This is a genomic window from Hyphomicrobium sp. (genome assembly GCF_019753045.1).
GTDB lineage: Bacteria > Pseudomonadota > Alphaproteobacteria > Rhizobiales > Hyphomicrobiaceae > Hyphomicrobium_B.
Window position 1 is genome coordinate 214867 of record NZ_JAIELN010000007.1, and the last position, 56899, is coordinate 271765.

Genomic DNA, 56899 nt, shown 5'->3' on the forward strand with positions numbered 1-56899 from the left:
TTGGTAAAGGCCAGCGGGCCAAAGAGTCGCCCCTCCTGCGACTCCAGCGTGAAGATTGGCAGGAACGACACGGTGATGATGAGCAAGGAGAAGAACAGCGCCGGGCCGACCTCGCTCGCCGCTTCGATGAGGATCTCGGTGCGGGGCTTGCCGGGCGGCGCGCGCTCCAGATGCTTGTGCGCGTTCTCGATCATGACGATGGCCGCATCGATCATCGCGCCGATGGCGATGGCGATGCCGCCGAGGCTCATAATGTTGGAACCGATGCCGAGGAGCTTCATGGCGACGAAGGCCATGAGGATTCCGACAGGCAGCATCAAAATCGCAACCATGGCGCTTCGAACGTGCAGCAGAAACACGATACAGACCAATGCGACGACGAGGCTTTCCTCGAACAGCGTGGACTTCAGCGTTTCGATGGCGCGATGGATAAGCTCCGACCGGTCGTAGACCGGCACAATCGTCGTCCCTGCGGGCAATGAGGGCGCAATCTCCTTCAGCCGCTCCTTGACGTTGTCGATGACGGTCAGTGCATTGGCGCCTGAGCGCTGCAGGGCAATGCCACTGGCAACCTCACCGTCGCCGTTGAGCTCGGCGATGCCGCGCCGTTCGTCACCCGCCAGCTGTACGCTGGCCACATCCTTGAGCAGCACCGGTGTGCCGCCGTCGGACTTGACCACGATGTTGTTGAGGTCGTCGATGCCGCGCAAATAGCCGCGACCGCGCACCATGAATTCGTGTTCGGAAAGCTCCAGCGTGCGCCCGCCCACATCCATGTTGTTGCCGCGGATGACGTCGCGGATTTTGGCCAAGGGTATGTTGAGCGCGCGCAGGCGGCCCGGGTCGATGACGACGCTATATTGTTTGACGAAGCCGCCGACGCTGGCGACTTCCGCGATGCCTTCGGCTTTCGAAAGGCCGAAGCGTATTTCCCAATCCTGCAGCGAGCGCAAATCCGCGAGGGATTTATCCTTGCCGAGAACCGCATACTGGTAGACCCAGCCGACGCCGCTGGCGTCGGGGCCGAGTGTTGGCGTCACACCGGCGGGTAGGCGCTTGGCGGCCGCGTTGAGGTATTCGAGCACGCGCGAGCGCGCCCAATAGATGTCGGTTCCATCCTCGAAAATGATGTAGACGAAGGAGACGCCGAAGAATGAAAAGCCGCGCACCACCTTCGATCGCGGCACCGTCAGCATCGACGTCGTGAGCGGATAAGTAACCTGGTCCTCGACCACCTGCGGCGCCTGGCCGGGGAATTCTGTGTAGACGATGACCTGCGTGTCCGAGAGGTCGGGGATGGCGTCCAGCGGCAGCGTCTTTACTGCCCACACGCCCGCCAGGACCGCGAAGACGGTGGCGATGAACACCAGCATCAGGTTCCTGGCCGACCAGGCGATGAGGCGGGCAATCATTGCGTGGCCTCCGTCGCGGCCGGCGTCGATGGCGCCGTAAAGCCTTTCAAGGCGGCCTGCAGGTTGCTTTCGGCGTCGATGAGGAAGTTGCCGTTGACGACGACCCTGTCGCCCTCTGAAACGCCGCTGAGGACTTCACGGAAATCGTCACCGGTGCGGCCGAGCTTGACCTCGCGCGGCTCATAGCGGCCCTTGCCCAGCTCAACCAGCACGACCTGTCGGTTGCCGCTGTCGATCACCGCGCTGGCGGGAACCGACACCACGTCGGCCTTCGAGCCCGTCGCAATCTCCACGTCGCCATACATGTCCGGCAAAAGTGCCATGTCGGGATTGGGCAGTTCGATGCGCACACGCACCGTCCGGGTTTCCGGCATCAGGCGTGGATAGATCACCGTGACCGTACCGGTGACCGTTCGGCCCGGATGCGCCCGCGTCGTGACCTTGACCTTCTGGCCAACGCGCAGCGCATCCATGTCGCCCTCGGCCACGTTAGCCATCATCCATACCATGCTATGATCGACGATGCGGAAGCCGACGTCACCGGCCTTGAAACCTTGCCCATCGCTCCAATCACGCTCCAGCACGTCGCCGCTGATGGGCGCGCGGATGGTGAAGGTGTCAGGCACGCGGCGCTCGTTCTTAACCTGGTCCATGAACTCCTCGGGCACGCCGAGATTCTGCAGGCGGCGGGTGGCGCCGACTACGCCGGCCGGACCCTTCAGCCCTGGTGGAGAAGCCGCTTCGTCACTGCGTGTCCAACCGGAGGTCTGTTCGATGAGCAGGCGTGCGGCCTGGTCGAGCACCGCCTGACCGAACACCGTTGCCAGCGCTTCGCCCTCTTTCACATGCGTGCCGGTGGTGACGTTGCTGATCTTGACCACGTAGCCGTCGAACTTCGGCGACACCACCGCGACGCGGCGCTCATCGATGGCGACCACGCCTGGCGCCTGGATGGTGCGGGTGATGGCATGGCGACCGACCGCCACGGTCTCCACGCCGGTGCGCTGGATCTTGCCCGGCGAGACCTTGATCGAGCCATCGTCGCTGTCCTCGCCCTCGTAGACTGGGATGTAGTCCATCCCCATCGAATCCTTCTTCGGCACCGGCGAGGTGTCGGGCAGGCCCATTGGGTTGCGGTAGTATTTGATCTTCTTCTCGCTGGGCGAGGCGGCGGCCCGCGCCACAGATTCCGTTTTCGGCTTGGGCTCGAAGGACACGTCCTCGCTGGCAAGGACAGGCACATAGACCTGACCGCCGTCGGTGTTGCGCGGCGAGAGCGAATAGAACGGCCTGCCGCTGGGGTCGCGGTAATAGATCACCGGACCGGTGGCATCCGGACGCTCCCCAGTCATGGCCGCTGCGGGTGACAGCGGCAGCTTGAGCAAACCGGTCTGGCCGGCCCACAGCCCGGCTCCCGCCGCAGCGATAATCGCTGCGACGGAAACCAACCCCTTGGTCAGGGCGCTCATTGGGTGGCCTTGACGATGAGTTTGTCCTCAACCGTCCCGGTCTCGCCCTGCACCTTGGCGCCGAGTGACAAGGCCCATTCCCCGGCCATGCCGAGGTCGGTCTTGAAGCGATAGACGCCTGGCTCGGTCGAGGAAACCAAGTCGATCGGCGCGGTCATCGTCTCCATGCCGCCGGGGCCCATGTCGATGCGCTTGGCGAAGATCACCGCATCGGCGATCGCGCGGCCGGAGGGCTTATGGACCAGCTTCACCGAGATGACCGCCGCGCCCTGCTTCACCTCTTTATCAAGCAGCTGGAATTCGTAGTCTTTGACGTCGGCAAGCGCCGACCCAGCCATGCCCATGAGGAGCGCGACGCCGACGGCGGCCGCGCGCAATGAGGAACGTTGCATGTTAGGAATCTCCTGTTGTCGTGAACCGGCGCGGGCCACCACGGCCAACGCACGCAAAGGGCCACGGCATCAGCCGCAGCCGCTATCACGCCCCATGGGCGCGCGGTTCAGACGCTGGGAGGTCGAAGAAGAGGAGGGATCAAGGAACTGGCGGTAACCCGCGTTGGCGAAGGCATCACGCGCTGGCCGACACTATCACGCTGCAGCCGCGCTTCGGCGATTGGCTGCGGCATTGGCTGGAAGCACTTGACCAAGCAACTGCCCATCTCCGGGCAGACCTTCTGCGGACAATGCGGGCAGTGTTTCATCGGGTTGTGGCAGGGCATCTCGTCCGCCGCAGCGAGCATCGACATGTCGCCGGATGTCGCCGACGTTTGACCCGACATGGCCAAGGCATAGGTGGCCGTCATCGGCATAGAAATGAGCGCCCCGAACATGGCGACCATGCCGAGGACCACAAACCAGCGCTGGAACAGACGGTTTGTCACGAAATCAGACTGCCACACCATCAACTCCGTCGCAACATAGCCACGGGCGCCTTACTGACTAATGAATAATGCGTAATGCTAGGCGCGTAGATGGTCAGAAGACCGCCTTGTCGCGATTCTTCGCCATATCGAGGTTCTTAACCTCCTCCAGTCCCTTGGCATTCTTGAATACAGTTCCGTAGATGTTGGCGTCGGTGAAGTCTGCGCCGGCAAGCTCCGCTCCGCTAAGATCCGCGTTCGATAAATCAGCCCCGATCAGAATGGCGCCCCTGAGGTTGGCGGCAGCCATGTTGGCGAAGATTAGGTTCGCGCCGGTGAAGTCGGCGCCCGTCAGATTCCCTCCACCGAAGAGCGCGCCGGAAAGGTCGGTCTGCTTCGGCATCTTGAACTGGTTGCGCTCGGTGCCGAGCCGCGCGCCAGAGAGGTTGGCGTTGCGGAAATCGGCGCGGCTCAATCGTGCGAATATACGCGCTCCGGAAAGATTTGCACCTACGAAGGTCGGTGCGTTGGCGGCGGAAACCTCGAACGTCAGCGAACCAACGGCGTCGAACAGAGTGGCCTGTGAAAGGTCGGCACCGTCAAACTTGGCCCCGGCCAGTGACGTCCGATCCAGCTTGGCGCCAACAAGCTTGACGCGGGAGAGATTGGCTCCCGTCAGGTCATCACCCAGCAGGTTGGCGCCCGCCAGATTCGCTCGCTTGAAGTTGACGCCGCTGAGATCAAGTAGGGAAAGGTCTTTGCCCGAGTAATTGAGCTGGACCCCGGGCTTGGCGTTGAAGAGCGCTTGAACGATCTGGTGCAACGGAAGTTCCGCGCTCCCGGCAGTGGCGACAATGCCAAGAGTGAAGAGAAGACCTAAGCAAGCCCGAACCAGTACCTTCAACGTCATTCTCCAGTCAGAGAACGAAGCACCATAGACTGGAAAGCTACACCGTCATCGCTTCCCGGCTCTCAGCCCACGCCTGACGAAGAATCTGCGTCGACGACATGAGGAAGACACCGGCCATGATGCCGGCAACCAGCAGGTCCGGCCATGCGCTCGCGCTGCCCCACACCGACAGGGCGGCGATCATCACCGCGACATTGCCGATCGCATCGTTGCGAGAGCATAGCCACACCGAACGGACGTTGGCATCCCCGTCCTTGTAGCGCAGCAGAAGGAGCACGCTGGCCAGGTTGGCGGCGAGCGCGAGCATGGCGATGCCGCCCATGATTTCCGCGCGCGGCAATCCAAGGATCAACACGTGATAGAGAGTGCTCCCGAACACCCACATCCCCATCAGCAGCAGGCTGCCGCCTTTCAATAGCGCGGCGCCGGAACGGACCTGCAGCGAGCGGCCGATGACCGCGAGGCTGATGCCGTAGGTGAGCGTGTCGCCGAGGAAATCCAGGGCGTCGGCCTGAAGCGCCTGCGATCCCGCCAGCTGGCCGGCCGCCATCTCCACCACAAACATGATGCCGTTGAGGGCGATCACCGTCCAAAGGACGCGCTTGTAGCGCGGGTCCAGGCCGTCGAAGCGCGGATTGCCGTGACAGCCGCAGGCGGAGGATTGGCAGGAGTCGGTCATGGTCAGCCCTTTCGTTTTCACGTCCGGAAGGCTACAATCTCTAGTGACTAGAGGAGCAAGAGGTTATGAGCGACGTCATGGCGATCGGCGTTTTGTCCCGCAAAACCGGGGTGAAGGTGCCCACTATCCGCTTCTACGAAGGCATCGGGCTGCTGCCCGCGCCGCCGCGCAGCGAGGGTAACCGTCGGCTCTACAGCACCGAAGCGGTGGACCGCCTGCGCTTCATCCGCCACGCGCGCGAGCTGGGGTTCGAGGTGGAGGCGATCCGCGAACTGCTGGACCTCGCCGAGCAGCCGCAACGCTCCTGCGCCAAGGTAGACGCCTTGGCGCGGGAACACCTGCACGCCATTACCAGCCGCATCGAACGATTGACGGCGCTCAAGACCGAAGTCGAACACATGATCAAGTCTTGCGCGAAGGGGCGCATCGCCCAATGCCGCATCATCGAGGCGCTGTCACATCATGAGCATTGCCTGAATCATAAGCACTAGCGACGATGCCGGGATTATTTCTGCCGGGTCGGGTCACTCACCGCGGCGACTAGTCTCCACACGTCGCCTCGGGAATTGTCGACGACGATTGAGATTTCAGTAGCATCACAACTGACAAGAGGATGACGATCGCGCCAAAACATTGTGCCGGAGTCAGGCGCTCTCCGAGCAGTGCGTAGGCGGCCGCCACTCCAAACAGGGGAGTCAGATTGATAAACATGCTCGCAGTGCTCGCTGGGACGCGCCGAAGTCCGTTCAAATAAAGCCAGAACGCGGCAGCGTAGTACATCAAGCCACTTAGCGCTCCGCCCAGCACCTCACTCTGTGTGAGCGTCAATATGCTATCGACGCCGTTGCCTCGTAGTTCAAAAGGCCAGATGGCTACGGACCAAATGAGCCCCGCCGTCTGCTGAATGGCAACCGTGAGAAGCGGATCGACGCCCAGCCCAATCTTTCGGGATAGTATCGTATAGATCGCACAGCAGAGTACACCTCCTAAGATAAGCATCGCACCGTAACGATTTCCTATTTCTGTCGCTTCTAAATTTAGAAGACCGCTCACGAGAAGGACCCCGCATGCTGCTGTTGCCGTAAGCAACACTAGGCGGGGCGTTATAACCTCCCTAAGAACGAGCCACGCCATAGCAACGATAAGGGCCGGCTCAGCTGCCCAAAGCAAAGTCGCGACACTGGCCGTCGTGCGCACCAGACCGAGCATGCTCAGTGTGTAGGAAAGACCCGGATTCAATAAACCGATCAGCGCCAGTGGCAGAAATCCGCGCCAATGCGTCGGCCGCACGCCCTTTGCTGCGACCAGAAGCCAGAGCGCCAACACGCTCGGTGCGAGCTGGATCACCAAAAAGGTGATGGGAGGAACGGACGCGAGGAGTTGTTTGCTGAAAACCGTTGCGACGGCCCAAAATGCGCTTGCTAGGACAAGTGATACGCTTGGTGAAATACCCGCGGAATGGCGTGCCATGTTGGCTCTCCACATTGAATGACCCGGATCGAAGGCTGTGACTTGAGCGAGCGAAATATCGCTCGATCGCTGCAAGCGTCGTCGTCACAGTTGTCGTAACCAGGTTTTCGTGAAGGCCGATTGGTCATAGGCGAGGATAAAGTTGGTCGTTCATTCGGCGCTTTGTTGAGCGTCTTTGCCCGTCCGCGTCACAGTCTAACAGCGACTGTGTCGGGATACAAAAGCGCCGCCGCCGCTGCCTACCGCCGGGTTTATGGCGAGCCAACGCCGTCGTTTAGCCGTGCAAAGAATATTCGTAGTCATCCCCGCTTTTGAGGATTAAGCGGTCAAAAGGTCCTTCTTTTCAAACCCGCTTCGAACGATCCGTATCGCGGCGGGATCAAAGCTTTGCGCCAATGCGAAGGGCTCAAACTAAACGGAAAGGAAGGCATCCTGGGCGCAACTCGAAGAGATCGTGAGAAACGCGTAACGGCTTCTAGCATTTAGCACATTCGAGATGGTAGGTCTGATTTTCGATCATTCGAATGGGGGGAATGGGAATGTTGCTCGCCAAGACACTTGGGTTGTTCGTTGTCACAGCAATCGCGGAGATCATCGGCTGCTATCTCCCATACCTTTGGCTAAGGAAAGACGGCTCGCCGTGGCTGCTTTTTTGGGCCGCCATCGCACTGATCGCTTTTTCATATCTTCTCACGCTGCACCCCGATGCGGCCGGTCGGGTGTATGCGGCCTATGGCGGTGTCTATGTGACTATCGCGATTTTCTGGCTATGGCAGGTTGACGGCATCCGTCCGACGACTTGGGACATTGTCGGCGTCATCGTCACCATCATTGGAATGGCGATCATCGTGCTCGGCGGGTGGAAATCGGCATAGGCTTTTCTGCGTGATTCCGCCTCCCGATTCTGGTCAGCCTTTTCGAATTTCCAGCCTTACCCGCGGTGATCATCAATAAGGCCATGAGCTTGATCGTGGTGTCGGCATCCTTGCCCTTCCGGGCAAGCACGATCCCGTTCTCCGAGATCGCTTCTCACTGGATGATCATCGTCAACTTACTTGTGGGAAGCGTCGTCGGCGCATGGATCGGCGCCTCCTGGGCAGCAGCCGGAAAATGACCCGCTGGCACGCTCTTCCTGGATTGGGGGACAAGCGACCGTTCCGTAGCTGCAAAACACGCAGCAGTCCCCGGCCTTCGGCCTCAGCATCTGGCCACAGCCCGCGCAGGTGTAGAATCCCACGCAGGCATCTGTCGGCATTGTTTCGGTCACCTGATGTCCGCAGTTTGGACAGGTGATGGTCGAGAGAAGATTTAAGTTAGCAGCGGTTTCCATCATGCGCGATTTCTTGCCCTGTTGGTCTGCTCCGCAGCTTCATGTTTTGCGGGCACCATTTCCCGCCGCCAACGAGAGGTTCACGCGCCGCGACAGTTCCTCGGCACTTTCCTTCCGTTCGCTGTACCGGTCAACAAGATAAGCCGCGCGGTCGCGGGTCAGCAGCGTGAACTTCACCAACTCCTCCATCACGTCCACCACACGGTCGTAATAAGATGACGGCTTCATGCGGCCGTCCTCGTCGAATTCGTTGAAGGCCTTCGCCACAGACGATTGGTTCGGAATCGTGATCATCCGCATCCAGCGGCCGAGCACTCGCATCTGGTTCACGGCGTTGAAGGACTGTGAGCCGCCGCTAACCTGCATCACCGCCAGCGTCTTGCCTTGCGTCGGCCGGATTGCGCCGGTCGACAAAGGTATCCAGTCGATTTGCGACTTCATCACCCCGCTCATTGCGCCGTGACGCTCCGGAGAGCACCACACCTGTCCTTCAGACCACGCCGCAAGCTCGCGCAACTCCTGCACCTTGGGATGCGTTTCCGGCACGTCGTCCGGTAACGGCAGCCCGTGCGGATCATAGATCTTGGTCTCGGCACCGAAGTGCTCCAGCAGGCGCGCTGCTTCCATGGCGAGGAAGCGGCTATACGACCGCGCGCGCAATGAACCGTAAAGAAGAAGGATGCGCGGCTTGTGAATTGCCGTGGCGGCCAACTTGTCGGCGGCCGGAATGTGCAGGTGATCATGGACGACGTTGTTCAGGTCATCCGTGCCGTTCTTGGCCATTACGCTGTCTTTCTTGCGGGCACCACTTCGCCGTCTTCCTTGGTGAAGGTGCCGATGTGGGGATTGGGGAGGATGTCGAGCACGGCTTCCGAGGGGCGGCACAGCTTCACGCCGAGTGGCGTTGCCACGATCGGCCGGTTGATCAGAATGGGGTGCTCCAACATGAAGTCGATCAGCTCGTCATCGGTCCACTTGGGACTTCCGAGATCCAGCTCCGCATAAGGCGTGCCTTTCTGGCGAAGCAACTCGCGCGGGCCCATGCCCATGCGCTTCATCAGATCCACGAGGGTCTTCCTCGATGGCGGCGTCTTGAGGTACTCGATGACCTCTGGTTCCTCACCGCTTTGCCGGATCATCGCCAGCGTATTCCGCGAGGTGCCGCAGGCAGGGTTGTGGTAAATGGTGATAGTCATGGCTCACTCTCCCGGCTGCGCGGACAAGCCCCGCTTTCGGACGGCATGACCCACCTCGTACCAATCCCGCGAGGAATTCACGATCTTCACCACGGATAGCATCACCGGCACCTCGATCAACACGCCGACCACGGTCGCGAGCGCAGCGCCCGAGTGGAAGCCAAACAGGCTGATCGCAGCCGCCACGGCGAGTTCGAAGAAGTTGCTGGCACCGATCAGCGCGGAAGGACCGGCGACGCAGTGGGCTTCGCCAGCCGCCCGGTTGAGCAGATACGCCAGACCCGAATTGAAGTAGACCTGGATCAGGATGGGCACCGCGAGCATCGCGATTATAAGCGGTTGCGCCAGAATCTGTTGGCCTTGAAATCCGAAGAGCAAGACCAGCGTGGAAAGCAACGCCAGCAAGGAGAGCGGCTGCAGATGCCGGAGCAATCCGTCGAGGGTCTGCTGTCCGCCGGTGGCGAGCACGCGGCGGCGAATGACCTGCGCGACGATGACCGGCACGACGATGTAGAGCGCGACCGAAAGCACCAACGTATCCCACGGCACGGTGATCGCGGAGAGGCCAAGCAGGAGGCCGACGAGCGGCGCAAACGCAAACACCATAATGACGTCGTTGAGCGCCACCTGGCCCAAAGTGAAGTGAGGTTCGCCGCGTGTGAGATTGCTCCACACGAAGACCATGGCAGTGCAGGGGGCCGCCGCGAGAAGAATGAGTCCTGCAATATAGCTGTTGATCTGGTCGGCGGGCAGGTACGGCTTAAACAGCCATCCGATGAAGACCCAACCCAGCAGAGCCATCGAGAATGGCTTCACGGCCCAGTTGATGAAGAGCGTTACGCCAATGCCGCGCCAGTGCTCCTTGACCTTCGACAGCGCCGAGAAGTCGATCTTCACGAGCATGGGAATGATCATCAACCAGATCAGCACCGCTACCGGCAAGTTGACCTTGGCGATCTCAGCCGCGCCGATGGACTGGAATGCACCCGGGAAGAAATGGCCGAGCGCAATGCCGAGCACGATGCAGCCACCGACCCAGATCGTCAGATAGCGTTCGAATGTGGACATGATCACGTCTTCCCTGGCGCCGGCGCTTTGGAACGGCCGATGTCGTCGAGACGCCGCTGAAGCGAAAGAGTATCCAACGAGGATAGGGGAAGGCTGGTGAATATGCCGATGCGATTGTTGAGCATGCGGTAGGTGTCAGCGAACGCCAACGCCCGCTGCGCTTCATCGCCTTCGGCCGTGACCGGGTCCGGCACTCCCCAATGCGCCGACATCGGTTGTCCAGGCCAAATGGGGCAGACCTCGCTGGCGGCATTATCGCAAACGGTGAACACGAAATCCAACCTCGGCGCGCCGGGTGCCGTGAACTCCTCCCAGGATTTGGATCTCGCACCGCTCGTGTCGTAGTTGAGTCGCCCCAAAAGCTGCAGCGCCATCGGGTGCACCCTTCCAGCGGGCATGCTACCGGCGCTGTAGCCCTTGAACTTGCCATTGCCGAGCCGGTTGATGATGGCTTCGGCAAGAATCGAGCGGGCGGAATTGCCCGTGCAGAGAAAGAGCACGTTGAGTGGACGCTCTACTGTCATTTTTTCTTCCCTTACTTACAAACCGCACGGACTTTCTTGATGATACCGCCGCACAATTCCGGCTGGCCCCGGCAGCAATCCTCGGTGAGATAGGTCAGCAGCTGGCGCATTCCCTCGACGTGCGGCGCGTAGCGCACGAAGCGCCCTTGGCGGGTTGAGGTGACCAGGCCAGCATGATCCAGCTCCTTCAAATGGAAGGACATGCCGGTGGCGCTGATGCCGATGTGCTCGGCGATTTGCCCGGCCGGCACGCCGGACGGGCCTGCCCTTACCAGCAGGCGGAAAATGCGAAGGCGATGTTCATGGGCCAAGGCCGCAAGCGCGGCAACGATCTTTGATTCATCCATAAACCTATTATTCAAATAATTTTGAAATATGCAACATCAAACGGAGTTAGGCTCATCCCTGCCGTTTGACAGCGCTCTGTGTAGTAAATCGAGGCCGCGGAAAATACGAAGTAAGACCTCGAGGCGGATGATGTGGTTTAGGCCGTTGCCGTATCGCGACGCGTGGTACGCCAACGCCCCGAATCCGAGCAGGACGTCGCGCCGTGGGCTTTTTTGACGTCAACATGAGGCAAATCTGTTTATATGCCGACATGCTGAATAGGCTGCTCAGATATCTGGTTACATCGACGGTCCTGCTGGCCATGGCGTTCGCGGGATTTCCGGTCATCTTGTGCGTGAGCGAAGCGCACGGCGCGATGATCGAAGTCGGCTGGATGCATCTGGATCACAGCAGGCCCTCGGCAAATCACCGCGCCTTATTCGGCGAGTTGGAGAAGTCCGCGCAGTCCCAGCCGTGTAGCGACTTTCAGCCGGAACGCGGGACAGTTGCGAAGGGAAGCCGCGATCTCCACGTCGCACTGGACAATCGGGACGCATCTATCTTCAGCAGGGCCGCGAGACCGACGCCGTCACGGATCTCGCACGCGCCCGAAGAACTGCGCCCAAGGCGACGCAACGGTTCTTTTCTAACGTGGAACTGCTTATTTCCGGACCGGGGAACTTTCCCGGGCCATCGCGTATTTCGCAAGAGCATTGAACTCAATGCGCTGTATGCGCCTGCGCTCGCCGAGCACGGATACGCATTTCTGCGCTTAGGGCAATTACTTCGCACACGCCCTTCAGCTTGATCCGACGAGCGCGCGCGTGCGCTCCGGCCTTGAAACGTTGAGTGAATGATGATGCAGCCCTCGGTACGAGCCCGGCCGCTTAATGATCGTTATAGCCATCTGTTCCGCTGCGTGGCGACAACGATGCTCTGCGTCCTCACCGCCTCAGCTGCGTTGGCCGGATCGCTTCGGCATTGCGGAGACCAAGATGGCCATCATGTGACCGAGAGGGCGGACGCCGGTGACCTCGCGAATGCAAATCGCGCGGCGTTTCGTTATCAATACATTGCCCGAGCGGGCGAGAAGATTGATCTCGGCGGCCGCTTTTGCGTCGATCGCCTGCTTTTCGTGGAGGCCTTGAGATCCAGCTGGCACCCCACTGCGGCGAAAATCCATAAGCCGGCGCTCGAGCCGCGCGTAGCCGTCGCATCCCAGACGACGCGACAAGCGAAACAGAATTTTAGATCCGTCGCTCAGTCTCCAACGTGCCGCCAAAAAGATTTCGCGGATCCGGGTCTTACGGCACTCAGAACCGTCGTGCTCCTTAACTAGGTCTCAAGACGGCCGAGCACGCGCTGAGCCTTTAGCGGCATTGCCGGCGGCGCACCAGGCGTTCGCAATCAGAGATGATCGTCGGGATCCGCGTACGCGTATCGGCACCCTCCAAACACTCAGCTGCTTAAGCACCACCTGCGTTGTCGCATGACGTCGGGGCCGGGATACGCTCCGAACGGTATGCGTGGTCCCGGCTCCCGCAACGAAATGCGCGCGACGCGCCAAGCGAAATTCACAAATCACGCAAGGACAAAAAAAATGCGCAAGACCACTTTATCGCACCTTTCGACCCTTCGCCACGCCCCGTTCGCGGTCGCGATTTTCGCGGGTCTGGCCATTGCGCCGATCGCCGCCGGCGCTAGAGAAAAAGCGCCGGTCGATGAAAGCACCATTGGACAAGCCGCCAGCTTGATCGTGGCCGACGCACATCCTTTCCTGCACTGTCATACCATTTTCACACGGACCTATTGCCATAAGAAAGACAGGTTGCCGGAAAACTGGCCACCCCACACCGATACACCGCACAGCGGTGTGTCGAAGGATAAGACACCGTGCCCGAAAGGCGAAACCGACTGCGGAACCAAGCCGTCGTACGGGCGAGGCTAAGCGGCAATGGCATCTGTCGCCTCCGAGCTCTGCAAGAACCCGCTTTGTGGGGCATTGCCCGGCTCGGGGGCCGATCCAGTGCCTTTTGGATCGATCGCCCCTCATCAGCGCAAATTTGGTTTGACGCCATCTCCCGGCGCGATTGTCAGTGTGGATCATTCATCATCATGAAGCGACTTCGTCTCATCCCCGGCGGACTCAGCGTCGGCATCTTTATCGGCGGACTGTTGGTCTATACGACAACGCGCACCTCCGTGTTCAGTGGCATGTTCGATTTCAAGAGCCTCGCGGTGATATCTCCGTCCGCCGCGGCGAAACCCGAACACGGTGAGGTAGGCAGAAGTCCGTCATGACGCGCCTCAGTGGCCGCAAGTAACAAGGTTTTTTGATCTCGGCCGTGCTTATCCGATTGGCTAATTGCGTCGGTCTCTGAGGTGAAGGGTAAGAGAAGTTACCAGATGCCAGATGCAGCGAAGGAGGCGCTCGTCGTCGACCTTTGGGCATCGCTGTTCCTGCTGGTGCCGGCGGTATCGACGACGTTTGCTTCCGTCGAACGCATGCTGGGAAAGTTGCCGCCAGAGGCTTTGGGATGGCTACTCATCGACGAGGCCGGCCAAGCGTTGCCGCAGGCCGCGGTTGGAGCGCTGATGCGGAGTCGGCGGGCTATCGTCGTCGGGGACCCTATGCAGATCGAGCCGGTCGTGGTGCGCACTGATGTTCTTACGCAAGCCATCTGCCGGACCTTCGGGATCGATCCGGATAGATTCAACGCACCTGTGGCATCGGTGCAGACGCTGGCCGATGCCGCAACACCCTATGTCGCGGAGTTCTCCAATCGGCATGGTTCGCGCACGGTTGGCGTGCCCCTTCTGGTCCATCGGCGGTGCGATCAGCCGATGTTCGGGATCTCCAACGCTGTCGCCTATGAGCATCTGATGGTGCAGGGCCGTGGCGCGCGGCAGTCCGCCATTCGCGACATACTCGGCCCGTCGCGCTGGATCGATATTTCCGGTAGCGCCAATGAGAAATGGTGTCCGGAGGAAGGCGACGCCGTGCTCGCTCTTCTCGGTACGTTGCGGCGGCTGACGGAGCCGCCCGACATCTACATCATCACGCCGTTCGTGGTCGTGCAGGACAATTTGCGGGCGCTGGTGCGCGACAGCGGCGTCCTCGACGATTGGAAGGTAGATCCTGGGCGCTGGGTTTATGATCGCATTGGGACCGTACACACCGTACAGGGCCGTGAGGCCGAGGCGGTGATCCTGATCCTCGGTGCACCGGCAGTGCAGCAGACAGGAGCGCGGAATTGGGCTGGCGGCCGCCCCAACATTCTCAACGTCGCCGTCACGCGTGCCAAGGAGGCGCTCTGGCATCGATTTGCAATTAATTGCAAATCATAAAAGCGACCCCGCTAGCTCGCGGGATCTTCGCTTCTCATTTCTCCACACGATTCAAAGGCAGTTAGCTTCCTTCCGGTCCGTTCGGACATAGGAGGTCTCAGTTGGGCGTACCTGTGGATCATGGCGTCCGGATTGCCGAGTTAGCTGCAGTGCCTGCACGGGCTACTACCTTAAACAATTTAGCGAGTTCTGGTTGGCGAGGCGCAGGAAGTGCTGGCGGCGTAGATTGATCAATTCGGCGAGCGACTGCCCATACCCTGCCGCAGCCGTCAGGGTGCTGAAGCGGCGTCTGCGCCCGCCAGGGCGGGATTGATAGTACGCTCGTAAAGTTCACTCGCGAGAAGGCCATTCCATCGACGACTAGTTATCGCCTGGAGGTCCGGCGCGTCGGATGCGCTGATTCCTCCCGCGCAGTAATGCAGCTTGGCGTTGCGGGAGACGATTTCGTATGGGGGAAAGAACTCGACGCGGCGTTTCAAATCGGGGTCGAGACGGAAGTGAATGTCTTTCGGAAGCGGACCGTAGTGGCGGCGGGCGCGGGCAAGAACTTCAGACGAGCAGTAATCGGTGGCTTCCGGTGTGATGCGACGACCGGTTTCCGCAACGAGGTAGTCGGGCAGAAAATTCTCTTCTCCGCGGAAGTACGCCTGGCAGATGAGGCTCACGTCGATGATTTCGAATGGCGGCGCGACGAGCCAAACGTGACCGGCGACCTGTTCGACATCCATGGGCCAAAAATGCGTGGGACTGGTCAGCTTCGGTGAATGGATCGTCAATGCCCCATTGGAGCCGTAGCTCCATACGCCGTGGAGTTCGAGCACCTTCATCAGAATCATGCTGGCATCGATGCAGACGCCCTTCTGCCCGTCGCGTTTGATCTCTGCAGCAAGCGCCGACACGGCCCTCGGTACGAGCGACCGCACATGAGCATCGTACGCAGCATCGCGGTTCCTCAGGCGTACGTAGGCGGCATAGAATTCAAGGAAGGACGGATCGCTTCGTTCAGCTGCGATGAATTCGGGCCGATTGTAAAACGCGATCTGATCAATCTGAATCTTCCGCTTCCTGAAGAAGCGTTCGATCTGGTCGAGGCAAGTAGGAAGTGATTTGCCTGTCATTTCCACTTCTTCTTCAAGCCGAGCAGCATGTCATGGAGAGTAGCGAGGTCTTTGTTGAGGCTCTCGATCATGCTCGACGCCTCTTTGGCGAGCCGGACGATGATGTCGGCAGGCGGTTCGGGCTGGCGGCACGTGTCGGCTAGTTCGCGGAGAACGTTTCTCAGGGCAAGTTTACCGACCTGCCCATAGAGAATATCGTCCAGCTTCTGCGCGGTCCTCATGCCGGCTTGTTCCCGCAGTTGATCCCGATACTTCCTCAATGCCTCGATGCTTTGCTCGACCGGCTTCGAGGTGGCCTCAAGCTGCGCGGCGATAGCGGTGAGATCGTCCTTGGCGTCCTTGCCTGCGGCGATCTTCTCAAGATGCTTCTTCGTGCCACGAGAGCCGAAAGCGAGATTGCTGAGATTCTGCGCTGCGTTCTTCGATTTGGTCTTCGCCCAAAGATCGGCGCCGGACTTGATCCGCCCCGCCGTGCGCTCGACTAAGCTCATCAGTTCGTTGATGGCTTCGACGATATCTGTCAGTGAGCCGGGGATCGCGACGTCAATATTTCTGTTTGCTTTCTTTGCCACGGCTCCCTCCTCATATGTTTTCCAAGCGAGACCGTTACCCGAGTTGCATCAAATGGACGAGCCAAGGCGAAGCTTCGAACACGCGCGTGGGCAGAGATTGTGGCGCCCTTCGCCGGAGCAACAGTGACTCCAAACGCTCGACCGGTCGCGATATCAAAAGATAAGAGTGGCGGAACCCGACCCGGAAGGGTGGAGCACCAGTGCCCAGAGCGCGATCATTGTGGCTATTTGTCAATGCTCCACCCGTTCTGGGCACGTTTTCCCACGGCAAGTCGTCCGATGATTGCCCTATCGGCGATCGAGTAGAGAAAGCCAATATGGCGGACTCGGAAACCAAGAAGCTTCTTCTGTTCGGCACAGACGGCGAGCTGCTGCTTGTCCGGTGACGCCTGGACGCTCTCGATCGTGCAATTTCCCTCGGCGACTTTTGAGACAAGCTGTTCGAGTTCGGGCCAAAGCTGCGGTTGGTCGACAGCACGACGAGTGCCGTTGAGCATTTCAACGATTGGGACCAGCTTGAACTGTTGTTGCCGTGTGGCGAACGAGCAGTGGACTTGTAGCCGGGTAAGATCGCAGGTGCGGATGTCATCGGGATGAGTTTCACGCCGACTCCACGCGCACGGTATGGCTTCGGATTTCGCGCAGCACTTACCGGCATCGGATAGTACCGCCTCGTCTTCGAGGCACCGAACGCCAGAAATGCTGCTCGCAACAAGATATTGTTTCAGCGCCTTTCGTCCGCTGATCGAGGAGGCCTCAAGCTCATTCGGGATTACTCGACAGCGCGAGACGACGCACTCTTGGAGTTGACCTGGGAAGGCGGCCATTCCAGTGACGGCGCAATGCTCCGCCTCGGCGGGCACCATCGAGCGGCCGGTGAGACTGCATCCAATAAATTCTGAAATGTGCCCGACCTGGCCGGATACTTCGGAGCGTGCCGACTGATCGGCGCGGAACAGCTTGCCCGAGACCTGACTAAGTGAAAGCTCGGCGAGTAGCCCATCGGCGTGAGTGAAGGCGCAGCGCCCCATTTTATCCGGCTCGGCCTTCCGACCGCTCAGGGACGAAGTACGCAGTAAGGACCGCAGGACAGGACGGCCGGTCGCATCGGATGGAGCAAGTTGGCTGGGTAGGACCCGCTTGTGTGAGACAGAACATTCTTGCAGCGAGCCAGGAACAACAAGCCGGCCTGTGACTTCGCATCGCTCGGCCTCTGCCGACAATAGGGTCCTCCCCGTGAGCGCGCACGTGACGAATTCCGACGTGTGGCCGGTGCGTCCGGAAATGTCAGATGCGCCTGTCTGATCGGCACGGTATCGCTTCCCAGACACGTCGCTGACGGCCAATTCGGTAAGGAGTGCGTCGACATGAGTAAACTCACAACGGCCAATATGGGCCGGTTCGGCCTTCTGGCCGCTCAGAGACGAGGATTTCAGCAAACACCGCAGGACGAGCTTGTTTGTCACGGCCGATGCTTCGACCTCGGAAGCTAGGACCCGTTTGCCGCTCAAAGTGCAGAGAGCCATGTGCTCAGGAAGGGCGCAGCGGTCGGAAGCTTCGGATTTGACGAGAAGGTGCCGAAGTACACGCATTCCTGAGACTGCGCATTCACCGATCGCGTCAGCCGGGGCACGGGTGCCGGACTTCGCGCAGACGACCAACGGCGGCGCCGTTATGATCTGCGACGTCGATGGAGCAAGACGAAGGGTCGACGTGTACTCACTCTGGCCATCAAGCGAGTAAGTGACCTGTCCTTCGAGAATGCGATGCACGGTGCCGCGCAGGCCTGTGATGGTTGTTTGCAAGCGAGGAGTGAAATCGTCCTGGAGCTTCTTGCTAAGACGCGGGTCGTTGCCGGCGGCATGAACCTCCTCGGTGCGGCGTTCCGTATAGAACCTGCAGAATTCAGCGATGCCGGGATCGAGCATCACGCTGCGGCTGGTTCGATCGAGGGAGATGCCAATGGACTTGGGATCGTTGATGACGGGAGGCAGTGGGTCCAATGCTGCAATGCCGTCAACGAACTGGTGGTCGTCACCGGCGCAGTCCACTGAAATGAGGCGCTCATAGCTGTCATGGGCAACTGTAGCACGGACCTGCAACAGCGCCTGCCCCTCGAATGCGCGGGTTACTCTGGCCAGCTTTGCGGATCGAAGCGTGCCGCCGAACGATTTGACCCAGTCAGCGCAGATGGCTTGCGCCCGTTGTTGGGGATTGGCGTCGGCGTCGCGTACATAGTGGACGCCAGATTGCGTCACGCGGGTGATCAGTTGGTCAAATGCTTGCGAGCCCGGCGCATAGAGGATCGCGCGGGTTTCGGCATTTGGTTGGTCGACAAACGATATCCGTTCTCTTCTGCCATCAAGTTCGCAGATGACGGTGTCTGGCGGTTCTTCGGTGAGCTTGGCGCCCAACGCCTTCAGTCCGGCGAAGACAAAATCGCGAGCGGCCATAGAGCGCGCTTGCGGGGGCAGATCGGGGCTGCGGGGGCCTTTGTAGGCGGCATCGTCCATCGAGCCGAGCATCTCGTTGATGGTGGCTTCTTCATCAGCGAGTGCTTGGCGGGCACGATCGATACTGTCTTCGGCGGCGCGTGTGGCTGCTTCGACGTCTTTGCCAGCGAGCGAGGAGAGAACGAGGCGCAAGATTTCGTCTTCAAAGCTCTCAGAACCGCCTTCCTCGCTGTCCGCCATGCCGGAAGCTTGGAGCAATGATTCGATATCGCCGATCGCGTGAGACGCCATCTGCAATTTCTGCATCAAGCGACCGACGATGTAGTCCTCGAATGTACCGGCGAGCGTGACGCTGTAGACGAGGACGTTGGCGTGATCAGAACCCAGACGTTGGATGCGTCCGATGCGCTGTTCCACGATCATGGGGTTCCACGGCAGATCGTAGTTCACCAGCACGTTAGCGGCTTGAAGGTTCACGCCTTCCGAGCCCGCTTCCGTGGAGACAATCACGTTCAATTCTGGTGGCTTTCCCTTGAAGGCAGCGATGGTTGCTTGGTTCTTCCCGGTGGTCTCGCCGTTGATGATGCCTACGGGAACACCCAAAGACTCCAGGTAGGCTTGTATGGTCGTCTGCGTCTCGCGCCGTTGCGTAAAGACGACCATGCGCCAGTTTTTGGGATTTTCGCGCTTCAGCTTGTCGACAAGGGTGGCGAGCCCTTGGAGCTTCGCGCTCATCTTCATGCTCTTGACGATGGCGCGGAACTGAGAGGCGACGTTAGCCGGGAAAGTCCCCTTCTTCGCCATGTTTTCGAGTTGGAGGGCGCAGGCATCGGGGCTGCTGGTCAAGGCTTGTAAGATGCCGATCTGGGCCAACCGATTGAGTTTCTGGATCGGTCTGGCGATCAGCTTGATCAGCTCCCATTCTTCCGGCGTTGGGGTCACGCCCTGGCGAAATACCTTGCGGTTCGGGAAATGGAGTTGCGCATCAGCGCGGCGAACACGTGACATGTATCCGTAAACGATTGAACGGAACTGGTCCTTGGCCTCCGCTTTGAGCTGTCTAGCCTGCGTGCGGTTATCAGCGATGAAATTACGGGCGAACAGGCCTTCGCTGCCGAATGGGTTTTGATGGCCTCGTGCGACGGTGAGGAGGTCGACAAGCGAATAGAGGTCCCACAGCCGGTTCTGGATGGGCGTTGCCGTCAACATCAGCACGAACTTGAAGGCGCGGTCGGCAAGGACCTCGCGGAACCGGATGGCGACTTGGGGGGGCGTGGGGACGCCATATAGATTGCGAAGCTTGTGGGCTTCGTCGAGGATCATCATCTGGAAGCGGTCTGCCGGCAACCGCTTTATGTATTCGCGTGCCGAGTGATAGGTGGTGATGACCGCGCCTACGTCCCCGTCCGGATCGGCGTCCAGTAGCTTCTTGCCGGGAGCGACGGTGGCTGGAATGTTAAACTTCGTTTCGAGCTCCTCCTTCCACTGCGGGCCGAGGAGCTTGGGAGCAACAATGAGAATCTTGTTGAGTCGTCGGCGGGCAATCAGCTCGCTGGCGATGAGCCCCGCGCTGATGGTCTTGCCCAGACCCACATCGTCCGCAAGAAGCGTGACAGGGAGGCGGCGGCAGTAGGTGATGAGGTTGGTGACCTGGTGGTGGAACGGCTCGACCCGATCATGCCACCGCACCTCGGATTTGAGGTCTTCCCGGTCATTGATGATGATCGGATCGACAAGGCCCCATTCCAGGCCAGCACAGTACACGTCGAATTCGGCCGGATCTTTCGATCGGCGTAGCGGCTTGGTCTGGACCTGATGCGGCTGTGGAGGCATCTGTCGGGCTGGCAATCACATCATGAGCAAAGCAGTCAACATTGAGGGTGGCCCCGAAGGATTGGCGCACGTGGTGGAGCAAGACCATCAAGACGTCGCAACATGATTCCCCCGTTGTGACCCGCAATAACGAGCAGTCTACCTCAGAGCGAAGCCGCATTAGAACCCAAAATCAATCTGCCCCTTTTTGTTCACCGGAAAGGTGTTGGCGTCGGTGTCGGCACGAAGATTTGACGGATGTTGAGTTGGGGAAGGTCAATCACGAGGTTGACGCGCCTCAGAATTGACCGCCGGGCGGTCCTGCAGGGCCGGCGCTATGGTCTCGGCCAGCTCGATGAACCGGCAGAAGGCGTTCACGAGGTGGATCTGACGCGGTGTACGGCACTCGGCTTCAAGAAGCTGCGGCGAGCTTACGATGATCGATATGCACTTGGCGCGAGATGTTGCGACATTCAGCCGGTTGAGGCTGTAGAGGAACTCTATGCCACGCGGCGCATCGGCATGGCTGGATGTCGCCATCGAGTAGATGGCGATCGGTGCCTCCTGGCCTTGGAACTTATCAACTGTGCCCACGCGAGCGGTGGGAAGTCGCCGCTGAATCTCGAATACCTGCGCGTTGTAGGGCGTGATGATTACGATGTCGGACAAGGTAAGGGGCCGCTCCTCGCCATCTCTGTCGATCCAAGTCGTTCCTGAGTGCAGGATGGATGTGACGAGTTCAGTGACGGCAGCGGCCTCCTCCGGCGAGCAACTCTGATTGCCGGAATGTTCAACGGGCACGTAGCGCAGTCCTGCGCCTTGTACGGGTCCGCGCGATTTGATCACCTGCATATCCAAGCCATCCTTGGAGCGGAGCTTGCCGTCATAGAAGAGTTCGGAAGTGAAGGCGGTGATCTCAGGGTGGAGCCGCCATGTCTGCTCCAGGAAAATACCTTTGGCGGCAGGAACGGTGTGCACGCCATCGAGAATGTGCGTGAGGGCTGAGACGCCCGTATCATCAGGATGCGTACCCTTCATTGGCTGATCGAGCTGCTGCGGATCGCCGAGCAAAACCACGGCTTTTGCGGACTGGGCGATAGCGAGCACGTTAGCTAGAGACATCTGCGCGGCTTCATCGACGAAGAGTACATCGAGCGCGCCACAGACATCGGGACGAGACCAGAGCCACGCGGTTCCGCCGCCTACCTGAATGCCGGTGCCGAGGGCGCTGATGAAGGCCTTGTTGTCCTTAACCGACGCGAACATCGGCTTGGCAGTCACAAGCTCATCGGTCTTATGAGCGCATGCAATGGTCAGGCCTTGTTTCATGGCCTCGTCGATGACTCCGTCCAGGAGGTGCTGAATGACCTTATGGCTGTTCGCGGTGATGCCGACTGTCTTGCCCTGGCGAACCAGCTCGCAGATCATTCGCGCGCCTGTGTAGGTCTTACCAGCTCCGGGCGGACCTTGGATGGGCAGGATGCCGCCTTGCAAATGAGCGCATAGACGGACGGCTGCGTCTGTCGCGGTTTCGCCTTCGCACATCAACAGCTCTCCTCCAGTGCGCGGTACGCTCTTCAAGAGAAGATCGCGGGCCGCCTGGAAAGGACCATCGCCCGTCAGACCGTGATCTACGACATACTCGGCGAGGCGAGCCAACGCATCGGAGAGAACTGCAGTGGGAACGAGCTTAAGGGCGAACACGGCCTCGGGGTGAAGGGAGGCGGAGGCCTTCGACTTCTTGATATCGATCGTGCGATTTTCGAAGTAGATGGCTTGCACGCTTCCAAGCGGTTCACCGCCAGCAGCGCGAAGATCTTCATCTCCGCGAAGGTCCGTGTCCTGGGCCGGGAAACTGTAGCGGTGTACAGGTGTGGTTGCCTTGCTTCCCGGTGGGGGAGGAACGACACCAACAAAGCGAAGAGCGGAGAGCGCGGAGCGCTCGTCCATTAGATCTTCGGGAGCCAAGGCCTTCAGGCGGAAGTACTCCCACCAGACCGCTTTGTCCTCGCGGCGATGGAAGTCGAGGATGTTGGCGAGTATCCATCGGCCGTCCTGGTCAGCGGTACGCGCGGCGGGATCAGCGGGGACGCCTTCGGTGAGATTCTCGATCAGCGGCCGAATACGCAGCAGCCAGTCGGTGATTTTCTCGTTCGGGCTGCCATCGCCCGGCTCGGGGCGCGGAACGTCAGCACCGCGAGCGATCGCTTCGGCTCGCAGCTCTTCGAGCCAGTTGCGGAGAGCTGAGGCTGAACGGCAATCATCTTCGTTATAGGCGCGGACCACCTCTTTGGCGTCTTCGGAGATGCCCGCGATATCGCCCCGCTCAAGCCCGGCCTGCAGAGCTGCAAGCGCAGTGCGCGCATCGGCCAGTGGCGTGTGCCGTTCGAACCTGAAGAAGGGCTCGATCTGCTTGATCGAGTAGCTCTCGACGCTGGCACGAAGCGCCCTGCGTACTACCGCAAAGAGATCGACGAAGAGGCCGGCCCGCAGCATGCGATCGATCTCTTCTTCCCTCGTCGCATAGCGCCCCATCAGTCGCTTGAGGGCGGCTGGCTCATAGGGGGCGTAATGATAGATGTGCAAGCCCGGAAAGCGTTCCCAGCGGGCCATGACCAGATCGACAAACACCTCGAAAGCCTTCTTTTCATCGTCACGGATGAATGCCCAGTGGCCGGTGTAGGTGGTTCGGCCCTCCTCTTCGCGGAGATATCCGAAGAGAAACTCGATCCCGTGCTCGCCAACGAATGGATCGGCTTCGAAATCGAGGAAGATATCGCCAGAGTTGGGAGCGGGCAGGCAGCACAGACCGAAGCCTGGCTCGATGGGCAGGATCTCGATTTTGCGTTCGCCGGACTCTCGGGCATCGAACTGAAGACGAGCTTGCTCTCGAATGCGGACATAGCTGTCGGCTGAGCCGCGGTCGGGCTTCCAGCTCAACGGGACTGGTATAGCGGCGAGCTGTGCGAGTGTGCCGATGCCGCGCGCCTTGAGCTCTCCAATCTGAAGCTTGGAGATGTTGGCGACAAGGCAGAGGTGATCATCGTTGCGGCGGCGCTCGTCGCAATTCTCTCGCCACCGGCATACGTCGCAGTGATCTTTGGGGTCGGGGTAAGTGGTGTCGGCGGAAGCTGGGGCGGACATGGAGCCTGCGAGCGCTCGCTTGACCTTGCGGAAGTAGGCCGCACAATCGGCGTAGCGGAATTGCTGGGGAACGAAATCGCTCCAAGGGGCGACGACGGACATGAGAGCCGGCTCGACCCCTTGCGAGTGCGCCAGAAGATCGGAATACAGGCAAAGCTGGAGGATAGCGCCCGCCTTGGTCTCCCGTGCGAGTTTGGTGTCGATGGCCTCGTAGGACCACGAACCGAAGCGGCTGGGCTTGGTCTCGACACGCCGAAGAACGTCAGCGCGACCGATCCATTTCTCATGAGCGAGTGCGCCCTGGACAATTACCTGTGCGCCGCTCTGCATGGCAGCTATCGTCTCTGCTACGGCTGCGTCCGTCACCTCGACGCCATCGATGCGAACGACCGAATATCCAGCGGCTTGGAAGTGTTCGATGTAGGCCTGCTCATGAGCGGAGCCGCGCTCGGAGAGGATTTGCAAGAGCGGATCCCAAATCTTGGGCTTGGGCATTGCGCCTTCAGCGACGGCGCGATCGAGCCCGGTGAGGTGCCGGCAGTTGAGATGGCCGACAAGATCGCTGGCACTGAGTTGAAACGTCTCCCCCGATCTGCGCATTGGTTCCCCCTAGGCAATCATTCTGTTGCCCTAAGTCGGTCAGCTCCTCGGCCGTAGATGTCGGCTGGCCTCCGATACCAACGGTCAAAATACACGAAACGCCTGTAAGCCAACGGCGATGACTGCTTGTGCGATACAGCGACTCAACGGCTGTCGACGACGAGTTGCCGAGATGGCGGTCATTCTGGCAGGACCCGTCTTGTTCCTCGGCAGCCAGATTGTCCGGAAAGCGAAGAAAGCGGCCGCATGGAGCTGGCAGTTTCTACCCGGCGATTGTGCCTCATTCGATCATATCCGGATGAAGGAGCAGGATGGTGACAACGCCCTCGCCGGGGACCCTGAAGGACTGTTCAGTAATCTCGTATCGCTCTGCTGCGCGATTGTCGAACCAGGCGTCGGCGCCGATCTTGCGCGGAAAGCCCTCATCCCGGACGGTCGAATTATGCAGCAGTTCGAATGCGAAACTTTCGCTATCCAGGGCGTCTTTGGGAAACCAATAGCCTGGAACTTGCACTGCCCCCCTAAACCACTTTCGACCAATGACGGCACGGTGCTGCACCATCATCGCTGTTGGATAGAGAGTGCTGTCGATCATGCGTATCAAGGTCGCTGTGAGGCTACAGTTGAAGCTGCCGGCCATGACTTTCAACGCCTTCAAATCCAAGCGAGGGTGCTTCCGGCACTCCCGCTTGAACATAGACCAAGGCATCAGCAGATCGGCCGCGTATTGATCCGCAGCCCGCTCTCCCTGATTGGTCTTAGAAAACCCGCCGATCTCTGTCGCTCTGCAGGCGACCGACTGCCCTCTATGATGCGCCCAGTGACCCAGTTCATGTGCGATGGAGAACCGCTGTCGTTCCGGCATGCTAGTTGGAAGCACGGAGATGATGCCTTTGTTTCCCATCCCGGTGATCATGGCTTCGCAGCTCGTGAGACGTCGTCTCTTGATGCGAAGGCCCACGTAATACGCGATGGCTTCTATATCGATGTCGCCCGGCTGAGCGATGCCCAGCGAACGCAGCAACGCGTCAGGCGACACGTTGGTTGGAAGTGGATCAATCCTTTTCACGATCGTCGTCTTCAAGTTCGGCAAGGTCTTCTAGGATGGCTTCGATGTCGCCCTCCATTGATCCATCACCAAAGCGAGCAGCCAAAGTGATGCGTGCAGTTTCATCACCCGCCTTGGCTCGTTCCAGGAGCCGCCGGGCCCGTTCGAGATCAAGACCCTTTAAGTTTGATTGTTGCGCCCACGTGGCTGCACCCACCTTGGCCCGTACAAAACGCGCGCGGGCCACACGCGCTTCTCCGGCGTTGATTGCGCTGTTAAAGAGATCCACACTGGACTGATCCTCAGGTTCAACGGGTGAGTTGTCCGACAGGATGAATTCGAGGAAGTTGTCCAAGGCCTCCTTCTTTCTATCGTTCATCAGGACCGTCCTTCCTTCGCCAGATACTCGCTGGCGAGTTTGTCGATCTGGCGGTTCAGTCGAGTGCGGAGGGCCGCCAGACGCTTTGTATCGACGCCGACTGCTTCTTGCAGGGCCTGTCCGATAAGGCAGTCGTTAAGCCCCATCAGCAGCAGCTCCATTTCCTCGTCTCCGGCGAAGTGCGCCGCCAGTTTCGACATCGCATCCTCGAGCAGAGCCTTCTCTCCCGCAAACGCTCCGTCAGGCGGGGCGGCAACCGTATCCATATCCTCAATCCCAACCACGGCGAACTTGTTCTTCAGCGCCTTCACTTTCCTCTCATCGGTCAAGAACATCCTATCCGTCAGGAGGCTCTTCATCACCCCAGTCACGAATGACGCGAAAGCGTGCGATTTCGGCCACGGGCGCCGTCCTTCGGCAATCCTGACGTAGGCCTCGTTTAAGAGTTCGTGGGGCGACGCAAACCGGCCTTCGCCGGCCAATGCCTTGGCCGCCCTAGTTAAGTTGCGCCTTTCGAGATCGGACAAACTTTCGAACGCGCCGACAGCGTCATCAGCGGAGTAGAAAGAATCGTCGGGCTGATCCACCAAGGTCTCCCCGAAATTTTGACAGATCACAGATTAGCGCGACCATATTCGATTCTCCACTGCCTCCCGGCTGACATGTGTGCGCGTGAGGCGGCGAATTCTGACACTCAAATTTTTTTTGTCGGAATCCATCTGTCCGCCCGCACACCTCATAGGACGGCTCGCCGTCATCCACACGGCTGTGAGGGCTATATATGACGACCGGATCTGCCGCACCGCGGCGAGACAACAAACCGAACATCGAAATCGCTGGCACGGACCTGGATTTCCGCGCCGTCAAGCTGGACAGTCGGACACCAACCGGCGGTCAGATTGCCAAGGCCGCAGGCTTCGTGGGCGACCAGCACCCCTATATCCTGCAGTGGCTGGCAAACGGGGACTTTGAGGACATCCGCGTTCACGAGGAGGCCGATCTCGACAAGGGCATCAAGTTCATCGTCGCGGAAAGCAGCAGCTCGAACCGCATCACCGTCGACGGTGAACAGATCGACTGGCCGGCGGGCGTGATCACCGGCGCGGTGATCCGGAAGCTCGGCAGGGTTCCTGCCGAAAACTCCATCTACCTTGTCCGGGAGGACGAACCGGATCGGTTGGTCGAAGAGCACGACGTCATAAAGATCAAGGCGGACGGCATCGAAGAGTTCAAGAGCCGGAGGCCCGAGGCTTGGGAGCTGATCGTCCAGGGTAAAAAGATCATCTCCATCAGCCCGGTAATCTCGGTCGTTGAGGCCCTAACGCGGGCAGGCTTCGACCCGAATGCTTGGCTCATCTTCCTCAAAGTGGAGGGCCAGCGCAAGCGCCAGCTGGCAATCGGCGATTCCGTCGATTTGCGCACGCAAGGCATCGAGAAGATTCGGCTAACGCCGAAGGACGTCAACAACGGTGAGGCGCGCCCTACGGGCCGCCGTGACTTCGCACTTCTCGCCGCCGACCAGCTATACCTCGACGATTTGGGTTTGAATTGGGAAACCGACAATGCTGAAGGACAGCGCTGGCTGATCATCCACGAGTACCCCGTGTTGGCCGGCTACACCATTCGCACGACGACCCTTGCCCTGCTGATCCCGCCCACCTATCCGCAGGCCGAGATCGACATGTTCTTTGTGCATCCGCCCCTTCACAGGGCATCGGGTGGCGACATTGCAGCGACTGAGGCCGCGCAGATGATCCAAGGCCTGTCTTTCCAGCGCTGGTCACGCCATCGCGGTGCTGGATCTCAGTGGAACCCCGCCGCCGACAATGTCGTCAGCCATTTGGCACTCGTGGACACCGCCATCGCCAAGGAGGTGGGGGAATGAGTTCGGTGAGAACCTTGGCTCTTGCCGGCGTCACCCATGATGCGCTGCATGCCCACCTTTTCCCGGGCGACGGAAACGAGGCGGCGGCCATTCTTGTATGTGCCAGGTCGCCTGATCCACGGTGCCGCTTGGTAGTCCGCCAGGCCATCTTGGTCCCGCATGATGCCTGCTCCGTGCGCACGCCGGATGCGGTTGTCTGGCCGGGGTCGTACATCGAAGACGCCATTGACGTGGCGGAGCCTGAAGGGCTCGCGATCCTGCTTCTCCATTCCCATCGTGGTGGCTGGCTGGATTTCTCCCCCATCGACGACGCCAGCGATGCCACGGTTCTGCCGGGCATCTTCGAGGCCTTCGACGCTTGCCACGGTTCGGCGGTGATGACGCCGGACGGCGCGATCCGGGCGAGACTCTATTCGCCGGACATGAGGTGCGCCCCAGTCGATCTCGTCACGGTTGCGGGCGACGACATTCTGTATTGGTGGAGCGACGGCATCGTCGCCGGCGAGCCGTCCGGACGCGCTCTGGCATTCACGGGCGGTATGAGCTCGGAGCTCTCCCGCCTTTCAGCGACCGTGGTAGGCGTGTCCGGAACCGGTTCGATTGCCGCCGAGCAACTGGCGCGGCTCGGCTTCGGCAACATCACCCTCGTCGACTTCGACATGGTCGAGACGAAGAACCTAAACCGGATCTTGAACGCGACGACACGCGATGCCGAAGCCCAACGCTTGAAGGTCGACATGTTTGCGGGCGCCATCGCTTCCCACCGGGGAGAAGGTATCGCTCGGAAGGTGCCGACCACAATAGCGACCCGTGAGGCCATCTGCGCCGTCGGTCAATGTGACGTTGTCTTCTGCTGCGTCGATACACAGGAAGGTCGCTACTTTGCCGACCTGATCGCTTCCGCGTTCCTGTTGCCCTTGTTCGACGTCGGCGTCACCATTCCGACCCACAACTCCGATGGGAGGACGTCGATCGCCGACGTCTGTGGCCGCATAGATTACGTACAGCCGGGTGGATCGACGCTTGGTGACCGGGAAGTCCATACGCCTCGAGGCCTGCGTGCCGAATATCTGCAACGCGTCGATCCGCAGGCGTTCAGCAACGAGGTAACGGCAGGGTATATCAAGGGCGTCACCGAGCAAGCCCCAGCCGTCATCACTTTAAACATGCGCGCGGCTTCAATGCTGGCGAACGAGTTCATTGCTCGGGCGTACCCCTTTCGGCTGGAGTCCAATCGCCTCTATGCGCGCACGTCCTTCAGCCTGGCTGCATGCGAGGAAGACTATCGTAGCGAAGACAGCTTCCCGAAAAGCGAGAACAGAGTGTTCGGTCTTGGCGCGACCGAACCGTTGCTTGGATTGCTGATGTTCCAGACCCCGACGGCGGCAGCAGCATGAAGATCGCAAGCTGGTTGCGCCGATTCTGGGACAATTACGGTCCAGCCCGCAAGTTGCAGGTCATCGAAGGCGACACTCTACCGACGCTCTTGCCGCATCGCGATCTGGTTCTCACGCGGGACGACGGAGAGGACTGGAGCGCCGGAATGCGGTGCCCGTGCGGGTGCGGCGCCACGATCGAGCTGATGATCTTGCCCGGAGCGAACCCGCGGTGGAGCATTCAAGTGGACGAAGTCGGCCGGCCCACTCTTCAGCCCTCCGTATGGCGGCAAACGGGGTGTCGCTCCCATTTCTGGGTGCGGCGTGGTCGTATTCAGTGGTGCGGTGACTAGATCGAGAAGATCAATGACAAGCTTTTTGAGTGATGCCTTCGTGCGGAACATCCCAAAGCTCTCCAGTTCCATCGGGAAGAAACTGGCAAGCGGGTAACACCGGTGGTATACATGCGGGGGACTTAATCCAATTGCTGCGTTTCGGCTTCCAAGTACCGTTCTTGTTGATGCAACATCAACAAAAGAGAACGCGCATGAATACGAATAATGGGAAGGCCAACTTAACGAACAATAAGCCGTTGGCCACCCCGATCGGCGACGATTTTCTGGAGCTCGCAAAGTGGTTCCGCGAAATACAAGATGAAGCACCCGAGAGGTTCGCACTCGAGGCGAAGTCCTCGGGCGTCGGATTGCGCAAGGCCTACGCGCTGGCGCAGATCGATCGCCGTATTCGCCCTCTCGACATCGGTCGCGAACTCCTCGGCAGGATCGGTTGGACGAAGCTACAGGTCGTAAGTAATCACATCAACGTAAAAAACTTCAAAGAGTTACTCGCGCTGGCCGAGAGCAGCAGCGCACATGAGCTGGCGATGACCATGCGCAACCAAAAGCCGCTTGCCGGAACACGTTGTGTGGCTCTGTATTTGTGTCCCAAGCAATATAAGATCTTTGCGGCTGCTGTGCTCGCGAACGGCGGCAAAAAGAGCGGACGCGGCTTGATCGATAAAGAAGAGGCGCTCACAAGGGCGTTGACTTCCAGTTGTTCGACGTAAGCCCCCGGATCCCATCGGCCGCCGCTCTCGTGTCCGTGCTCTTGGGCACCGCAAAGACTAACGGCCGGCGGATGCACGGTCGTCGGTAAATCAGCACCGGATTGCTACAACGGCGCGACGCAAGTCGATTGTAGCTTCGCGCAACTCCTTCAACATGAGAGGCGGGGCCGCGGTACGCACATCACCCGAGCTGGAAACGTCGGCTTTGTGGCGATGAACCGACGTCATGGGACGCCTTTTAGGCATCATCCTCGGCAGAAGTCGAACTCTTTGGGCCTGACGGGACCCATTTTGGAGGTGGACCGCTAGGGAAGATCCATTCTCGACCGGTTTTCTCCCTCAGTTTATCAAGTTGGGCGTGAAGCCGACGGAACATCAACTCGTCAAGAAATACAACGAGCGGTTCCCATTCGAGCGCACCGCCTACGTGAAAGCCCATATTGAAATTGACGCGGATGTCGAACTTCCCATCTTCGAAACCGATATCGAGGCTCCCGGTTATCGAGTCGTGGGCGTCATTGTGAGCATAGCGTTTATTGCGAAGTCCGATGATCTTGTCATGCACGGGGCGAAGCTCGGCGGGTAACGCGCGGCGGGAAACGCCACTGCCGATGCCGCCGTCGATGAGACGAACGTATGTCGTTACGAACGCCAACGTCAGCATATCGTTCTCAAGCACCCATTCCGTTGTCGCTTCGAACTTGGTGGAGACGAGCCGATGCTGAATGTAGCGAAGGCTAGCCATAGTTGGGAACGCATGGACAAGACGATTCAATATCTTCAGATTGTCATCTGCTGCCTCCAGAACGGCTTGTCCCTCTTCTTTGAGCGCATAGACGTGTTTCTTCCATTCTTCGGGTAGATATTGGATGGCTTCCGCAGGGAAGACGACGTATTCATCCTGCTTTTCTGTTTTCTCCACGTCGCCCTCCTTAGCTCCGCATAATCAAGGCTCATCCGGGCCGCACACTTTTCCACAATAATCAGGCGGAGCACGGACTGCTCTGGCCGATGTTACGTGCCAGGCATGGTTAAACCTCGTGGACGCTCCCCGAATCAAGCTGGTAGTTCGCTCATCCAAGTGCCCCCGCCAACACACTTGCACCAGACCATGAAAACCACCGCCAAAAAGCCGGCAGAGATTCGCGTCGCGGCCCCGGGCCGGCTGCGTTCGCTGCTGCTTGACGGAACCGATCCCGTCGTACTGCTCGGAGCCGGCGCGTCAATCACATCGGGCGTACCAGCGGCTGCAACGATGGTTGACAAGGCAGCACGCTGGGCATGGTGCAAGGAGAATGGCCGTCACACAGAAGATTTCACGATACGTCGTTCAGACTACTGGCCATGGCTCACTGCGTTCCCGTGGTTTCGCTCCGATGTGGAACCCGCCGAACTTTATCCGGTCGTCATCGACAATCTGCTCGGGATCAAGCGAGATCGACGCGAATTCTTTGAGCGAATGATCAATCCGGGGGTTGATCCGTCGCGCGGGTACGTCGCGCTGACCCATATCCTTCACCAGGGATGGATGTCGACCGTACTGACAACAAATTTCGACCGCTGCCTTGATCTCGCCGCGATTCAACACAACCGACCACATCGCTTGGTGAGCATCGCCACTCCGGCCGACTACGTAATGTTCAACTCGGCACCCCAAGATCCCCAACTGATCTTCCTTCATGGATCGGTGCAGCATTACACGGACAAGAATCTGACTGCCGAAGTTCAGACACTCGATCCCGCCCTCGTTGAACGGCTGAAACCACTACTGCGAGACCACCCGATCATTGTCGTTGGTTATCGCGGTGCAGAGGCTTCGGTGATGAACGACCTGTTCATGGCCCAAGCGACAACAGGCGGTTTTCTCAATGGCGTTTTCTGGTGCGTACTTGAATCGGAGCGTGACAAGCCTCTCTCGCCCCTGGTGACGGGCCTGGCAGGAACCATCGGCTCCAATTTCCAAAAAGTGCCGATCGTGGGCTTTGACGACCTCTTCGAAAAAGACCTGCTTGCGAGCATGACTGCAGCCAAAGCCCGTCCGACGAGGAGACCGTCAGGTCACAGTGCCGCTGGCATGCCTGCCGACATGAAGCCTCTTGACGGCTTCGACCCAAAAGGGCTCGAGCGCCCACTCTTAGCTGCACGGCTTGGACAATATGCTGAGCGCACCGATCTTGGGCGGCCTGAAAAGATTGATGACGGATGGCTCGAGCTTATGACCGGGCGCCTCGATCTCGTTCGACCGGTTGGCAAAGCTACAGTACCGACGCTCGCGGGCTGGTTACTGTTTGCTGCGAATCCCACCGAGCGATTTCCGCAAGCGCGCGTCGAATTCCGGGCCACTGGCCCATCGCACTGGCTTCACGCCCGTTTCGGCGATGATATCGAGCTCGAACCGGCCGGCAAGCTCGCGGAGTTTACAGTCAGGCGTGAAATTCATGGAAACCTCTGGGCTCAACTTGATGCGTTGACCGACCTTCTCGCGCTCGTCAATTTTCAGTTCCGTCTCAAGGCCGAAGTTTCGAAGACCGTCAGCGCTTACAATGCGCTTGCGCTGAAGGAAATGCTGGTGAACGCCATTGTGCACAGAGACTACGAACGTGACGAGCCGGTCACGATCTTAGTCGAACCTGGCAATATCGCAGTAACTAGCCCCGGGGGTTTGATCAGCGAACTTGCTGCACAGCTCGACGAGCACACATTCCAACAAGCCATCACCGAACGTCGTGGGCAGATCAAAGGTTACCGCAATCCAGCGATATCAGACCTGTTTTATGGCGGCGGCCAGATGGATCGGCGTGGCTCCGGCCTATCCGACATGCTCCGCCTTACCGCCAACAACAATGGAACTCTGGTTTTTGGTCCGTCGGCTGACAATCGGCTGTTCACCGTTACCATGGGAGCGCGCCCCGAAGCGATCGACGAGATCACTGCTACCGCACTTCCTATCGAAGAAGAGACCGTCCGGTATGGCTCGAACCTTCTTCCAATCGAGGAGATGCCGACGACAATCTGGCACGCTGCGACCAGTGCCAAGACCAACCGCGCCTTTTACAAGTCAGTCGAGGAATTGGCCGTGCCGCCGGGGCATGTCAGTGATGGTCGCTTCTATTCGTTTTACGATCTGGAAGCGTTAGCCGAAGCGATGGTTTCTCCATTCGAGGCAGGGGATATCGAAAGCATAAGCATCAGCGAAATGCTCACGCGACCGGGCGGAGAGGCCATTTTGCTCAAACTTGTCCACAACGCTCTTTTCGAACACTTCCGATCGAAAGGGCTTGAGATCGACCGCGAACGGCGGCGTGCTTACTTCAGGCGCAACACAAAACCAGAGGTCAAGATCAGCTATCAAGGCCGCCTGCGAAAAGCGACGCGCACCGTTGTTAAGGCGCGCACCAAGCGCGACTCCAACGATATCGTCTATTACGAGCACAAGGCCGTCACGTTTTCGGTGATGCGTTTCACGGACGACTGGGCGGTAGTCCTCACGCCAGGGTATGCATTCACGCGTGACGGCGTGCGTACGCCGCTTAGTCGTGAACGAACCAATATCCTCTCCACGCGAAGGGCGGCGCTAGATTTCAACCCAAGCGTTCTGCATGACGTATCATTCTGGGTTGCGATCCTCTCGGGCGAAGCTCAAGGCCTTTTTGCGCTTGAGCATGAGGATCGGAATGACCTCGCTCGTTTCGCACCGTCGATCATCCTTTCGCACCGGACGCCGACGATCTCGTTCAACATTGCTGCATTTGAGAATTCTGCGCAGGCAGACCCTACAATATCAGAAGACCTCAAACGCCTTGACGATGAACTCGAAGCGCTCGCTGCGGAGCCCGAGGAGCTGAGCGACACACCTGACGATACCGAGCTCGATTCCATCTCGCATGAGGACGATGATGACAATTGAGCTCTCCATACAGGAATTAGCGCCGCCCAAGCTACAGTTTGGCGGAGCGAGTGCCCATAGCGATCCGAAAGTCGGCCTTGCTCATGCTGGCCCATTTGACCTCCGTTTCGGCTCGGCTCGCAAAGACCATGTTCATGTTGGGGTGATCGGATCAGCCGAACAAGTCGCAGCTGCGATGTTGTGGGTGGAGCGATGCGGTAACGAGATACCTGTGTTCGGCGAGCCAAATTTGCTCAAACGAGCATTTCCCGGCTTTCAGGATGCATTCCACAAACGAATCGTGGCGCCGTCTTCATCCACCATCACGCTGTCGCTGGACAAGAGTGGTGATCTTGGGCGCGCGCTCGACGGCGATGCTTACGACTGCTTTCAGCGTGTCGTCGATGTCTATTCCGAGGCCTTGTCGCGTCTTGCGTTGCGCGAAGTCAACCGACCAGACATCGTGCTCATATGCATTCCTGAGATTGTTCATTCCAAAGTCAGTACCGTAGAGCGCAAGACGTCGGCCGCCGAGCGCCAGCGCGCCAAAGAGCTGCAGCGTGCCCGCGCCAACAACCAGATGGACCTTTTCGATCAGTTGGACGAAGTCGAACAGACTGCCGAGGACTTCTTGAAGCGCGATCTGAGGCTCGCTCTGAAGGCTCGGGCTCTAAGGTATCGTCTCCCTATCCAACTCGTGACTGATGGGCTGCTCAATGACGCCGCCCGCAGCCAGGACCCAGCTACCCGTGCCTGGAATTTTTCAGTAGGCCTATATTACAAGGCCGGCGGCGTTCCGTGGCGCCTGCCGCCGAGCGGTCCTGATACATGCTTCGTCGGCATCAGCTTTCACCACTTCAGGACAACCCAAAGGGCCATAGTTCGGTCTAGTCTGGCCCAAGCATTCTCCAGCGACGGTGAGGGCTTTGCCATTCGAGGCGAGGCCGTGCCCCTTGAACCAGACCAAGGGCGCAATGTGCACTTGTCGGAAGACCAGGCATTCGAGCTCGCTCGCAATGTACTTGCTGAATACGAGCGGCGAACAGGCGGCGCGCCGCTACGTGTGGTCTTGCACAAGACCTCGTCGTTCAACGACGCTGAAACAGAGGCTTTCGAAATCGCCCTGAAGAATACGCCAATCGTATCCATGGTCACATTGGTGCCGAGCCAGTTCCGGCTCCTCAGGTACGGTGCCTATCCACCGAAAGTAGGCACAGTGTGCACCATAAACGATGACCGCTCGTTCCTATTTACGTCGGGTTTTATGCCTGAGCTCGGCACGTACCCCGGACCGCATGTACCTCAGCCCTTCGAGGTGCGCTGCCTCGGCGACCAAAGCGCACTAGCCGCCGCTCAAGATGTCCTCAACCTGACGCGCATGAATTGGAACACGGCCGACATCAGAGGCAAATGGCCGGTATCACTGTCCTTCGCTCGACGAGTAGGCGGAATTCTCGACGAATACGGTGATGACGTACCCACGGAGACCTCGTTTCGTTACTTCGTGTAACGCAGTCGCTGGTAGAGGCGAGAGTGTACCGCACTTTGGCCGCCCTAAAAATGTCGGCTTGCTCATAGTATCCGGACGAGGCGTCGCGGGATCCTTGTGCCTGCCAACACCATCGTCGAAGGCATGAGCGAGGGAGCCCGCGATCAACTCTACTTGGCTCTGAGGCTGGCGTATCTTGAGGACTACGCGAAGCGATGCGAGCCGATCCCGTTCCTCGGCGACGACTTGTTCATGACCTTCGACGATACCCGCACAAAGAACGGTCTCGTTGCGCTGGCAGCCCTTTCGCAGGACGTCCAGCCGATCCTATTCACGCACCACCGCCATGTGGTGGAACTTGCTCAGGAGGCCCTCGGAGGCGAGGTGGACGTGATGGAACTCGACTCGACGGTGCGCGTCGTGCGGCAGACCAATCCAGTAGCGGCGCTAGCATAAAAGAAGGATGTCTCTCTGTGCCCGCACGGATGCTGACGCTCGAACGCATCAAGACCGGGAAGACACTCCCGCATAATGAGAAGTGTCAACATCCGAAGAGCGACATGAATTTCTACGGCTATGGCGACGCCCACCTTTACGCCATGACCCGTATCGCCCACGATCCCGAACGGGTGGCCAACCTTGATATCTGGGACGCCATCACGCCCGCAGGCTGCGTCTTCGACAACACGTGGCCCGCAGTACAGACAACCGGCGGTTCAGACAGGAGCCCGCGTGACACACGCGAGTAAGATGACGACCCGGCAGATACGCTACGAACTTGCCACCGGGGCGACACCTCGAGACGTTACCGCGTAGCACGCTCGAAGCAGAACTGGCCCGCCGGGTAGAGAGCCAGCTCGGACGCTAGTGGGCCGTTTACGGACCGAGGATTTGCAATTAATTGCACAGACGACCCGACTGCGGTAGAAGCAACGTGAGAAATCATATGCAACGCAGCCGGGGTGCCGTATGGCAAGGACAAACGCTCAAGCAGTAGACAAGGGCGGCATGTCGTCGTCCCCGAGACGCGTGTTCCACGAAGTCACGATCCCCGAGGGTGCAAGCGAGTCCGAACCGATCAACGTCGGCGGCGCAGCGGTTGTCGGCGTCTACGTCACGAGCCCAGACTGGCCCGAAGCCAACATCGCCTTCGCAGTCTCGATGGACGGTGAAACGTACTACCTCGCCTGTGAGCAGGATGGTTCGCCTGCCATCGTCGAAGGCGCCATCGCCGGCCGGGCCTACGTCGCCCCGATCGCCCCGTTGCTCGCCTCCCGCTTCGTCAAGCTGATCGCGCTCGATGAGGCGGCGGTCGCCCTCGCTATGGACGTCGAAGTCACTCTGACCGTGGTCATCGCCCCATGAACCCATTCCTGTTCGTCCAGCCGGCGAAAGCAGGAAGTGGGGGTGGCAGTGGCGGTCCCTTCGATCCGTTGGGCAGCGCCGATCAGGCTGTTGCCACGCACAAGCTCGAGGCCGATGCACATCCGCAATATGCGAAGGCCGTTGACGTCGATGCTCAGTACCTGAAGAAGGACGAGGCCAACCTCGACTTCGAACGGCGCGGCGCGGCCAGTGACGCAATCGCAGCTCACGTGGCGACCTCGGACCCGCACGCCCAGTATCTGACAGAAGCCCGGGCGAACGCCCTCTACGCCAACGTCAACGCCGCGGGCGATGGGCTCGCAGCTCACGTGGCAGCCTCCGATCCGCACGCCCAGTACATGAAGGGCTCGGTTGCCGACGCCAAGTTCCAGCCGATCGCAGCCAACCTGACAGCCTGGTCGTCCGTTGCTCCGTCGTCGTACTCGACCACGACCCAGATGAACTCGGCCATCGCTGCGGCCATCGACGCAATCGCAGCCAATGCCAACGGTGTCTGGGAGACGATCCTCGATATCCGTGCAGCGCTCACGGACAACCAGGACGCCGTTGCTGTCCTGACGAATGCTATTGCTGCCAAGCAGAGCCCGGCCACGACGCTCGCTGGCTACGGGATCACGAACGCCTACACGAAGACCGAGGTCGACGCCAAGGTCACGGTCCTGAACAACACAGACGCGCTGATGGCCGTCGTGCACTCGGGCACAACGAACCCGACCGCGGCTATGGGCAAGTCCACGAACGATACGGCCTTGAACCCGCCGCAGGCGTACAAGACCGGCCACGTCTTCATCAACACGACGACGAAGTCGGCATTCCTGTGCGTCGACGACACGCAAGGCGCCGCCGTCTGGCTGCAGCTCAACAACATCGGCCCGTCGCTCGAGTCAGTCTCGCCCTTGACCAGCGTCATCGCTGGTGGAGTTACGGTCACGCTGACGGGTCAGAAGCTCACTGGTGTCACGGCGGTCACGTTCGACGGCGTCCAGGCAACTGCTGTTACGGTTGTCAACGACACGACGATCACGTGCAAGGCTCCGGCTCACGCTGCAGGTAGTGTCGCTATCCGCGTCGAGAACGCAGCCGGCCAAGCAGCCTCCAAGGGCGGCGCGTTCACGTATGTAGCAGCTCCCGCGGTCACGTCCTTGAACGTCATCAAGGGCGCAGCGACGGGCAGCACGAACGTCACGATCACGGGCTCGGGCTTCACGGGCGCAACGTCTGTCAAGTTCGATACGCTCGATGCCACGAACGTCTCAGTCGTAAACGATACGACGATCACGTGCAGAACGCCGGCTCACGCAGCTGGCGCAGTCGGTGTTTCGGTCACGACGGCTTACGGCACCGGCACGCGGGCAGCAGCCTTCACGTACGTCGCTGCTCCGTCGATCGCATCGCTCTCGGTCACGTCCGGCGATCCTGCTGGCGGTACGGCTGTCACGATCACGGGCACCGGTTTCACCGACGTCTCGGCTGTTACATTCGGCGGCCAGACGGCTTCGAGCATCGTCGTCCTCAACGATACGACGATCACGTGCCGTACGCCTGCGCGTCCCGCTGGTGCAGTTGATTGCATTGTCACGACCCTTTACGGTTCGGCCACGCAGGTATCGGCCTTCACGTACGTTGTCCCGGCTGTTGCCGATGTCACGTTCCTCGCCCAATCGGCTCTTGTATCAGGCAGCGGCACGACGCTCTCTGATACGATCAACCTGGGCGTTGAAGCGCCTGACCGGTACATCATCGTCGGCGTCACGAAGCTCAACGGCACGCCTGCTTACGTCACGAGCATTTCGATCGCCGGGGTGGTTGCTGGCCTCCTGAAGCGTGTCGAGACCGACGGCTACGCCATCGATTTCTATATCGCCAAGGTGCCGAACGGGACGTCGGGTGCCGTTTCGATTACGTACGGCGGCGCTTCGACCAACCGCAATTTCATCGCTTGGCGCATGGTCAACGCCGACCCGATCCCGTTCGCGACGGGCGGCAACCTGACGGCCATCGCTGTCCCGAGCCTCCCGTTCACGATCGACACGCCGGCCAACGGCGCGATCATCGCCTTCGGTTGGGGTACGGGTACAGGCCTGTCGACATGGACTGGCGGCGTCACGAAGGACTGCGATACCGGCGGCTCGGGCGTCTCGTTCACCGGCTTCCATATCAACAGCACGCCCGCTCAGACCGCGCGCTCGTTCTCGCTCGTGCCGAGTGGTTCGGCCCGTTGCTTGGCTGCCGCTCTGTCGTTCGCACCTAAAGCGTTCGTTCCGAGCCCGCCGGTGGAGTTCCTCGGCAACGTGTTGAGCCCGCCGAACCCAGTAACGGCAGTCGACACGTACACGATCCAGCTCGGTGCGGAAGCAGCTGACCGTCATATCGCGATCGCAATCGCCGGTACGAACGTTGCCGCAGGCGTCTCCGCCACGATCAACGGCATCGCCTGCACACTCGCCCGGCTGGAGAAGGGCTCGCAAACCCGCGCGGCGATCCTGTGCGCCAAGGTGCCAACCGGCACGTCAGGGACGCTTGTCGTCACCTGGTCCGAGGGCGCACCGGCGTCGACGATCGGCATCTATCGCTTGACCGGCATCAACGGGCCGGCACCGTACGCAACGATCGGCGGCGTAGACACGGCCAGCATCTCTGGCAGCCTCGCGGTACCGGCAGGCGGCGTCGCAATCGGCGTCCAGGCGTTGCGAGACAGCGTCTCCAACCTGATCTGGGCCGGACTTACCGAAGATGCCGACGTTGTGTCCGGCTCCAACCATCGCGGATCGTTCGCGCACGCAACCGGCACCGGCACGCTCGCCATCACCGGCTCAGGCGGCGCAGCAGGGGTGACTCACGCACTGGTATGCGCCTCTTGGGCGCCAGCTTCATAAGGACGGCCATGAACCCGTTTATCTTCATCCGCCCCAACCGCGCGTCTGCTGGGGGCGGCGATTACGATCCCAAAGGCACGGCGGCTTCGCTGATTGCCAGCCACGTCGCGGCAGCTGACCCGCATACGCAGTACCAGCGGAAGAGCACGAACCTGACCGCCTGGTCGTCGCTGGCTCCGGCTGCTTACTCGAACACGGCGCAGACGAACGCCCTGATCGCGGCTGCTATCGCAGGCCTCGTCGACGGCGCACCCGAACAGCTCGACACGATCAAGGAAATCGCGGCAGCCCTCGGCAACGATGCCAACCTTGCGGCGACGCTCACGGCCCAGATCGCAGCCAAGCAGAGCCCTGCAACCACGCTCGCCGGGTACGGCATTACGAATGCCTACACGAAGGGTGAAGTAGACGCCCTGATCCCGATCGCCGAGTCGCTCGAGATCGACAATACGGCTAACGACGCGTTCATAGCCGCCCTGGGCCTCGAGGCAACGACCGTCGAAGAGCTCGCTGCAGCTCTCGATGCAAGCGGCCCGAACAAGGCAGCGGGCGCCATCTCGTCCGCCCTCTGGATTGCGGCAGAAGCCTACGCCGCAGGCGCTGAGCTGACCCAAGTCGTCAAGGCGAAGCCCACGCTTCATCTCAGCACGACTGATCCGACCGCAGATCACGACGGCGTCACGGTCGATGAAGAACTCGAACATCCCCGGGTCTACCGCAAGGGTGACTGGTGGCTGAACACCGAAGACAACACCGTCTTCGTCTGCCTGTCCGATACGGCAGGGGACGCTCTTTGGGTGCGTGTCCAGACCGGCGACGATGATATGTCGGCCTACGTCTCGCGCACGGAAGGTGACGGACGCTACGACGCCAAGGGTGATGCCTTAGCCGCAGTCGTAGCCCACGAGGCGAAGGCCGATCCGCATCCGCAGTACCTGACGCTCCTCGAAGCCGATCTCGCTTTCGGTTTGAAGGGCGCGCTCGCGTTGATCAGCCAGGTAACGCCGGCGGCGAACACGTTCGTCTATTTCTCGGACGCTGATACGGCCGCCACGTCAACGATTACGAACATCGGCCGACAGCTGGTGTCACAGACCTCGGCCGCAGGCATGCGGACCGTCATGGGTATGGCGATCGGCTCGAACATTCAGGCCTACGACCGCGTGCTCGACATCCTGTCGTCGCTCAAGCCTGACGCCGATCAAGTTCCGTACTTCACCGACTCCGGCCACGCCGCGATGACGTCGCTGACCGAGTTCGGCCGCGAGATCATCGGTTACGAGGACGAGGCCGAGTTCAAGGCGGGCCTGCACCTCACGCCCGGCACGCACATCCAGCCGTTCAGTGGGCGTTTGGCCAGCATCACTGCACTTGAAGACCAGGGGCTGCTCGTCATTCGTGGCGGCTCGACGGTAACCATCCAGCCGATGACCGATTATATGTCGGACATCCTGAATATCTCCAGCTCCGAGCTGCTCGTCGAGAGCCTCGGTCTCGTCATCGGCCAAGACATCTTGGCGTACAACCCGAACCTGGAGAACCTGCAGCAGCTCGCTCCCGCCTACGGGCGCCTGATCGTCGGCCAGGCCAACGGCTGGGGCATCATGCTGCCGGGCTCGAACGGCCAGCTCCTGATCGCGGACAACACGACCAGCAACGGCGTGCGTTGGGGCGTGATCTCGACGGACGACCTGAACCTCGGCGACATGGCCGCGCAAAACGCTGACGACGTGGACATCACGGGCGGCAAGCTCGCCGGCCTGACGAGCGTCGCAACGATCAAGCTCGAAGCCGGGTCAGGTACGTTGACGGGCGTCGCCTTGAAAGGCCTGCCTAACCCGGTTGCTGACGGTGACGCTGCCAGCAAGAAGTGGGTGGAAGACCAGATCGGCATCGGCACGACCGACCCGCAGCTCCTCGCACTCGCTGCCCTCGAACCGCCGACCTCCAAAACGCTTCCGATGTTCACGAGCGCTGCTACGGCAACGCTGGTAGGCATCTCTGACTTCGGCGTCTCGTTGCTCGCTACGTCCTCGTCAGATGCACTCGTTACTGGGCTGGCCCTGAAGCCCGGTGTCAACGTCCAGCCGCATAGCGATGGGCTTGACGCGTTCCTCGCCATGCCGCCAACGAAGGGTCACATCTTCGTCGGCGACGGCACCGGCTGGAGCACGCTCCAACCCGGTATCGACGGCTGGGTCGTCCAGGCCGACAGCGAAAGCCCGCTCGGCGTCCGTTACGTCAACCCGGGCACGTTCGCCCTCGACGATACGCTCGAAGCCATCGGCAACACCCCGACCGAGGCCGACACGCTGATCTACTTCACGGGCGTCGATCAGGCCGCTGCAACCAGCTTCACGGCTTACGGTCGCACGCTTGCAGGTCTTGCCAGCGCTGCAGCTCTGCGCACGAACCTCGGCCTCGAGATCGGCTTGACGGTTCAGGCGTATTCGTCAAAGCTCGATGAACTCGCGGCGATCGGTTCCGATAAAGGCGCGGTGCTCGTGGGCCAAGGCGCCCATTGGACGGTATTCGGAGGCGGTGCCACCGGCCAGCACCTCGTGGCCGACGAAGACTCTCCGACCGGCCTGAAGTGGGAATACCTGCCCGACGGCATCGAGCTGCCCACCGTGTTGCGCGAGATCGCCAATCTCGGTGCCACGGCCAACAAGTTCCTGATATTCACGGGGCCGGACACGGTTACGGCGGCAGATGTCTCGTCTGCAGCCCAAGGCCTCCTGTCGAAGACGACGGTCCCCCAGATGTGGGATCACCTGGCCCTGCGCCCCGGCGTGAACGTCCTTCGCCAGAGCGAACGCCTCGACAATATCGCCAGTACGCCGTTCGGCTCAAATCCGGCTCCCAAAGCCATCATGCTGACAGGCCCGTCCACGGTCGACACCTTCACAGTCACCGAAGCCGGCCGCACGCTTGTCGGTCAGGTCAGCAATGCCGACATGCTCGACCTGCTCGGCCTCGTCGTAGGCGCGGACATTCAAGCTTGGGATCAAGGCCTCCAGGACATTGCCGAGCTGACGCCCGTCAAGGGCTCGATGCTCACCTGGGACGGCGACAACTGGGTCGAGCTCAAGGCAGGCGAAGACACGCAGCTGCTGATGGCCGACAGCTTGAAGCCGGGCGGTCTCGCCTGGAAGGATCTGTCCGGCGACGACGCGATCCTGCCCGACGCAGTCAACGCCCTGTCACCGCTCATCATCGGCGCGAACAAGCTGGCGTACTACAACAGCGGTGCATCGGCGGCGCTCACGAACTTCACGGCCTACGGGCGCACGCTGGTAGGTCTTGCAGACGCTAATGCGCTCCGCACGAACATCGGCTTGGTCATCGGTACGCAAGTCCAGGCGCACAGTGCAGTCCTCGACGTCATCGGCGACCTGACGCCGGCCGCCAACAAGGGCCTGTTCTTCACGAGCGGTACCGACGTAGCTCTTTACGACTTGTCGGCTTACGGCCGCACGCTGGTCGGCCTCGCAGATGCTAACGCCTTGAAGGCGAACATCGGCCTGCCTGACCTGCTTGCAGCCAAGGCTCCTTTGGCGTCACCCGATTTCACGGGCACGCCGCTCGCCCCGACGCCGGCACAGGGTGACGAGTCGAAGAAGATCGCCACGACTGAGTTCGCAGCGCTGCTTGTCCGGAGCGCCACGGCAGCCCAGGCGGCCTTCGATCCGGCTGGCCTGCTCGGCATCCTGACGAACCCGTTCTTCGAGATCAGCCAGCAGAACGGCCAGAACCTGATATCGAACCCCGCGGCGACACCGGCCTACGGGGCGGACCAGTGGTACTCGAAGGAGAACTGGACGACCCTGCAGATCTCCGTCCAGAACGTCAGCAGGCCGTTTGCCTCTGACGCTGGGTACGGTCGCTTGAGCAACGGCATCAAGGTGGTTGTCACGACCCCGCAGTCGACCGGCTTCCAGGCAACCGACGCCTTCGAGCCGTTCGTCCAGGATATCGAAGGACGCGTGTTCGCGGCCCTCGGGTGGGGCACGGCCGACGCCATCGACGCCCAGATCGTTGGTGTGGTCAAGGCGAGCTTCACGGGCAAGCTTCCGCTCTCGATCACGAACGGAGCCAACAACCGTAGCTACGTTACGACCATTGACGTGGTTGCCGACGTGCCGACACCGTTCTCCGTCATTATTCCGGGTGACAAGACAGGCACCTGGGCGACCGATAACGGGGTGGCAGCAACGCTTCGCTTCGGCGGCGTCTACGGCTCACCGTTCATCACGGCGAGCAAGGACGTCTGGCAGGCTGGCGCCTTCTATGCGTCGAGCGACAGTTTGAACTGGCCGTCAGTCGCCAACCGCAGCCTCACGCTCGGCATGATGCAGGTATTCCTGGTCGGCGTTCTGCCATTCACGGCGTCGTCCGCCATGAACGCGCTGACGCTGCCTCACGTCTTCAACCTGCGGCGGCCGTACACCGACGAGCTGCTGCGCTGCGAGCGGTACTTCCGTGTGCTTGGAGGCGCCGGCTTGCAGTGTAAAGCCCTGAGCCAGACCCAAGTGTTCGTCACCGCCTCGTTCCCGCAGGAGATGCGCGGTAATCCGACTATGTCCGTCGTAACGGGAGCGTTCTTCAACATTTACTCGGTAGGCACGACGACCTCGACCACGAACGCCATCAGTTACCAGTTCAGCTCACCGAAAGGAACGGAGCTTAGGGCAGAAAACTGGGACTTCCGGACGGGCTGGGCGACGGCACTGATTACCTGCGGTGCGGACAAGTCGTTCTACGCAAGTGCCCGCTTCGCATAATGCAATTAATTGCAAATAACACTTGCCTCCGCCGCTCCCTGTAGCAGAAAGACGTCAACAAGTTTCTGCTACTAGGAGTGGGCGGTGGACAAGGAAAGCAAGCTATTCAGCCTCGAGGTTGAGGCCCGCATGCTGACCAAGGAGTGGCATCGGGCTGTTGCGCTGGGCATCGAAGGATGGGCGGCAGCAGCACCAACGCAATCGCACATGAACGACGTCGCCAGACAGATCGCTGCGCTGCACGACGAGTAGTGCAATTAACTTCACTTTTCATTTGATCCAGCTCGTCATGGGCGTAGACTGATTGAAGATACACGATGCCAAGGAGTGAGGTCGTGAGTTTCCAGGCCGGACGTTTCTACGAAGTTATCGAGAATGGCGCAGTCCTCGAGCAGTCGGGCTTAAGGATCAAGCTCAGGCCTGGCGCGAGGTTCCTCTGCACCGACGTCGATGAAGACGGCACGCCCCCATTCGCTGGCGGCCGGATCGGCGCTTCCCGCGTGCGTCTTCTCCGAAGTCAGCTCGCGCTAGTTTCGCCGAGTAGTGCAATTAATGTCACGGATCAGGAAAGGCCCGTCTATGAAGACCCCGAAGACCGGTAAAGCGTTCGCCTCGGCAGTTCACAAGCTGAAAGATACCAAGTCAACCTCGTGGTTCACGGCGATGGAAATCGTAGCCTACGCCGCTCCGCTCAAGATCGGGCACACGCAGGCCCGCAACATCTTGAAGGGGATGGTGGACGACGGGCATTTGAAGGCCAGAAGGTTTCTGGGCGGAAGCGCGGTAGTGCGAACCTGCCTCTTGTATTCCAAGGACGGCGATGACGCGAGCTTCGAGGCCAAGGTCGATGAGCTGATCGCCCTCGAACCGCCGGAAGTTCCCGAACCCGTCGCCATTCCGAAATTCAGGCTGGAGTCGAAGATTGATCGCGATGGAGCCGTGGAAGCAACGACGCTGCCGGACGGCAGAGAGCTCGAGTTCATAAGCAAAGCCGAGCTGACTAACCAGCTGACCGCCCATTTCCGCTCTATCGAACTGCTGGTCGATCGGTCGCTAGAAGCGGTGCGAGAGCTACTCGCCAGCAAGGTATCGCCGGCTGTGCCCGCGCAACAGCAAAACTCACAGGGGGTATGACGATGAAATTTTACTTGCTGCTTTCCGTCTTTTGGATCGGCGCCAAAGGGTTCGAGCCAACTCAGACGAAGTACGAAGTCAAGGATCAGGCCGAGTGCATGTCTATGAGCGAAAGCCTGCTGTCGATCGACCTTTCGGAGATCGATGCCAGCGCGATCGCCGTCACCTGCATGAAGGACGACTCAGCCCGCAAAGAACGCGCGGAGAAGTGAGGTGCTGTGCCCGAAATGCGGCGCAGATACGGAAGTCCGCGATAGCCGCCCATACAAGAACTACGTTCGTCGGCGCAGGCACTGCAAGTCGTGCAAGCACCGGCATTCGACGATCGAGTTGGCCTCCGACCTGTCCTTCGGAAAGATCCAGACGCTGTTGAAGGAGACGAAGGCAGCGCTGAACAACCAGAACGCCAGCATCGACAAGGCGGCCCGCCGTATCCGGCACGTCGAGTCTGAACTGGTGAAGCTAAACGACAAGATCGCCGATGCTGAGAACGCTCCATGAAAGGATGTTTGATGGAACGCATAGAGTTCTACGTGATTGCCGAGGCGACCGACCCTGAGTTCGTTGCCGATCTGGCGAAAGCCCTGGGCTGGGTGGGTATCGACCGCTTCACGCTGCTGAAGCCGATGTTCAAGAGGACGGATGGGCGGCAGGTCTCTTACCGGCCGACGAAGCAGGCCGAGTACGACGCGCTGCCTTCCCTCTCGGAAGAGAGCCTGAAGAAGATCGGCTGTAAGCTATGGGACAGCTGGTATGGCGGCGCACGGCACTGGCTGTACCCGCCCGAGTGGTTCCCGCACATACCGAACGGGCACGCCGTCGTCTTCACGAACGGGCGCAAGGACGCCTTCGACATGCACACGACGTCGTCAGAGCGCGAGATCGGGGCCTTGTCGTTCGGGTTTATTCAGCAGCTCGAGCCGGGCATTAATTGCCCTCCGCCGGTCACCGTCTACACTGAGGGAGAAGGTAGCCGCACGAGAGAGAAGCAATGAAGCGGAAGTTAAGGATTGTACTCGAGCCAACGGTCGAGGATCTGTCGGACGAAGATCGCGCCGAGTTGAAGGAGTTTATGCACACGGTTGCGCCGGGTGTCGATCTGGAGCTCGGAAGCCTCTCCGAGACGACAGCCGCAGAAATCGCCAAGGCGTTCGAAGGAGTCGGCGCTGACGGGTACACCGAGATTACGACAGGCGCCGAACTCGACGTGAAGGTCTCGATGACCAAGGTCGAAAGCGCGGACTGGGTGAGCGGGCTCTACGACTAAAGATCCTGTTAAGCCTATTGCACGGTCACATTCGCAATTAATTGCACTGCGGTGCGTGCCTCTGTAGAAATTGATGAAAGCTATAAGGATCGGAATTAACTTCTAAAAATAGAGTGCAATCAATTGCCCAATGGAGGCAATTGAATAGACTGAAGTCGTAGCCAGGAGGGCAAATTCATGAATGTATATAGCGTAGACGTAAAGATTTGCGCGACCGCCTACGTGAAGGCGAATAGCGAAGAAGAAGCGCTTGCCTACGTCAAGGGACTGGACGGGCAGGCACTCGAGACGACAGGCAGCGTTGGCGATGTCGAGGTCTCAGGCTTGAGCCTCACCAGCCCCGATCTGCCGGACGTCAGCCTGTCACCGGCGATGACCTGTTATGGCGTCTGGGATGCCGAGACGGTGCCGGAGCTCGCTGAAGAAGGAATCCCGGTATGAGGACTAACGAAGAGCGCGCGGAGCAAGTCGAAGGGTATCTCCTCGATTTCGCCGAAGAAACGGGTCTCGACGCGGACCTGGAAGCCGACGGCCCGGCGACGGTCGCTGGCGATATGATCAGCCAGATCTTGCATTGGGTGACGATGAAGACGGGCTCGTGGGAGACGGCATTGTATGCCATGCGCTGCGGCATCGGGCATTACGTGACTGAGCAAAACATTACCGACCCGGAGGACGAACTCGGACCCGTGACCGACGTCCAGATCCAGGCCGTTTGCAATGGCGTCGTTTGGGCGACGAAGACTGGAGAGGGGGTGCCGTTCGATAAATCTTGACTCGGGGAAGATGCAATTAATTGCATATGGTACGAGATCGTCAAATAAAGTCGGAGACTATTGGTAATGAACGCGTTTTACGTTGAATACAGCCGTGAGAGACTGCTTGCCACGAAGGCCGCTTTTGATAGACGGGCGGTAATGTTTATGGCGGACTATAGGACCCGCCGACTGCAGGCGCTGCAGGATAAGAAGTCCAAGTCGATTGGCGGATTTTTCACAAATAAGATGGAGCAGCATGCCGCTGCCGAACGGGCATTCGCGACCGACCCGGCGGAGGTAACGCTCTTCGGGCAGATCACGGACGGACTGACAGCACTCAGGGAGCTGTTCGTCGCCGCCGAGCTGGCACCGGCCGGCACGAAGTTCTACGTGCCGCTGGATGAAGCTAGGTGGTTCGCCGAAGATAACGCCAGAATGTGAGTGCAATTAATTGCAAGATGTCGCTACAATCGGCGCCTTTGGAGATGGAAGGCGCAGCATGACGACGTACCACTGGCACGGTTGCAGGGTGACGACTGAAAAGGTCAAAGCGATTGCAGCCGTATATGAGCCCGGCATGGGTCCAGAGGGGCTGGCAAAAGCATTGACCAGCCTGCTCGGGGAGAAGGTCTCCCGCAGTGCCGTTATCGGGTTCTACAACCGAAGCCAGGACCTGTTGGCGCATTACCCGCTGAAGGGCCGAAACCTGAAGAAGGCACGCGAGAATGACGACATGCGCGTAACGATCACCCAAGGACGTATCGTCAAGGCGGAACGCTGGAGCATGCTGACGGACGACACGCCGTTGCCATCGTCTCCGCTACCGATCCGCACCGCCGCAACGATAGCCCCGCCCGATGAACGGGATGCGGGCAGCAAGAAGAAACGGTTGGCCGACCTCAAGAGCAAAGAGTGCCGTTGGCCGACCCACGAAGACCTCGACGGCCATATGTTCTGCGCCCACCGTACCGCGGTCGGCAAGTCGTATTGCGAGGACCACCAGAAACGCAACCGCTTCAAGGGCCGTGAAGCAGGAGTGCAATCAATTGCAAAGGACGCTGTAAATGCCGAAGCTTAGAAACGCCGGAACCGACATCGGGAAGCTCATTCAGTGGGTTGGCCGCAAGTGCCGGAACCATAACCCGCTCGAGGAGCTCGGCCTTGCCGTCAGCGCCCGCCCCGGCGCGACGACCTACAAGTCGAAGCACAAGGGCGAAGTCTTCACCTTGGCCGAAGACGACACGCTCCTCGTCTACCGAGCCGGCGGCCGGGTGTTCGCCATCCAGGCTCGCGAGACGAACGAAGAAGAGTTCGAAGGCAAGCAGCTCGAAGCGGTCGGGTACTGATGAAGACGCGACTGCACACGCTAGAAGTCTGGCTGCACCACGAGACGCAGCCAGACGATCCAGAGCGCGGAGGCCTCAAGGTATCCGACGACGGCGACGACGATCGAGCCGTGTGGCTCCCGAAGTCGCAGGTTCAGATCGAAAGCCGGCGCGGCCGGGTGATCGTCGTCACGATGCCCGAGGCTCTAGCAACGGAGAAGGGGTTGGTCTGACGGCCAAACCCCTGAGAAGACTCGTAGATTTCGCATAAGGCCGCCTCCAAGATGGACGAGCAAGGGCTACTAACTCCCCTGGAAGCAGCAAAAAAGCTTTCCATGAGTAAAAAAACGCTGCTCATTCACGTCCGTGAGGGGCGGCTCAACTTCATCAACACCGGTACAGGTGCGAAGAACAAGCGCCGCCGTTTCACGCAGAAGAACCTAGAAGATTTCTGTGCGTTACGTGAGGAGCGTGAGCAATGCCTGACCCCAAAACCAAACCCAAAAAGCCTCGACCTAAGCAAGCCTGGGAAGCCAAGGTCTACCCGAGCGCAAAAAGCTCCTATTGGCAGTATGACTTCACATACGACGGTAATCGCTTTCACGGCTCGACAAAACTCGAAGATAAAGCCGAAGCACTCGAGTTCGTAAGGCTGCTGCGCGAGAAGGCCGTAGACGACGCTGAACGCCTGAAGGCCACCGGCAACGCCCCGCTGACGATCGACATCGCGGCAGGTCGTTACTGGGATGAAGTCGGCCAGTTCCACAAAGGTGCTGCCGACACCGAGCGCGACCTGGACCGGCTCGTCGCTTACTTCGGCCCCGATAAGCGCATGGACGAGATCTCGGACGCCGAGGTAGCCAAGCTCGTCGCATGGCGGCGTGTACAGCGGCGCAAGCTCAAGGAGCCGAAAGACGGTGAGCCGCCTGTCCCGATCATCTCGCCGACGACGGTCAATCGCTCGACGACCGAAGTCCTCAAGAAGCTGTTCACCCGCGCGAAGCTGACGTGGAAGTACACGTTCCCGAAGGAACCGTACTGGCGGGCTCACTGGCTGAAGGAGCCGACCGAGCGCGTGCGCGAACTCCACGAGCACGAAGAAGCCGCGATCGCCGAGAAGGTGCGTGAGGACTACGCGCCGTGGCTCGAGTTCGTCCACCTGTCCGCGCTTCGTTTGAACGAGACGCTGCTCAAGTGGTCGTACGTCAACTGGTCGACGAAACTGATCTCGGTGCCGGATGGCAAAGGCGGCGAACCCGTCACGACTCCGATCACGCCGACGATCCGAGCGTTGCTGTGGCCGTTGCGCGGCGACAACGAGGAGTGGGTGTTCACGTACATCTGCAGACGCCCGCGAGAAGGTCAGACGAAAGGCAAGCGCTACCCGATCACGTATCAGGGCGCGAAGACTCAGTGGCGGCGTATGGCTGGTCGCGCGAAGCTCAAAGACTTCCGTCTCCACGACCTCCGGCACGACACGGCGACGAAGCTTTTGCGCAAGACTGGCAACTTGCGCTTGGTGCAGAGAACGCTAAACCACAAGCGGGTGACGACCACGTCGAGATACGCGCACGTTATGAACGAAGATGTGTCGCGCGCCCTCGAAGATCACGCAAAGTCCCGGACTTTGTTCCGGACCAGGAAGAAGAAGGCAGCCTAAGTCATTGATACTGCAGGGCTTCGGTTCCGACGCGTCTACACCTGGGGGACTGGGGGTCGGAGGTTCAAATCCTCTCGCTCCGACCAATCTTTTTCGAACGCTTGGCGCGATCGCGAGAACACACCTCGTTCGGCCAGTGTTCGCACTCCCGATGCTCTTCCTCGCCGGCCCTCATGCGATTTCCGCTTCCGGCACTATGCTGAGCGACGGCGCCTGCGTTTTGGCCCCAAGCGGACTATTGCGGCCCGCTTGCGGCCTAATCGTCATACATACCGATGGGACGCGATTCTGCGCTCTGCTCAGACGATCTTGGCGTAGGCCTCGATCTCAACCTTTTGCCAGGGCCGCATCATGGACGTGACTTGCACGAGCGTGCTGGCCGGCCGGATCGCATCGAACGTTTCGAGGTGGGCTCTGGCAACGTCTTCGGCGTCGTTGATATCGCGAAGGTAGACGACCGTTCGAACGACCTGGCTCGTCGTTGCTCCGGCATCGGCGAGAGCTTTCTCGATGATCGCCAGCGCAGCGCGTGTTTGTGTGTATACGTCGCTTTTCTCGTTCCCCGCAGGCGCACAGGTTCCCGAAACGTGCACGTCGTCGCCCACGCGCACGGCGCGCGAATATCCGAAGACGGATTCGTATGCGCCGCCGGATGAAACGTTGAGCCGCTGATTTTTGTTTGCGGTTTTTGTCATGTCGCTCCTTTCGAGGTTTATTTGTTCACCGCGTCGCGAATTCGATACCAGGTCTCGACGACCGGCACGGCTCGCTTGGCAATCGGATGGAAGGGGAAGCTCGGGAAATCGAGATCGTCGAAGGCGGTCTTGCCTTCCGGATCTTGGAGAAGCTTGAGCGCGATCTTGTGGCCGAAGTACGTGGCGCGCGAAACGCCCGTCCCGCAATATCCGAGCGCGAAGTGAATTCCGCCGGCGGTGCGGCCGATATGCGGAACTTCATCGTAGGTGTATCCGATCTGGCCGGTCCACGCGTGCGTTACGGGCGTGTCGCGAAGCGCGGGAAACACATGCAGCATGTCTCTCGCTAGGTGGCGGTAAGCGGCCGCGGATGTTTCGGGTGCGAGCCTGCCGACCCGGCCTCCCCAAACGACTCGCCGTTCTCCGGGCGCCGCGCGATAATAGTAGAATACGCGATTGGTATTCCCATAGACGCGAAGCTTCGGCATCAAATTCGAAAAGAGCGCCTCCGGAATCTCGTCAGTGGCGATGAGCGCGGAGCCGATCGGAACGATGCGCTGGCCGAGCTCGGGAACGATGTTCCCGGTATATCCGTTGGTCGCAACGATGACTTCGCGGCACGTCATATCATCGATAGCGGTGCGGATTTTGAAGCCGTCGTAATCGTGCGTGATGCCATTGACCGCAGCATTGCCGATAATTTCGCCGCCGAGCGCCGCGATCTTTTCCATCAATCCCGCGTGGTAGCGGGCGGGGTGTAACGAGGCATCGTTCGGAAGAACGGAACCGCCGAAGAAAACATCGGACCCGATCTCGCTGTGCTGCTCGGATTTCGGCACCATAAAGCTCTCGACGCCCGCTATATTGCGGAGATCCGCCATGTCGCGCGCCATGGCTTCGTAATGCTCGGGCTGCATTGCGCCGCGAAATCGGCCGCACCGAGAGAAGGCGCAATCGATGTTCTCGCTGGCGATCAGATGCTCGATATAGTCGAGCATGCGCGTGCCCTCGCGCAAAAGCTCCTCTGCCTTCCGCCGGCCGCGCAGCGCGATGAGTTTTGCGACGCGAAATTTCTGATTGCCACTTCCGACTTGGCCGCCATTGCGGGTGCTGGCGCCCATGCCCGGGACGCCGGCATCCAAGACGATGACGGAGCGGCCTCTCTTGAGAAGCGTCAGCGCCGCGGAGAGGCCAGTAAAGCCTGAGCCGACGATCACGACATCGGCACGCGCCGGCAGAAATTGATTTCGCACCTCTGGCGGGCGCGGTGCCGCTTCCCACCAATAGGGCTTGAATTTGAGACTGCCGGTCGTGGCGTTTCTGCGCGCGAGATCCAACGCGCGTATGCCGCTGGAGCTTGAGATTTCGTCATTCATTGTGTGTGGCGGCCCTAATTCTTGCGCGAAGTTCCACGCATCCGACGTTTATTCTTGTACAAATAAGTTGCACTACGTGCAAGTTGATTGTATGCGCTGAGACCGGGAAGAAACGCACAGCGCATAAGCGCGGCTCCAAACGTCCGAGGTTTCGCATGAACTCACTCGACCACTGGAATTGGAGATTGACGCCTGGCCAGCAGGCCACGCCAGATCAACTCGACCTTCAAAAAGCGAAGCAATTCCTCACGCAAAATCATGTCCGCTACGTCCTCGCGCAGTTTGTCGACATTCACGGTGTCGCCAAGAGCAAATCCGTGCCGGTCGATCATCTGGAAGATATTCTGACGGACGGAGTGGGATTTGCGGGAGGGGGTGTTCACGGACTCCGCCTCGAGCCGCATGAATCCGAATACATGCTCGTCGGAGATCTGTCGACGCTCAAGCTATTGCCGTGGGCTCCGGGCTACGCGCGCGTGATGGGCACGGGGACGGTCGACGGCAAATCGCATCAGATCGATACGCGCAATATTCTGAAGGCTCAGACCGCGCGATTGAGTGAACGCGGCTGGGTGCTCAACACCGGCATAGAACCCGAGTTCAGCCTTTTGCAGCGCACCGCCGACGGCTCGGTTATTCCGCTCGACGATACCGACTGTCTGCAGAAGCCCGCATACGATTATCGGGGGCTCTCCCGCGCCCGCGTTTTCCTCGAGCGCCTGACGGAAAGCCTGCAGGCGCTAGGGATTGATGTTTATCAAATCGATCACGAGGACGCGAACGGCCAATACGAAATCAACTTCAAATACGCCGACGCAGTGACGTCTGCCGACAATATCATCTTGTTCAAGATGGCGGCCGCGGAGATTGCCCATGAGCTCGGCGCCATCTGCTCTTTCATGCCGAAGCCCAAGAGCTCGATGACCGGCAACGGCATGCACATTCATTGCTCTCTCGCCGACGCAGAGGGGAGGAATCTTTTCCACGACAAGTCAGATTCGAGCGGCATGGGCCTTTCGAAACTCGCCTATTCGTTCACAGCGGGAATCCTGGCCCACGCGAAGGCTCTGACCGCCTTGCTCGCGCCGTCGGTCAATTCCTACAAACGCCTCGTCGTTGGTCGAACGGCGTCGGGTACAACCTGGGCGCCGGTGTTCGTTGCGTACGGCGACAACAATCGCACGGCCATGGTTCGCATTCCTTACGGGCGCATCGAGCTGCGCGTCGGCGATTCCGGCATGAACCCGTATCTTGCGCAGGCGGCGTTGATTGCGGCCGGGCTCGACGGGATCGATCGCAACCTCGATCCAGGGCCCCCGCAGAACATCAACTTCTATGCCCTTTCGCCACGCGAGATCGCGGATCGCAAGATCGACGTGCTGCCGCAGTCGCTTGGCGAAGCCATTACCGCGCTCGAGCAAAGCGCATTCTTCAAGTCTGCGCTTGGCGCCGATTTCATCGACGAGTTCGTCTCGCACAAGCGCGACGAATGGATCGACTACCACCGCCACGTCTCCGACTGGGAGACGAAACGCTACTTGAGCTTCTTCTGAACAACCACGCTGAGTTGGAGACAAAGATATGTGTGGAATTGCGGGCCTTTTTATCAAGGATCCGAAACTAGAGCCGAGGCTCGGTGAACTTCTTGCGAAGATGACTTCGACGCTTTGCAGCCGGGGCCCGGACTCGGCGGGGTTTGCCATCTACGGACACGGCAAGACCGGTCAAACCAAATTGACGATCGCGGGCAGCACAGCGGAAGTCGACATTGCGCGCGCCGCCAAGCTGCTGGTGGAGGCGATCGGCGGCGGGCAGGTCAGCGTGCGCCACTCGCACGCGGTCGTCACTCTGAAAACTGAAGACGTTCCTCGTGCCGAGGCGTGGCTGGCAAAGAATCTGCCGGATGTCACGATCATGAGCGAGGGGCAGCGGCTCGAGATTTACAAGGAAGTCGGCTTCCCCGACGACGTCGCCCGCGAATTCGATATCGCAAAGATGAGCGGTACGCACGGCATCTCGCATACGCGCATGGCGACGGAGTCTGCCGTTACGACCAACGGCGCGCATCCGTTCTCGACAGCGACCGATCAGTGCTTGGTTCATAACGGATCGCTGTCCAATCACGCGTCGCTCCGGCGCGAGTTGCGGCGGGAGGGTATCAAGATTCGCACCGAGAACGATACCGAGGTCGCAGCCGGCTATCTGACGCGACAGATGAAGAACGGTCAGACGCTTAGTGAAGCCTTGAAATCCAGCCTCGATGATCTCGACGGCTTCTTCACTTTCGTTGTCGGCACGGAGACGGGCTTCGGTGTCCTCAGAGATCCGATCGCGTGCAAGCCGGCCGTCATGGCCGAAACGGACGAGTACGTCGCGTTCGGTTCCGAATACAAAACTCTCACGTGCCTGCCCGGCATCAAGACCGCGCGCGTGTGGGAGCCAAAGCCCGCAACGGTTTATTTCTGGGAGCACGCTTGATGCCGAACGTTGATCTAGCAGAAACCTCGGTGCGCGAGTTGAACGCAGCGCTGCATAAGCTCGGTAAGGACACCAACGAAACCCTTTGGTCCATCGCCAATCCCGCCGGCGAGCATTCGATTGCTGTCGGCATCGATGCGCCCATCACCGTGAACATAGCCGGCAATGTCGGCTACTTCTGCGGCGGCATGAATAAGTACGCCAACATCGTGATCGACGGCAGTGCCGGGCAGGGCGTCGGCGAAAACATGATGTCCGGGCGTATCCACGTCAAAGGGGACGCCAGCCAGAGCGCCGGTGCGACCGGTAGAGGCGGCCTGCTGCTCGTCGAAGGCAACGCATCGGCGCGATGCGGAATTTCGATGAAGGGCATCGATATCGTCGTCAAAGGCGACATCGGCCATCTCTCCGCGTTCATGGGCCAGAACGGCCGCTTGGTCGTGTTCGGAGAAGCCGGCGAAGCCCTCGGAGATTCGATTTACGAAGCGCACATCTATGTTCGCGGACCGGTCGCCAGCTTGGGTGCCGATTGCATCGAGAAAGAGATGCGCGACGAACACAAGGCGGAGCTTGGCGAGCTTCTGAAGGCAGCAGGAGAAATCCACAAGGTCGATGTCTCCGAATTCCGCCGCTATGGCTCGGCCCGGAAGCTCTACAACTTCAATATCGATAATGCCGGAGCGTACTAATGACAGAGCACCAGAGAAACTGGCTCGGAACGCCGCCTCGTAAGTCGGCGACATTCGACGACGCGACGCTCGCTGAGATCCGGCGTGCGGCAGCGACCGGCATCTATGATATTCGCGGCGGCGGCTCGAAGCGCCGGATGCCGAACTTCGACGATCTTCTGTTGCTTGGCGCATCCATGTCTCGTTACCCCCTCGAAGGGTATCGCGAAAAATGCGGCACCGAAGTCGTCATCGGTTCGCGATTTGCAAAGAAGCCCATCAAGCTTTCCATCCCGATTACGATCTCGGGCATGAGCTTCGGCTCGCTCTCGGCCAATGCCAAGGAGGCTTTGGGTCGTGGTGCGAGTCTCGCGGGAACGTCGACCACGACCGGCGATGGCGGCATGACACCGGAAGAGCGTGGCCAATCGAAATATCTCGTCTATCAATATCTGCCGTCGCGCTACGGTATGAACCCCGACGATCTGCGCCGCGCCGACGCCATCGAGATCGTCATCGGTCAGGGAGCCAAACCCGGCGGCGGCGGCATGCTGCTCGGCCAGAAGATCTCGGACCGCGTCGCGCAAATGCGTCAGCTGCCGAAGGGCATCGATCAGCGCTCAGCGTGCCGTCATCCGGATTGGACTGGCGCCGATGACCTGGAAGTCAAAATCAACGAGCTGCGCGAAATCACGGACTGGGAAAAGCCGATCTATCTGAAGATCGGTGCCAGCCGGCCGTACTTCGATGTTCAGCTGGCGGTGAAGTCCGGCGCTGACGCGATCGTTCTCGATGGCATGCAGGGCGGAACGGCGGCGACACAGGAAGTCTTCATCGAGCATGTGGGCATTCCGCTGCTCTCGGCCATTCGCCCTGCCGTGCAAGCGCTTCAGGACCTCGGCATGCATCGCAAGGTGCAGCTCATCGTATCCGGCGGTATCCGCAACGGCGGCGACGTCGCGAAGGCGCTTGCACTCGGAGCCGATGCAGTCGGGATCGGAACCGCCGCGCTTGTTGCCCTTGGCGACAACGATCCGCGCTGGGAAGCCGAATATAACAAGCTCGGCACCAC

The 56899-nt window shown here is 60.0% G+C and carries 59 protein-coding genes and 1 pseudogene (2 of these 60 running past the window's edge); 36 read left to right on the plus strand and 24 right to left on the minus strand.

What is annotated here, in order from left to right; translation table 11 throughout:
• From K2Q04_RS09665 to K2Q04_RS09690, 6 genes are all read right to left on the minus strand, one after another.
• Window positions 1-1412, minus strand: partial view of an efflux RND transporter permease subunit gene (locus tag K2Q04_RS09665; protein WP_291162544.1) — the start only. It extends 1741 nt beyond the left edge of the window; the window shows 1412 of its 3153 coding nt (coding positions 1-1412); it begins with the start codon at window positions 1410-1412; its stop codon lies off the left edge, out of view.
• Entirely contained in the window at window positions 1409-2881 is a 1473-nt protein-coding gene (locus tag K2Q04_RS09670; RefSeq protein WP_291162547.1) for an efflux RND transporter periplasmic adaptor subunit, read from the minus strand. The genes K2Q04_RS09665 and K2Q04_RS09670 overlap by 4 nt, the downstream gene beginning before the upstream one ends.
• Complete coding sequence (locus tag K2Q04_RS09675; RefSeq protein WP_291162550.1) at window positions 2878-3273, minus strand: FixH family protein; 396 nt, start codon at window positions 3271-3273, stop codon at window positions 2878-2880. Before K2Q04_RS09675 ends, K2Q04_RS09670 begins: the two co-directional genes overlap by 4 nt.
• 107 nt (window positions 3274-3380) lie before the next feature.
• Window positions 3381-3779, minus strand: coding sequence for a hypothetical protein (locus K2Q04_RS09680; protein ID WP_291162553.1), 399 nt, complete (start codon window positions 3777-3779; stop codon window positions 3381-3383).
• 76 nt (window positions 3780-3855) lie between these two features.
• On the minus strand, window positions 3856-4644 hold the full coding sequence (locus K2Q04_RS09685) for a pentapeptide repeat-containing protein (protein ID WP_291162555.1): 789 nt from the start codon (window positions 4642-4644) through the stop codon (window positions 3856-3858).
• Window positions 4645-4687: 43 nt separating this feature from the next.
• A complete protein-coding gene (locus K2Q04_RS09690; RefSeq protein WP_291162558.1) occupies window positions 4688-5329 on the minus strand; it encodes a cation transporter in 642 nt (213 codons plus the stop codon).
• 65 nt (window positions 5330-5394) lie between these two features.
• Here K2Q04_RS09690 and K2Q04_RS09695 point away from each other — a divergent pair, with 65 nt between their 5' ends.
• Window positions 5395-5820, plus strand: coding sequence for a helix-turn-helix domain-containing protein (locus tag K2Q04_RS09695; RefSeq protein ID WP_291162561.1), 426 nt, complete (start codon window positions 5395-5397; stop codon window positions 5818-5820).
• A gap of 49 nt (window positions 5821-5869) precedes the next feature.
• Here the strand turns inward: K2Q04_RS09695 and K2Q04_RS09700 are convergent, their stop codons facing one another.
• Window positions 5870-6799, minus strand: a complete 930-nt coding sequence (locus K2Q04_RS09700; protein WP_291162564.1) for a DMT family transporter — start codon at window positions 6797-6799, stop codon at window positions 5870-5872.
• 539 nt (window positions 6800-7338) lie between these two features.
• Between K2Q04_RS09700 and K2Q04_RS09705 the strand changes: the two genes are divergently transcribed.
• The gene (locus K2Q04_RS09705; RefSeq protein WP_291162566.1) at window positions 7339-7674 is read left to right on the plus strand and encodes a YnfA family protein; all 336 of its coding nucleotides are present in this window, start codon (window positions 7339-7341) and stop codon (window positions 7672-7674) included.
• 83 nt (window positions 7675-7757) lie between these two features.
• Complete coding sequence (locus K2Q04_RS22210) at window positions 7758-7913, plus strand: hypothetical protein (RefSeq protein WP_366935748.1); 156 nt, start codon at window positions 7758-7760, stop codon at window positions 7911-7913.
• Here the strand turns inward: K2Q04_RS22210 and K2Q04_RS09715 are convergent.
• The 7 genes from K2Q04_RS09715 to K2Q04_RS09745 all read right to left on the minus strand — a co-directional run bounded on the left by K2Q04_RS09715 (window position 7851) and on the right by K2Q04_RS09745 (window position 12406).
• The gene (locus tag K2Q04_RS09715) at window positions 7851-8129 is read right to left on the minus strand and encodes a GDCCVxC domain-containing (seleno)protein (protein ID WP_291162568.1); all 279 of its coding nucleotides are present in this window, start codon (window positions 8127-8129) and stop codon (window positions 7851-7853) included. The genes K2Q04_RS22210 and K2Q04_RS09715 overlap by 63 nt on opposite strands.
• Window positions 8130-8168: 39 nt before the next feature.
• Window positions 8169-8912 carry an arsenical resistance protein ArsH gene (arsH, locus tag K2Q04_RS09720; protein WP_291162571.1) on the minus strand — a complete coding sequence of 248 codons (744 nt, stop codon included), beginning with the start codon at window positions 8910-8912 and terminating at the stop codon, window positions 8169-8171.
• Window positions 8912-9325 carry an arsenate reductase (glutaredoxin) gene (gene arsC, locus K2Q04_RS09725; protein ID WP_291162574.1) on the minus strand — a complete coding sequence of 138 codons (414 nt, stop codon included), beginning with the start codon at window positions 9323-9325 and terminating at the stop codon, window positions 8912-8914. The genes arsH and arsC overlap by 1 nt, the downstream gene beginning before the upstream one ends.
• 3 nt (window positions 9326-9328) lie before the next feature.
• The gene (gene arsB, locus K2Q04_RS09730; protein ID WP_291162577.1) at window positions 9329-10393 is read right to left on the minus strand and encodes an ACR3 family arsenite efflux transporter; all 1065 of its coding nucleotides are present in this window, start codon (window positions 10391-10393) and stop codon (window positions 9329-9331) included.
• Window positions 10394-10395: 2 nt separating this feature from the next.
• Window positions 10396-10917, minus strand: coding sequence for an arsenate reductase ArsC (locus tag K2Q04_RS09735; protein ID WP_291162579.1), 522 nt, complete (start codon window positions 10915-10917; stop codon window positions 10396-10398).
• A gap of 11 nt (window positions 10918-10928) precedes the next feature.
• A complete protein-coding gene (locus K2Q04_RS09740) occupies window positions 10929-11264 on the minus strand; it encodes a metalloregulator ArsR/SmtB family transcription factor (RefSeq protein ID WP_291162582.1) in 336 nt (111 codons plus the stop codon).
• Window positions 11265-12196: 932 nt separating this feature from the next.
• Entirely contained in the window at window positions 12197-12406 is a 210-nt protein-coding gene (locus K2Q04_RS09745; protein WP_291162585.1) for a hypothetical protein, read from the minus strand.
• Between the two features lie 438 nt (window positions 12407-12844).
• Here K2Q04_RS09745 and K2Q04_RS09750 point away from each other — a divergent pair, with 438 nt between their 5' ends.
• From K2Q04_RS09750 to K2Q04_RS09760, 3 genes are all read left to right on the plus strand, one after another.
• Window positions 12845-13192, plus strand: coding sequence for a hypothetical protein (locus K2Q04_RS09750; protein ID WP_291162587.1), 348 nt, complete (start codon window positions 12845-12847; stop codon window positions 13190-13192).
• 167 nt (window positions 13193-13359) lie between these two features.
• Complete coding sequence (locus tag K2Q04_RS09755; protein ID WP_291162590.1) at window positions 13360-13545, plus strand: hypothetical protein; 186 nt, start codon at window positions 13360-13362, stop codon at window positions 13543-13545.
• Window positions 13546-13650: 105 nt separating this feature from the next.
• Window positions 13651-14592, plus strand: coding sequence for a DEAD/DEAH box helicase (locus K2Q04_RS09760; protein ID WP_291162592.1), 942 nt, complete (start codon window positions 13651-13653; stop codon window positions 14590-14592).
• A gap of 269 nt (window positions 14593-14861) precedes the next feature.
• On the opposite strand, the gene K2Q04_RS09765 is transcribed toward K2Q04_RS09760, so the two are convergent.
• From K2Q04_RS09765 to K2Q04_RS09795, 7 genes are all read right to left on the minus strand, one after another.
• A complete protein-coding gene (locus K2Q04_RS09765) occupies window positions 14862-15710 on the minus strand; it encodes a hypothetical protein (protein WP_291162595.1) in 849 nt (282 codons plus the stop codon).
• On the minus strand, window positions 15707-16282 hold the full coding sequence (locus tag K2Q04_RS09770) for a hypothetical protein (RefSeq protein WP_291162598.1): 576 nt from the start codon (window positions 16280-16282) through the stop codon (window positions 15707-15709). The genes K2Q04_RS09765 and K2Q04_RS09770 overlap by 4 nt, the downstream gene beginning before the upstream one ends.
• Window positions 16283-16506: 224 nt before the next feature.
• On the minus strand, window positions 16507-20568 hold the full coding sequence (locus K2Q04_RS09775; protein WP_291162601.1) for a DEAD/DEAH box helicase: 4062 nt from the start codon (window positions 20566-20568) through the stop codon (window positions 16507-16509).
• A gap of 255 nt (window positions 20569-20823) precedes the next feature.
• Window positions 20824-24291, minus strand: coding sequence for a TM0106 family RecB-like putative nuclease (locus tag K2Q04_RS09780; protein ID WP_291162604.1), 3468 nt, complete (start codon window positions 24289-24291; stop codon window positions 20824-20826).
• 280 nt (window positions 24292-24571) lie between these two features.
• Window positions 24572-25375 (minus strand): ImmA/IrrE family metallo-endopeptidase, encoded by an 804-nt coding sequence (locus K2Q04_RS09785; RefSeq protein ID WP_291162607.1) that lies wholly within the window; start codon window positions 25373-25375, stop codon window positions 24572-24574.
• Window positions 25347-25718, minus strand: a complete 372-nt coding sequence (locus K2Q04_RS09790) for a hypothetical protein (protein WP_291162610.1) — start codon at window positions 25716-25718, stop codon at window positions 25347-25349. The genes K2Q04_RS09785 and K2Q04_RS09790 overlap by 29 nt, the downstream gene beginning before the upstream one ends.
• Window positions 25718-26305 carry a transposase gene (locus tag K2Q04_RS09795; RefSeq protein WP_291162613.1) on the minus strand — a complete coding sequence of 196 codons (588 nt, stop codon included), beginning with the start codon at window positions 26303-26305 and terminating at the stop codon, window positions 25718-25720. Before K2Q04_RS09795 ends, K2Q04_RS09790 begins: the two co-directional genes overlap by 1 nt.
• 194 nt (window positions 26306-26499) lie before the next feature.
• On the opposite strand from K2Q04_RS09795, the gene K2Q04_RS09800 reads away from it, so the two are divergent.
• The 4 genes from K2Q04_RS09800 to K2Q04_RS09815 all read left to right on the plus strand — a co-directional run bounded on the left by K2Q04_RS09800 (window position 26500) and on the right by K2Q04_RS09815 (window position 30045).
• On the plus strand, window positions 26500-27603 hold the full coding sequence (locus K2Q04_RS09800; protein WP_291162616.1) for a multiubiquitin domain-containing protein: 1104 nt from the start codon (window positions 26500-26502) through the stop codon (window positions 27601-27603).
• A complete protein-coding gene (locus K2Q04_RS09805; protein WP_291162619.1) occupies window positions 27600-29000 on the plus strand; it encodes a ThiF family adenylyltransferase in 1401 nt (466 codons plus the stop codon). Before K2Q04_RS09800 ends, K2Q04_RS09805 begins: the two co-directional genes overlap by 4 nt.
• A 185-nt stretch (window positions 29001-29185) precedes the next feature.
• Window positions 29186-29332 carry a DUF6527 family protein gene (locus K2Q04_RS09810; protein ID WP_366935747.1) on the plus strand — a complete coding sequence of 49 codons (147 nt, stop codon included), beginning with the start codon at window positions 29186-29188 and terminating at the stop codon, window positions 29330-29332.
• 131 nt (window positions 29333-29463) lie between these two features.
• Window positions 29464-30045 (plus strand): hypothetical protein, encoded by a 582-nt coding sequence (locus K2Q04_RS09815; protein WP_291162622.1) that lies wholly within the window; start codon window positions 29464-29466, stop codon window positions 30043-30045.
• A 238-nt stretch (window positions 30046-30283) separates the two neighbouring features.
• Here the strand turns inward: K2Q04_RS09815 and K2Q04_RS09820 are convergent, their stop codons facing one another.
• Window positions 30284-30967, minus strand: coding sequence for a hypothetical protein (locus K2Q04_RS09820; RefSeq protein WP_291162625.1), 684 nt, complete (start codon window positions 30965-30967; stop codon window positions 30284-30286).
• Between the two features lie 189 nt (window positions 30968-31156).
• Here K2Q04_RS09820 and K2Q04_RS09825 point away from each other — a divergent pair, with 189 nt between their 5' ends.
• The 22 genes and pseudogenes from K2Q04_RS09825 (at window position 31157) to K2Q04_RS09925 (ending at window position 50610) form a co-directional block, all read left to right on the plus strand.
• Window positions 31157-33952 carry an SIR2 family protein gene (locus K2Q04_RS09825; protein ID WP_291162627.1) on the plus strand — a complete coding sequence of 932 codons (2796 nt, stop codon included), beginning with the start codon at window positions 31157-31159 and terminating at the stop codon, window positions 33950-33952.
• A complete protein-coding gene (locus K2Q04_RS09830) occupies window positions 33942-35441 on the plus strand; it encodes a hypothetical protein (RefSeq protein WP_291162630.1) in 1500 nt (499 codons plus the stop codon). Before K2Q04_RS09825 ends, K2Q04_RS09830 begins: the two co-directional genes overlap by 11 nt.
• 96 nt (window positions 35442-35537) lie before the next feature.
• A complete protein-coding gene (locus tag K2Q04_RS09835) occupies window positions 35538-35876 on the plus strand; it encodes a hypothetical protein (protein ID WP_291162633.1) in 339 nt (112 codons plus the stop codon).
• Between the two features lie 17 nt (window positions 35877-35893).
• Entirely contained in the window at window positions 35894-36169 is a 276-nt protein-coding gene (locus K2Q04_RS09840) for a hypothetical protein (protein WP_291162635.1), read from the plus strand.
• A gap of 220 nt (window positions 36170-36389) precedes the next feature.
• Window positions 36390-36785 carry a hypothetical protein gene (locus tag K2Q04_RS09845; RefSeq protein ID WP_291162637.1) on the plus strand — a complete coding sequence of 132 codons (396 nt, stop codon included), beginning with the start codon at window positions 36390-36392 and terminating at the stop codon, window positions 36783-36785.
• The gene (locus tag K2Q04_RS09850) at window positions 36782-39682 is read left to right on the plus strand and encodes an IPT/TIG domain-containing protein (protein WP_291162639.1); all 2901 of its coding nucleotides are present in this window, start codon (window positions 36782-36784) and stop codon (window positions 39680-39682) included. Before K2Q04_RS09845 ends, K2Q04_RS09850 begins: the two co-directional genes overlap by 4 nt.
• 8 nt (window positions 39683-39690) lie before the next feature.
• A complete protein-coding gene (locus K2Q04_RS09855; RefSeq protein ID WP_291162641.1) occupies window positions 39691-44466 on the plus strand; it encodes a hypothetical protein in 4776 nt (1591 codons plus the stop codon).
• An 84-nt stretch (window positions 44467-44550) separates the two neighbouring features.
• Entirely contained in the window at window positions 44551-44718 is a 168-nt protein-coding gene (locus tag K2Q04_RS09860; protein WP_291162643.1) for a hypothetical protein, read from the plus strand.
• Window positions 44719-44783: 65 nt separating this feature from the next.
• Window positions 44784-45068, plus strand: a complete 285-nt coding sequence (locus K2Q04_RS09865; protein WP_291162646.1) for a hypothetical protein — start codon at window positions 44784-44786, stop codon at window positions 45066-45068.
• Entirely contained in the window at window positions 45046-45600 is a 555-nt protein-coding gene (locus K2Q04_RS09870; protein WP_291162649.1) for a hypothetical protein, read from the plus strand. The genes K2Q04_RS09865 and K2Q04_RS09870 overlap by 23 nt, the downstream gene beginning before the upstream one ends.
• Before the next feature lie 2 nt (window positions 45601-45602).
• Complete coding sequence (locus K2Q04_RS09875) at window positions 45603-45812, plus strand: hypothetical protein (RefSeq protein WP_291162651.1); 210 nt, start codon at window positions 45603-45605, stop codon at window positions 45810-45812.
• Between the two features lies 1 nt (window position 45813).
• Window positions 45814-46101, plus strand: coding sequence for a hypothetical protein (locus K2Q04_RS09880; RefSeq protein WP_291162654.1), 288 nt, complete (start codon window positions 45814-45816; stop codon window positions 46099-46101).
• Window positions 46102-46112: 11 nt separating this feature from the next.
• The gene (locus K2Q04_RS09885) at window positions 46113-46595 is read left to right on the plus strand and encodes a hypothetical protein (RefSeq protein WP_291162656.1); all 483 of its coding nucleotides are present in this window, start codon (window positions 46113-46115) and stop codon (window positions 46593-46595) included.
• The gene (locus K2Q04_RS09890; RefSeq protein WP_291162658.1) at window positions 46592-46867 is read left to right on the plus strand and encodes a hypothetical protein; all 276 of its coding nucleotides are present in this window, start codon (window positions 46592-46594) and stop codon (window positions 46865-46867) included. The genes K2Q04_RS09885 and K2Q04_RS09890 overlap by 4 nt, the downstream gene beginning before the upstream one ends.
• Window positions 46868-47044: 177 nt before the next feature.
• A complete protein-coding gene (locus tag K2Q04_RS09895) occupies window positions 47045-47308 on the plus strand; it encodes a hypothetical protein (protein ID WP_291162661.1) in 264 nt (87 codons plus the stop codon).
• Entirely contained in the window at window positions 47305-47643 is a 339-nt protein-coding gene (locus tag K2Q04_RS09900) for a hypothetical protein (RefSeq protein WP_291162663.1), read from the plus strand. The genes K2Q04_RS09895 and K2Q04_RS09900 overlap by 4 nt, the downstream gene beginning before the upstream one ends.
• A gap of 66 nt (window positions 47644-47709) precedes the next feature.
• Window positions 47710-48066, plus strand: a complete 357-nt coding sequence (locus tag K2Q04_RS09905; RefSeq protein ID WP_291162666.1) for a hypothetical protein — start codon at window positions 47710-47712, stop codon at window positions 48064-48066.
• Window positions 48067-48124: 58 nt separating this feature from the next.
• The gene (locus tag K2Q04_RS09910; RefSeq protein WP_291162668.1) at window positions 48125-48703 is read left to right on the plus strand and encodes a GcrA family cell cycle regulator; all 579 of its coding nucleotides are present in this window, start codon (window positions 48125-48127) and stop codon (window positions 48701-48703) included.
• The gene (locus K2Q04_RS09915) at window positions 48690-48971 is read left to right on the plus strand and encodes a hypothetical protein (protein ID WP_291162671.1); all 282 of its coding nucleotides are present in this window, start codon (window positions 48690-48692) and stop codon (window positions 48969-48971) included. Before K2Q04_RS09910 ends, K2Q04_RS09915 begins: the two co-directional genes overlap by 14 nt.
• Entirely contained in the window at window positions 48971-49183 is a 213-nt protein-coding gene (locus tag K2Q04_RS09920; RefSeq protein WP_291162674.1) for a hypothetical protein, read from the plus strand. Before K2Q04_RS09915 ends, K2Q04_RS09920 begins: the two co-directional genes overlap by 1 nt.
• Window positions 49184-49234: 51 nt before the next feature.
• Window positions 49235-49390 (plus strand): annotated as a pseudogene (locus tag K2Q04_RS22215) (hypothetical protein); the annotation flags it as partial.
• Between the two features lie 38 nt (window positions 49391-49428).
• Entirely contained in the window at window positions 49429-50610 is a 1182-nt protein-coding gene (locus tag K2Q04_RS09925) for a site-specific integrase (RefSeq protein ID WP_291162676.1), read from the plus strand.
• Between the two features lie 299 nt (window positions 50611-50909).
• Here the strand turns inward: K2Q04_RS09925 and K2Q04_RS09930 are convergent, their stop codons facing one another.
• On the minus strand, window positions 50910-51305 hold the full coding sequence (locus K2Q04_RS09930; protein ID WP_291162679.1) for a RidA family protein: 396 nt from the start codon (window positions 51303-51305) through the stop codon (window positions 50910-50912).
• Between the two features lie 17 nt (window positions 51306-51322).
• The gene (locus tag K2Q04_RS09935) at window positions 51323-52681 is read right to left on the minus strand and encodes an FAD-binding oxidoreductase (protein WP_291162682.1); all 1359 of its coding nucleotides are present in this window, start codon (window positions 52679-52681) and stop codon (window positions 51323-51325) included.
• Window positions 52682-52836: 155 nt separating this feature from the next.
• On the opposite strand from K2Q04_RS09935, the gene glnT reads away from it, so the two are divergent.
• The 4 genes in view from glnT to K2Q04_RS09955 are tightly spaced (at most 28 nt apart) and all read left to right on the plus strand, a layout consistent with a single transcriptional unit that may run on beyond the window.
• On the plus strand, window positions 52837-54234 hold the full coding sequence (gene glnT / locus K2Q04_RS09940) for a type III glutamate--ammonia ligase (protein ID WP_291162686.1): 1398 nt from the start codon (window positions 52837-52839) through the stop codon (window positions 54232-54234).
• Between the two features lie 28 nt (window positions 54235-54262).
• Window positions 54263-55159, plus strand: a complete 897-nt coding sequence (locus tag K2Q04_RS09945; protein ID WP_291162689.1) for a glutamine amidotransferase family protein — start codon at window positions 54263-54265, stop codon at window positions 55157-55159.
• Entirely contained in the window at window positions 55159-55848 is a 690-nt protein-coding gene (locus tag K2Q04_RS09950) for a protein glxC (RefSeq protein ID WP_291162692.1), read from the plus strand. Before K2Q04_RS09945 ends, K2Q04_RS09950 begins: the two co-directional genes overlap by 1 nt.
• Window positions 55848-56899 carry the 5' portion of an FMN-binding glutamate synthase family protein gene (locus tag K2Q04_RS09955; RefSeq protein WP_291162694.1) on the plus strand. The gene runs 286 nt beyond the window's last position, so only the first 1052 of its 1338 coding nucleotides appear in the window; the start codon lies at window positions 55848-55850; its stop codon lies beyond the right edge, outside the window. The genes K2Q04_RS09950 and K2Q04_RS09955 overlap by 1 nt, the downstream gene beginning before the upstream one ends.

Bases quoted from the DNA above. Each gene is read 5' to 3' on its own strand.
- K2Q04_RS09715 (WP_291162568.1), bottom strand. From the start codon at position 8,129: ATGGAAACCGCTGCTAACTTAAATCTTCTCTCGACCATCACCTGTCCA.
- K2Q04_RS09760 (WP_291162592.1), top strand. From the start codon at position 13,651: ATGCCAGATGCAGCGAAGGAGGCGCTCGTCGTCGACCTTTGGGCATCG.
- K2Q04_RS09810 (WP_366935747.1), top strand. From the start codon at position 29,186: ATGATCTTGCCCGGAGCGAACCCGCGGTGGAGCATTCAAGTGGACGAA.
- K2Q04_RS09735 (WP_291162579.1), bottom strand. From the start codon at position 10,917: ATGACAGTAGAGCGTCCACTCAACGTGCTCTTTCTCTGCACGGGCAAT.
- K2Q04_RS09800 (WP_291162616.1), top strand. From the start codon at position 26,500: ATGACGACCGGATCTGCCGCACCGCGGCGAGACAACAAACCGAACATC.
- K2Q04_RS09700 (WP_291162564.1), bottom strand. From the start codon at position 6,799: ATGGCACGCCATTCCGCGGGTATTTCACCAAGCGTATCACTTGTCCTA.
- arsH (WP_291162571.1), bottom strand. From the start codon at position 8,912: ATGGCCAAGAACGGCACGGATGACCTGAACAACGTCGTCCATGATCAC.
- K2Q04_RS09870 (WP_291162649.1), top strand. From the start codon at position 45,046: ATGAAGACCCCGAAGACCGGTAAAGCGTTCGCCTCGGCAGTTCACAAG.
- K2Q04_RS09885 (WP_291162656.1), top strand. From the start codon at position 46,113: ATGGAACGCATAGAGTTCTACGTGATTGCCGAGGCGACCGACCCTGAG.
- K2Q04_RS09670 (WP_291162547.1), bottom strand. From the start codon at position 2,881: ATGAGCGCCCTGACCAAGGGGTTGGTTTCCGTCGCAGCGATTATCGCT.
- K2Q04_RS09950 (WP_291162692.1), top strand. From the start codon at position 55,159: ATGCCGAACGTTGATCTAGCAGAAACCTCGGTGCGCGAGTTGAACGCA.
- K2Q04_RS09865 (WP_291162646.1), top strand. From the start codon at position 44,784: ATGCCAAGGAGTGAGGTCGTGAGTTTCCAGGCCGGACGTTTCTACGAA.
- K2Q04_RS09690 (WP_291162558.1), bottom strand. From the start codon at position 5,329: ATGACCGACTCCTGCCAATCCTCCGCCTGCGGCTGTCACGGCAATCCG.
- K2Q04_RS09845 (WP_291162637.1), top strand. From the start codon at position 36,390: ATGGCAAGGACAAACGCTCAAGCAGTAGACAAGGGCGGCATGTCGTCG.
- arsC (WP_291162574.1), bottom strand. From the start codon at position 9,325: ATGACTATCACCATTTACCACAACCCTGCCTGCGGCACCTCGCGGAAT.
- K2Q04_RS09830 (WP_291162630.1), top strand. From the start codon at position 33,942: ATGACAATTGAGCTCTCCATACAGGAATTAGCGCCGCCCAAGCTACAG.
- K2Q04_RS09915 (WP_291162671.1), top strand. From the start codon at position 48,690: ATGCCGAAGCTTAGAAACGCCGGAACCGACATCGGGAAGCTCATTCAG.
- K2Q04_RS09855 (WP_291162641.1), top strand. From the start codon at position 39,691: ATGAACCCGTTTATCTTCATCCGCCCCAACCGCGCGTCTGCTGGGGGC.
- K2Q04_RS09890 (WP_291162658.1), top strand. From the start codon at position 46,592: ATGAAGCGGAAGTTAAGGATTGTACTCGAGCCAACGGTCGAGGATCTG.
- K2Q04_RS09895 (WP_291162661.1), top strand. From the start codon at position 47,045: ATGAATGTATATAGCGTAGACGTAAAGATTTGCGCGACCGCCTACGTG.
- K2Q04_RS09755 (WP_291162590.1), top strand. From the start codon at position 13,360: ATGAAGCGACTTCGTCTCATCCCCGGCGGACTCAGCGTCGGCATCTTT.
- K2Q04_RS09825 (WP_291162627.1), top strand. From the start codon at position 31,157: ATGAAAACCACCGCCAAAAAGCCGGCAGAGATTCGCGTCGCGGCCCCG.
- K2Q04_RS22210 (WP_366935748.1), top strand. From the start codon at position 7,758: ATGAGCTTGATCGTGGTGTCGGCATCCTTGCCCTTCCGGGCAAGCACG.
- K2Q04_RS09930 (WP_291162679.1), bottom strand. From the start codon at position 51,305: ATGACAAAAACCGCAAACAAAAATCAGCGGCTCAACGTTTCATCCGGC.
- K2Q04_RS09935 (WP_291162682.1), bottom strand. From the start codon at position 52,681: ATGAATGACGAAATCTCAAGCTCCAGCGGCATACGCGCGTTGGATCTC.
- K2Q04_RS09780 (WP_291162604.1), bottom strand. From the start codon at position 24,291: ATGCGCAGATCGGGGGAGACGTTTCAACTCAGTGCCAGCGATCTTGTC.
- glnT (WP_291162686.1), top strand. From the start codon at position 52,837: ATGAACTCACTCGACCACTGGAATTGGAGATTGACGCCTGGCCAGCAG.
- K2Q04_RS09900 (WP_291162663.1), top strand. From the start codon at position 47,305: ATGAGGACTAACGAAGAGCGCGCGGAGCAAGTCGAAGGGTATCTCCTC.
- arsB (WP_291162577.1), bottom strand. From the start codon at position 10,393: ATGTCCACATTCGAACGCTATCTGACGATCTGGGTCGGTGGCTGCATC.
- K2Q04_RS09875 (WP_291162651.1), top strand. From the start codon at position 45,603: ATGAAATTTTACTTGCTGCTTTCCGTCTTTTGGATCGGCGCCAAAGGG.
- K2Q04_RS09750 (WP_291162587.1), top strand. From the start codon at position 12,845: ATGCGCAAGACCACTTTATCGCACCTTTCGACCCTTCGCCACGCCCCG.
- K2Q04_RS09695 (WP_291162561.1), top strand. From the start codon at position 5,395: ATGAGCGACGTCATGGCGATCGGCGTTTTGTCCCGCAAAACCGGGGTG.
- K2Q04_RS09945 (WP_291162689.1), top strand. From the start codon at position 54,263: ATGTGTGGAATTGCGGGCCTTTTTATCAAGGATCCGAAACTAGAGCCG.
- K2Q04_RS09920 (WP_291162674.1), top strand. From the start codon at position 48,971: ATGAAGACGCGACTGCACACGCTAGAAGTCTGGCTGCACCACGAGACG.
- K2Q04_RS09790 (WP_291162610.1), bottom strand. From the start codon at position 25,718: ATGAACGATAGAAAGAAGGAGGCCTTGGACAACTTCCTCGAATTCATC.
- K2Q04_RS09765 (WP_291162595.1), bottom strand. From the start codon at position 15,710: ATGACAGGCAAATCACTTCCTACTTGCCTCGACCAGATCGAACGCTTC.
- K2Q04_RS09675 (WP_291162550.1), bottom strand. From the start codon at position 3,273: ATGCAACGTTCCTCATTGCGCGCGGCCGCCGTCGGCGTCGCGCTCCTC.
- K2Q04_RS09910 (WP_291162668.1), top strand. From the start codon at position 48,125: ATGACGACGTACCACTGGCACGGTTGCAGGGTGACGACTGAAAAGGTC.
- K2Q04_RS09925 (WP_291162676.1), top strand. From the start codon at position 49,429: ATGCCTGACCCCAAAACCAAACCCAAAAAGCCTCGACCTAAGCAAGCC.
- K2Q04_RS09705 (WP_291162566.1), top strand. From the start codon at position 7,339: ATGTTGCTCGCCAAGACACTTGGGTTGTTCGTTGTCACAGCAATCGCG.
- K2Q04_RS09775 (WP_291162601.1), bottom strand. From the start codon at position 20,568: ATGCCTCCACAGCCGCATCAGGTCCAGACCAAGCCGCTACGCCGATCG.
- K2Q04_RS09905 (WP_291162666.1), top strand. From the start codon at position 47,710: ATGAACGCGTTTTACGTTGAATACAGCCGTGAGAGACTGCTTGCCACG.
- K2Q04_RS09805 (WP_291162619.1), top strand. From the start codon at position 27,600: ATGAGTTCGGTGAGAACCTTGGCTCTTGCCGGCGTCACCCATGATGCG.
- K2Q04_RS09850 (WP_291162639.1), top strand. From the start codon at position 36,782: ATGAACCCATTCCTGTTCGTCCAGCCGGCGAAAGCAGGAAGTGGGGGT.
- K2Q04_RS09740 (WP_291162582.1), bottom strand. From the start codon at position 11,264: ATGGATGAATCAAAGATCGTTGCCGCGCTTGCGGCCTTGGCCCATGAA.